General features: G+C 72.3%; 54 protein-coding genes and 1 pseudogene (2 of these 55 cut by a window edge). 25 read left to right on the top strand and 30 right to left on the bottom strand.

The annotated features are described in order from the left end of the window. On the bottom strand, positions 1-101 hold the start of the coding sequence (locus tag AB0H52_RS09600; RefSeq protein WP_225854656.1) for a LuxR C-terminal-related transcriptional regulator. The gene continues 178 nt to the left of window position 1, outside the view; only the first 101 of its 279 coding nucleotides appear in the window; it begins with the start codon at positions 99-101; the stop codon falls past the left edge of the window. Between the two features lie 15 nt (positions 102-116). On the opposite strand from AB0H52_RS09600, the pseudogene AB0H52_RS09595 reads away from it, so the two are divergent. Beyond that, a pseudogene (locus AB0H52_RS09595) lies at positions 117-401 on the top strand (DedA family protein); the annotation flags it as partial. On the opposite strand, the gene AB0H52_RS09590 reads toward AB0H52_RS09595, so the two are convergent. After that, on the bottom strand, positions 376-1,014 hold the full coding sequence (locus AB0H52_RS09590; protein WP_151491480.1) for a TetR/AcrR family transcriptional regulator: 639 nt from the start codon (positions 1,012-1,014) through the stop codon (positions 376-378). The pseudogene AB0H52_RS09595 and the gene AB0H52_RS09590 overlap by 26 nt on opposite strands. A 68-nt stretch (positions 1,015-1,082) precedes the next feature. Here AB0H52_RS09590 and AB0H52_RS09585 point away from each other — a divergent pair, with 68 nt between their 5' ends. The 3 genes from AB0H52_RS09585 to AB0H52_RS09575 all read left to right on the top strand — a co-directional run bounded on the left by AB0H52_RS09585 (position 1,083) and on the right by AB0H52_RS09575 (position 4,554). Next, entirely contained in the window at positions 1,083-1,535 is a 453-nt protein-coding gene (locus AB0H52_RS09585) for an SCP2 sterol-binding domain-containing protein (protein ID WP_151491479.1), read from the top strand. A gap of 1 nt (position 1,536) precedes the next feature. After that, positions 1,537-2,751, top strand: a complete 1,215-nt coding sequence (locus AB0H52_RS09580; protein ID WP_151491478.1) for an acyl-CoA dehydrogenase family protein — start codon at positions 1,537-1,539, stop codon at positions 2,749-2,751. 240 nt (positions 2,752-2,991) lie between these two features. Beyond that, entirely contained in the window at positions 2,992-4,554 is a 1,563-nt protein-coding gene (locus tag AB0H52_RS09575) for an AMP-binding protein (RefSeq protein WP_151491492.1), read from the top strand. 16 nt (positions 4,555-4,570) lie between these two features. Here AB0H52_RS09575 and purD read toward each other — a convergent pair whose 3' ends face one another. The 3 genes from purD to AB0H52_RS09560 all read right to left on the bottom strand — a co-directional run bounded on the left by purD (position 4,571) and on the right by AB0H52_RS09560 (position 8,328). Beyond that, complete coding sequence (gene purD / locus AB0H52_RS09570; protein ID WP_278125323.1) at positions 4,571-5,821, bottom strand: phosphoribosylamine--glycine ligase; 1,251 nt, start codon at positions 5,819-5,821, stop codon at positions 4,571-4,573. Between the two features lie 102 nt (positions 5,822-5,923). Then, positions 5,924-6,859: a type IV toxin-antitoxin system AbiEi family antitoxin domain-containing protein gene (locus AB0H52_RS09565; protein WP_357946342.1), complete on the bottom strand. Its 936-nt coding sequence runs from the start codon at positions 6,857-6,859 to the stop codon at positions 5,924-5,926. 179 nt (positions 6,860-7,038) lie between these two features. Further along, entirely contained in the window at positions 7,039-8,328 is a 1,290-nt protein-coding gene (locus tag AB0H52_RS09560) for an adenylosuccinate synthase (protein ID WP_151490988.1), read from the bottom strand. Positions 8,329-8,452: 124 nt separating this feature from the next. Here AB0H52_RS09560 and AB0H52_RS09555 point away from each other — a divergent pair, with 124 nt between their 5' ends. Next, on the top strand, positions 8,453-9,505 hold the full coding sequence (locus tag AB0H52_RS09555) for a hypothetical protein (RefSeq protein WP_151490989.1): 1,053 nt from the start codon (positions 8,453-8,455) through the stop codon (positions 9,503-9,505). Between the two features lie 69 nt (positions 9,506-9,574). Next, positions 9,575-11,917 carry a chromosome partitioning protein gene (locus AB0H52_RS09550; protein ID WP_151490990.1) on the top strand — a complete coding sequence of 781 codons (2,343 nt, stop codon included), beginning with the start codon at positions 9,575-9,577 and terminating at the stop codon, positions 11,915-11,917. A 45-nt stretch (positions 11,918-11,962) separates the two neighbouring features. On the opposite strand, the gene AB0H52_RS09545 is transcribed toward AB0H52_RS09550, so the two are convergent. Next, positions 11,963-12,391, bottom strand: a complete 429-nt coding sequence (locus AB0H52_RS09545) for a DUF3151 domain-containing protein (RefSeq protein WP_151490991.1) — start codon at positions 12,389-12,391, stop codon at positions 11,963-11,965. A 248-nt stretch (positions 12,392-12,639) separates the two neighbouring features. Between AB0H52_RS09545 and AB0H52_RS09540 the strand changes: the two genes are divergently transcribed. Further along, positions 12,640-13,833 (top strand): hypothetical protein, encoded by a 1,194-nt coding sequence (locus tag AB0H52_RS09540; protein ID WP_192580349.1) that lies wholly within the window; start codon positions 12,640-12,642, stop codon positions 13,831-13,833. 50 nt (positions 13,834-13,883) lie between these two features. Here AB0H52_RS09540 and fbaA read toward each other — a convergent pair whose 3' ends face one another. Both fbaA and AB0H52_RS09530 read right to left on the bottom strand, forming a co-directional pair. After that, positions 13,884-14,909, bottom strand: a complete 1,026-nt coding sequence (fbaA, locus tag AB0H52_RS09535) for a class II fructose-bisphosphate aldolase (protein ID WP_278125333.1) — start codon at positions 14,907-14,909, stop codon at positions 13,884-13,886. Between the two features lie 135 nt (positions 14,910-15,044). After that, complete coding sequence (locus tag AB0H52_RS09530) at positions 15,045-15,428, bottom strand: phage holin family protein (protein WP_151490993.1); 384 nt, start codon at positions 15,426-15,428, stop codon at positions 15,045-15,047. Positions 15,429-15,552: 124 nt separating this feature from the next. On the opposite strand from AB0H52_RS09530, the gene AB0H52_RS09525 reads away from it, so the two are divergent. Both AB0H52_RS09525 and AB0H52_RS09520 read left to right on the top strand, forming a co-directional pair. Then, positions 15,553-15,765, top strand: coding sequence for a hypothetical protein (locus AB0H52_RS09525; RefSeq protein WP_151490994.1), 213 nt, complete (start codon positions 15,553-15,555; stop codon positions 15,763-15,765). Between the two features lie 87 nt (positions 15,766-15,852). Continuing rightward, on the top strand, positions 15,853-16,674 hold the full coding sequence (locus tag AB0H52_RS09520; protein ID WP_151490995.1) for a DedA family protein: 822 nt from the start codon (positions 15,853-15,855) through the stop codon (positions 16,672-16,674). A gap of 170 nt (positions 16,675-16,844) precedes the next feature. Here the strand turns inward: AB0H52_RS09520 and AB0H52_RS09515 are convergent, their stop codons facing one another. The 10 genes from AB0H52_RS09515 to AB0H52_RS09470 all read right to left on the bottom strand — a co-directional run bounded on the left by AB0H52_RS09515 (position 16,845) and on the right by AB0H52_RS09470 (position 25,911). Then, the gene (locus tag AB0H52_RS09515; protein ID WP_030332125.1) at positions 16,845-17,222 is read right to left on the bottom strand and encodes a metalloregulator ArsR/SmtB family transcription factor; all 378 of its coding nucleotides are present in this window, start codon (positions 17,220-17,222) and stop codon (positions 16,845-16,847) included. A gap of 57 nt (positions 17,223-17,279) precedes the next feature. After that, positions 17,280-17,819, bottom strand: a complete 540-nt coding sequence (pyrE, locus tag AB0H52_RS09510) for an orotate phosphoribosyltransferase (RefSeq protein ID WP_151490996.1) — start codon at positions 17,817-17,819, stop codon at positions 17,280-17,282. 168 nt (positions 17,820-17,987) lie between these two features. Beyond that, the gene (locus AB0H52_RS09505) at positions 17,988-18,797 is read right to left on the bottom strand and encodes an SDR family oxidoreductase (RefSeq protein WP_151490997.1); all 810 of its coding nucleotides are present in this window, start codon (positions 18,795-18,797) and stop codon (positions 17,988-17,990) included. Positions 18,798-18,806: 9 nt separating this feature from the next. Beyond that, entirely contained in the window at positions 18,807-19,457 is a 651-nt protein-coding gene (locus AB0H52_RS09500; protein WP_151490998.1) for a hypothetical protein, read from the bottom strand. Between the two features lie 72 nt (positions 19,458-19,529). Continuing rightward, complete coding sequence (locus AB0H52_RS09495) at positions 19,530-20,384, bottom strand: hypothetical protein (RefSeq protein ID WP_357946333.1); 855 nt, start codon at positions 20,382-20,384, stop codon at positions 19,530-19,532. Positions 20,385-20,474: 90 nt separating this feature from the next. Beyond that, entirely contained in the window at positions 20,475-21,059 is a 585-nt protein-coding gene (locus tag AB0H52_RS09490; RefSeq protein WP_151491000.1) for a DUF4178 domain-containing protein, read from the bottom strand. An 82-nt stretch (positions 21,060-21,141) separates the two neighbouring features. After that, the gene (locus AB0H52_RS09485; protein WP_357946330.1) at positions 21,142-22,023 is read right to left on the bottom strand and encodes a hypothetical protein; all 882 of its coding nucleotides are present in this window, start codon (positions 22,021-22,023) and stop codon (positions 21,142-21,144) included. A 69-nt stretch (positions 22,024-22,092) separates the two neighbouring features. Then, a complete protein-coding gene (locus AB0H52_RS09480; RefSeq protein WP_151491002.1) occupies positions 22,093-22,473 on the bottom strand; it encodes a nucleotidyltransferase family protein in 381 nt (126 codons plus the stop codon). Between the two features lie 122 nt (positions 22,474-22,595). Beyond that, entirely contained in the window at positions 22,596-25,187 is a 2,592-nt protein-coding gene (clpB, locus tag AB0H52_RS09475; RefSeq protein ID WP_151491003.1) for an ATP-dependent chaperone ClpB, read from the bottom strand. 85 nt (positions 25,188-25,272) lie between these two features. After that, entirely contained in the window at positions 25,273-25,911 is a 639-nt protein-coding gene (locus AB0H52_RS09470) for a TetR/AcrR family transcriptional regulator (RefSeq protein ID WP_151491004.1), read from the bottom strand. A gap of 85 nt (positions 25,912-25,996) precedes the next feature. Between AB0H52_RS09470 and AB0H52_RS09465 the strand changes: the two genes are divergently transcribed. The 4 genes from AB0H52_RS09465 (at position 25,997) to AB0H52_RS09450 (ending at position 29,601) form a co-directional block, all read left to right on the top strand. Then, positions 25,997-27,133: an epoxide hydrolase family protein gene (locus AB0H52_RS09465; RefSeq protein WP_151491005.1), complete on the top strand. Its 1,137-nt coding sequence runs from the start codon at positions 25,997-25,999 to the stop codon at positions 27,131-27,133. Between the two features lie 112 nt (positions 27,134-27,245). Then, positions 27,246-27,746: a TrkA C-terminal domain-containing protein gene (locus AB0H52_RS09460; protein ID WP_357946326.1), complete on the top strand. Its 501-nt coding sequence runs from the start codon at positions 27,246-27,248 to the stop codon at positions 27,744-27,746. Between the two features lie 5 nt (positions 27,747-27,751). Beyond that, positions 27,752-28,963 (top strand): cation:proton antiporter, encoded by a 1,212-nt coding sequence (locus AB0H52_RS09455; protein ID WP_151491007.1) that lies wholly within the window; start codon positions 27,752-27,754, stop codon positions 28,961-28,963. 206 nt (positions 28,964-29,169) lie between these two features. Beyond that, positions 29,170-29,601, top strand: a complete 432-nt coding sequence (locus AB0H52_RS09450; RefSeq protein WP_151491008.1) for a hypothetical protein — start codon at positions 29,170-29,172, stop codon at positions 29,599-29,601. Positions 29,602-29,870: 269 nt separating this feature from the next. Here AB0H52_RS09450 and AB0H52_RS09445 read toward each other — a convergent pair whose 3' ends face one another. The 5 genes from AB0H52_RS09445 to dnaK form a co-directional block, all read right to left on the bottom strand. After that, on the bottom strand, positions 29,871-30,065 hold the full coding sequence (locus AB0H52_RS09445) for a hypothetical protein (protein ID WP_151492648.1): 195 nt from the start codon (positions 30,063-30,065) through the stop codon (positions 29,871-29,873). Between the two features lie 127 nt (positions 30,066-30,192). Beyond that, positions 30,193-30,633, bottom strand: coding sequence for a helix-turn-helix transcriptional regulator (locus AB0H52_RS09440; protein ID WP_151492650.1), 441 nt, complete (start codon positions 30,631-30,633; stop codon positions 30,193-30,195). 30 nt (positions 30,634-30,663) lie between these two features. Further along, complete coding sequence (gene dnaJ, locus AB0H52_RS09435) at positions 30,664-31,851, bottom strand: molecular chaperone DnaJ (RefSeq protein ID WP_151492647.1); 1,188 nt, start codon at positions 31,849-31,851, stop codon at positions 30,664-30,666. Positions 31,852-31,936: 85 nt separating this feature from the next. Then, a complete protein-coding gene (grpE, locus tag AB0H52_RS09430) occupies positions 31,937-32,695 on the bottom strand; it encodes a nucleotide exchange factor GrpE (protein ID WP_357946321.1) in 759 nt (252 codons plus the stop codon). Positions 32,696-32,742: 47 nt separating this feature from the next. Beyond that, positions 32,743-34,611, bottom strand: a complete 1,869-nt coding sequence (gene dnaK / locus AB0H52_RS09425; protein ID WP_151492645.1) for a molecular chaperone DnaK — start codon at positions 34,609-34,611, stop codon at positions 32,743-32,745. Between the two features lie 221 nt (positions 34,612-34,832). On the opposite strand from dnaK, the gene AB0H52_RS09420 reads away from it, so the two are divergent. Genes AB0H52_RS09420 through AB0H52_RS09410 form a run of 3 tightly spaced genes read left to right on the top strand, consistent with a single transcriptional unit; the run spans position 34,833 to position 39,612 of the window. After that, positions 34,833-36,650 carry an ABC transporter gene (locus tag AB0H52_RS09420; protein ID WP_357946317.1) on the top strand — a complete coding sequence of 606 codons (1,818 nt, stop codon included), beginning with the start codon at positions 34,833-34,835 and terminating at the stop codon, positions 36,648-36,650. Beyond that, on the top strand, positions 36,647-38,332 hold the full coding sequence (locus tag AB0H52_RS09415; protein ID WP_357946314.1) for a GTPase: 1,686 nt from the start codon (positions 36,647-36,649) through the stop codon (positions 38,330-38,332). The genes AB0H52_RS09420 and AB0H52_RS09415 overlap by 4 nt, the downstream gene beginning before the upstream one ends. 56 nt (positions 38,333-38,388) lie before the next feature. Then, positions 38,389-39,612 (top strand): hypothetical protein, encoded by a 1,224-nt coding sequence (locus AB0H52_RS09410; RefSeq protein ID WP_151492642.1) that lies wholly within the window; start codon positions 38,389-38,391, stop codon positions 39,610-39,612. Between the two features lie 84 nt (positions 39,613-39,696). Here the strand turns inward: AB0H52_RS09410 and AB0H52_RS09405 are convergent, their stop codons facing one another. Continuing rightward, positions 39,697-40,317 carry a phosphatase PAP2 family protein gene (locus AB0H52_RS09405; RefSeq protein ID WP_151492649.1) on the bottom strand — a complete coding sequence of 207 codons (621 nt, stop codon included), beginning with the start codon at positions 40,315-40,317 and terminating at the stop codon, positions 39,697-39,699. 126 nt (positions 40,318-40,443) lie between these two features. On the opposite strand from AB0H52_RS09405, the gene AB0H52_RS09400 reads away from it, so the two are divergent. From AB0H52_RS09400 to AB0H52_RS09370, 7 genes are all read left to right on the top strand, one after another. Then, complete coding sequence (locus tag AB0H52_RS09400) at positions 40,444-41,055, top strand: hypothetical protein (RefSeq protein ID WP_357946309.1); 612 nt, start codon at positions 40,444-40,446, stop codon at positions 41,053-41,055. Between the two features lie 638 nt (positions 41,056-41,693). Next, positions 41,694-42,869, top strand: coding sequence for a pyruvate dehydrogenase (acetyl-transferring) E1 component subunit alpha (pdhA, locus tag AB0H52_RS09395; RefSeq protein ID WP_151492116.1), 1,176 nt, complete (start codon positions 41,694-41,696; stop codon positions 42,867-42,869). Continuing rightward, positions 42,869-43,858 carry an alpha-ketoacid dehydrogenase subunit beta gene (locus AB0H52_RS09390; protein ID WP_151492115.1) on the top strand — a complete coding sequence of 330 codons (990 nt, stop codon included), beginning with the start codon at positions 42,869-42,871 and terminating at the stop codon, positions 43,856-43,858. Before pdhA ends, AB0H52_RS09390 begins: the two co-directional genes overlap by 1 nt. A gap of 5 nt (positions 43,859-43,863) precedes the next feature. After that, on the top strand, positions 43,864-45,330 hold the full coding sequence (locus tag AB0H52_RS09385) for a dihydrolipoamide acetyltransferase family protein (RefSeq protein WP_357946442.1): 1,467 nt from the start codon (positions 43,864-43,866) through the stop codon (positions 45,328-45,330). A 219-nt stretch (positions 45,331-45,549) separates the two neighbouring features. Then, a complete protein-coding gene (locus AB0H52_RS09380; protein WP_167454674.1) occupies positions 45,550-45,687 on the top strand; it encodes a hypothetical protein in 138 nt (45 codons plus the stop codon). Positions 45,688-46,022: 335 nt separating this feature from the next. Continuing rightward, positions 46,023-48,617 (top strand): hypothetical protein, encoded by a 2,595-nt coding sequence (locus tag AB0H52_RS09375; RefSeq protein WP_151492114.1) that lies wholly within the window; start codon positions 46,023-46,025, stop codon positions 48,615-48,617. A 193-nt stretch (positions 48,618-48,810) separates the two neighbouring features. Then, positions 48,811-50,649 carry an NHL domain-containing thioredoxin family protein gene (locus AB0H52_RS09370; RefSeq protein ID WP_357946304.1) on the top strand — a complete coding sequence of 613 codons (1,839 nt, stop codon included), beginning with the start codon at positions 48,811-48,813 and terminating at the stop codon, positions 50,647-50,649. Positions 50,650-50,652: 3 nt separating this feature from the next. Here the strand turns inward: AB0H52_RS09370 and AB0H52_RS09365 are convergent, their stop codons facing one another. Genes AB0H52_RS09365 through AB0H52_RS09355 form a run of 3 tightly spaced genes read right to left on the bottom strand, consistent with a single transcriptional unit; the run spans position 50,653 to position 52,905 of the window. After that, positions 50,653-51,402: a 5-oxoprolinase subunit PxpA gene (locus tag AB0H52_RS09365; protein ID WP_151492112.1), complete on the bottom strand. Its 750-nt coding sequence runs from the start codon at positions 51,400-51,402 to the stop codon at positions 50,653-50,655. Further along, entirely contained in the window at positions 51,386-52,225 is an 840-nt protein-coding gene (locus AB0H52_RS09360; RefSeq protein ID WP_357946439.1) for a biotin-dependent carboxyltransferase family protein, read from the bottom strand. The genes AB0H52_RS09365 and AB0H52_RS09360 overlap by 17 nt, the downstream gene beginning before the upstream one ends. Before the next feature lie 14 nt (positions 52,226-52,239). Next, complete coding sequence (locus AB0H52_RS09355) at positions 52,240-52,905, bottom strand: allophanate hydrolase subunit 1 (protein ID WP_357946301.1); 666 nt, start codon at positions 52,903-52,905, stop codon at positions 52,240-52,242. 107 nt (positions 52,906-53,012) lie between these two features. On the opposite strand from AB0H52_RS09355, the gene AB0H52_RS09350 reads away from it, so the two are divergent. Next, positions 53,013-53,690 carry a hemolysin III family protein gene (locus AB0H52_RS09350; protein WP_151492110.1) on the top strand — a complete coding sequence of 226 codons (678 nt, stop codon included), beginning with the start codon at positions 53,013-53,015 and terminating at the stop codon, positions 53,688-53,690. A gap of 140 nt (positions 53,691-53,830) precedes the next feature. Here AB0H52_RS09350 and AB0H52_RS09345 read toward each other — a convergent pair whose 3' ends face one another. After that, complete coding sequence (locus tag AB0H52_RS09345; protein ID WP_151492109.1) at positions 53,831-54,118, bottom strand: DUF6458 family protein; 288 nt, start codon at positions 54,116-54,118, stop codon at positions 53,831-53,833. Positions 54,119-54,230: 112 nt separating this feature from the next. Here AB0H52_RS09345 and AB0H52_RS09340 point away from each other — a divergent pair, with 112 nt between their 5' ends. Further along, positions 54,231-54,767, top strand: a complete 537-nt coding sequence (locus tag AB0H52_RS09340) for a histidine phosphatase family protein (protein WP_151492108.1) — start codon at positions 54,231-54,233, stop codon at positions 54,765-54,767. A 42-nt stretch (positions 54,768-54,809) separates the two neighbouring features. Here the strand turns inward: AB0H52_RS09340 and AB0H52_RS09335 are convergent, their stop codons facing one another. Together AB0H52_RS09335 and AB0H52_RS09330 are read right to left on the bottom strand one after the other, a co-directional pair. Beyond that, positions 54,810-55,079 carry a DUF6458 family protein gene (locus AB0H52_RS09335; RefSeq protein ID WP_030487564.1) on the bottom strand — a complete coding sequence of 90 codons (270 nt, stop codon included), beginning with the start codon at positions 55,077-55,079 and terminating at the stop codon, positions 54,810-54,812. A 499-nt stretch (positions 55,080-55,578) separates the two neighbouring features. Continuing rightward, positions 55,579-56,267: the 3' end of an acyl-CoA dehydrogenase gene (locus tag AB0H52_RS09330; RefSeq protein ID WP_357946436.1), read on the bottom strand. Its footprint extends 1,168 nt past the window's final position; only the last 689 of its 1,857 coding nucleotides appear in the window; its start codon lies off the right edge, out of view — the gene reads right to left on this strand; it ends in the stop codon at positions 55,579-55,581.

The following is a 56,267-nucleotide window of genomic DNA, read 5'->3' as shown; positions in this document are numbered from 1 at the left end:
GCGGTGAGCGGAGCGAGTCGCTGACGCGCAACGTCCCGGCGGGCCGGCCCGCGCTCGGCGAAGGAGCTGATCAGCCGCCGGGTGACGGTCGGGGCGAGCATCGCGTTCCCGGCGGCACCATGGGCGCGGTGCGCTATCCGCGACGACGGTTCCTGGCCTTCGACGCGCTGGCCGCCTGCTCGTGGGGGCTCTACTCGGCGCTGGTCGGCTACCTCGGCGGGCTGGCCTTCGAGCAGGACCCGCTGCGCGGTCTGCTGCTCGGTCTGGGCCTCGCCCTGACGGTGACGGCGATCGTCGAGGTGATCCGCTGGCTGCGCAACCGCCGCCGGGTGGCGCGGGCCGAGCCGGGCACCGACAGTGTTTCCGCCGGGGCGGTCAGCCGGCCGGCGGACGCCAGGTGACGCCGTGCAGCAGTTGGCCGGCGCCGAGCCAGGCCACGTTCATCATCCGGGTGGCGGTCTTCTCCGGGTCGGCCTCCGGGTGGTCCGCGAGCCAGTCCGCCAGCGACTCGGACGCGCCGACCAGGGCGTACGCGACGACCTCCAGGTCGACGGCGGTGATCTCGCGACCCTCGGCGCGGAGGGCGTGGTCGAGCATCCCGGCCACCACCTCGACCAGACGGGTCCGCATGGTGGCCAACTCGCCGGCGAACGGCTGCTCGCCCCGGGCCTGCCGGTAGAGCACCGCCCAGCCGTCACGGTGTGCGCCGACGAAGCCGAAGAACGCCCTCAACCCGCGCCAGAGCCGTTCGTCGGCCGGCAGGTCGGGGACGGCGGCGCCGGCGATGGCCTGCATCATCCGGGTGCCCTCCCGGTGCAGGCAGGCGACGAAGAGTTCTTCCTTCGTGCCGAGGTACGCGTACACCATGGGCTTGGAGATGCCCGCGTCCTCCGCGATCTCGTCCATGCTGGCAGCGTGGAAACCCCGCCGGGAGAAGACTTTCACGGCCGCGTCGAGCATCTGCTGCTCACGGACGGCACGTGGCAGACGCTTGAAGGCGGGCGCGGTGGACACCTTGCGAGCATACCTACTCGTGCGTAGGGTTACGCGCGAGTAGCCAAATCTTCCGGAAGGCGTACCTCATGTCTGACTTCGACCCGGCCACCTTCGCCAACGTCGGCCCCAAGGAGTTCGCCCAGCTGGTCAAGTCCACCCCGGACGACAAGATCGCCCAGGTGATGTCCGGTGACCTGCGCGGCAAGGTCCTGGGCGAGGTGTTCGGACGGATGCCGTCGCTGTTCCGCGCGGACCGGGCCGGCTCCACCAACGCGGTCATCCACTGGATCATCACCGGTCGCCCGGACGGCGGCAGCGACACCTACGAGGTCGTCATCGCCGACGGCAAGTGCGAGGTGAACGAGACCCCGCAGCACGACCCGAAGCTGAGCCTGACCATGGGCCCGGTCGAGTTCCTGAAGATCGTCTCCGGTGGCGCCAACCCGGTGATGATGTTCATGACCGGCAAGCTGAAGGCGAAGGGCGACCTCGGGCTCGCCGCCAACATCGCCAACCTGTTCGACATCCCCAAGGCCTGACATGGCCGAATTCTCGCTCGACCTGAACGAGGAACAGCGGGATCTACGCGACTGGGTGCACGGCTTCGCCGCCGAGGTCGTGCGCCCGGCCGCCGCCGAGTGGGACGAGCGCGAGGACACCCCGTGGCCGGTGATCCAGGAAGCCGCCAAGGTCGGCCTCTACGGCTTCGAGTTCCTCGCCACCTGCTGGGCCGACCCCACCGGGCTCTCCCTCCCCATCGCCAGCGAGGAACTCTTCTGGGGTGACGCCGGCATCGGTCTGAGCATCTTCGGCACCTCGCTCGCGGTCGCCGCCATCTACGGCGCCGGCACCCCCGAGCAGATGGTCGAGTGGGTGCCGCAGTGCTTCGGCGACATCGACTCGCCGGCCGTCGCCGCGTTCTGCACCAGCGAACCCGAGGCCGGCTCCGACGTCGGCGCGATGCGCACCCGGGCCGTCTACGACGAGGCCACCGACGAGTGGGTGCTCACCGGGCAGAAGGCGTACGCCACCAACGGCGGCATCGCCGGAGTGCACGTGGTCACCGCCTCGATCGACCCCACGCTCGGCTCCCGGGGCCAGGCGGCGTTCGTCGTACCGCCCGGCACCCCCGGCCTGACCGCCACCCGCAAGCTGCGCAAACTCGGCCTCCGCGCATCGCACACCGCCGACGTCTTCCTCGACGGGGTACGCGTACCCGGCCGTTGCCTGCTCGGCGGCAAGGACTCCCTGGACGAGCGGTTGGCCCGCGCCCGTTCCGGTCAGCGGGCCAGCGGACAGGCCGCGATGCGCACCTTCGAGCTGTCCCGACCCACGGTGGGCGCGCAGGCGCTCGGCGTGGCCCGGGCCGCCTACGAGTACGCCCTGGACTACGCCAAGGACCGGGTCCAGTTCGGACGGCCCATCATCGAGAACCAGGCGGTCGCGTTCGCGCTGGCCGACATGCGGATGGAGATCGACGCGGCACGGCTGCTCGTCTGGCGGGCCTCCTGGATGGGCCGCAACAACCGTCCGTTCACCGCGGGCGAGGGCTCGATGTCCAAGCTCAAGGCCGGTGAGGTGGCGGTGTCGGTCACCGAGAAGGCGGTGCAGCTGCTCGGCGGGGCCGGCTTCCTGCGCGACCACCCGGTCGAGCGCTGGTACCGCGACGCCAAGATCTACACCATCTTCGAGGGCACCTCCGAGATCCAGCGACTGGTCATCTCACGGGCCATCTCCGGGATGCAGATCCGCTGACCCCCGGCCCGGCTCCTCGGCCCGGCTGGCTCCTCGGCCCGGCTGGCAGGTTGGCCGGCTGCCTCCTTGGCCCGGCTGTCGGTCGGGCCGAGGAGGCAGCCGGCGTCCTGTCTATCCGTGCCGTCTTCGTCACTCCACGCCGACGCCGGCTGGGCCTACCGGCACGCCGGGTGCATGATCAAGGAAGACGCCCCGGTTGAAGGGGGCTGTTCGCGTACCACCCCCAAGGAGGTCTGCGGCATGGACCGGCCGTTCATCGTCACCACGCTGACCCGTCGTGGCCTGCTCACCCCGGGCCGGCCGGTCCGGATCGCCTCGCAGCTCAACGCGCTGCGCAGGTGGGGGTGGAGCCTCGCCGGCGAACTCCGCCAGGCAGCCGCGAGAGACCCCGGACGACCGGCGGTCATCGACGAGGACGGCAACGAGCTGACCTACCAGGACCTCCTCGACCGGGCCGAACGCATGGCCCGGTCGATGCGGGCCGGGCTCGGCGTACAGGCCGGCGACCGGATCGGTGTGCTCTGCCGCAACCACCACGGCCTGATCGAGACGATCGTCGCGGCCACCCTGCTGGGCGTGGACGCGGTCCTCGTCAACACCGGGCTCTCCGCGGCCCAGCTCGCCACCGTCGCCGAGGAGCAGCGACTCCGCCTGCTGGTGCACGACGACGAGTTCACCGAACGGGTCCTCGGCCTCCCCGCCGAACTGCCCCGCCTCGACGAACGCGGCCGCGAGGAACTCGTCGCCGGGGCCCTACCCGGCGAGCTGCACCCACCGGAACGCGACGGCCGGATCATCGTGCTCACCTCCGGCACCACCGGGGCACCCAAGGGCGCCCGCCGGCCCACACCCAACGGATTCGGCCCACTGGTGTCCATCATCGACCGAATACCCCTGCACGCCCGGGACCGGGTGATGATCGCCGCACCGATCTTCCACACCTGGGGATTCGCCGCCCTCCAGGTCTGTTTCGCGCTACGGGCGACCATCGTGGTGCAGCGCCGCTTCGACCCGGCCGCCACGCTCGCCGCCCTCGTCGAACACCGGTGCGACGCTCTGTTCGCCGTACCGGTGATGGTGCAACGGCTGCTGGAGGTCCCCCCGCCCGACCCGCGCCCCAACCTCACGGTCGTCGCGGTCAGCGGCTCGGCACTGCCCGGTGGGCTGGCGCCCCGGTTCATGGACGTCTACGGGGACGTGCTGTACAACCTCTACGGCTCCACGGAGGTCTCCTGGGCCTCCATCGCCGGCCCGCCCGACCTGCGCCAGGCACCCACCACCGCCGGCCGCCCACCACACGGCACCCGCCTGGAGATCCTCGACGACACCGGCCAGCCGGTGCCCGAGGGACGGGTCGGTCGGATCTTCGTCGGCAACGAGATGCTGTTCGAGGGCTACACCTCCGGTGTCAGCCGGGAGACCCGCGACGGGCTGCTCGACACCGGCGACCTCGGTCGACTCAACGCCGACGGGCTGCTCTTCGTCGACGGCCGGGCCGACGACATGATCGTCTCCGGTGGCGAGAACGTCTTCCCGTCCGAGGTGGAGGACCTGCTCGCCCAACTACCGCAGGTCCGCGAGGCGGCCGTGATCGGCGTACCCGACCCCGAGTACGGCCAACGGCTCGCCGCGTTCCTCGCCCTGCACCCGGGCGAGACCCTCGACCCGGAGGCGGTCCGCGAGTACGTGCGGCACTACCTGGCCCGGTTCTCCGTCCCCCGGGACGTGGTCTACGTCAAATACCTGCCCCGCAACGCCACCGGCAAGGTGCTCGCCCGCGAACTGCGCCGCTACTACGGCTGAGACGCCGAACCCACGCTCAGCCCGGGATCGTGATCCGACCTTCGACCGCGGCGGCGGCGATGTCGGTGCGGTACTGCGACCCGGCCAACTCCACCCCGTCCACCAGCGCGTACGCGGCGTCCCGCGCGGCGGCCAGGTCGGCGCCGGTGGCCGTACCGCAGAGGACCCGGCCACCGGCGGACAGCAACGCGCCGTCGCCGGCCCGCAGCGCGGTGCCGGCGTGGATGATGCCCGGACGGTCCGCGCCAGTGATCACATCGCCGGTACGCGGCGCCGCCGGATAGCCCTGCGCGGCGAGCACCACGGTGACTGCGGCGCCGTCCCGCCACCGCAGCGGCGGGTGCTCGGCCAGCGTGCCGGTGGCCGCCGCGTGCAACAGCCCACCCAGCGGAGTCTCCAACAGCGCGAGCACCACCTGGGTCTCCGGGTCACCGAAGCGCGCGTTGAACTCGATCACCCGGGGGCCGGCGGCCGTCATCGCGAGACCGACGTAGAGCAGACCGGCGAACGGGGCACCTCGACGGCGCAACTCGGCCAGGGTCGGGTGGACGACCTCACGCATGACCTCGTCGACCAGGCCGGGCGGAGCCCACGGCAGCGGCGCGTACGCACCCATGCCGCCGGTGTTCGGGCCGGTGTCACCATCGCCGATTCGCTTGAAGTCCTGTGCGGGCAGCAGCGGCAGGGCCGCCTCGCCGTCGGTCACCACGAAGAGGCTGACCTCCGGGCCGTCGAGGAACTCCTCGACCACGACCCGGCCACACTCCGCGGCGTGCGCCAGCGCGGCGGACCGGTCGTCGGTCACCACCACGCCCTTGCCCGCCGCCAGCCCGTCGTCCTTCACCACGTACGGTGCGCCGAACTCGTCGAGCGCCCGCGCGGTGCTCTCCTCGTCCGTGCAGACGTACGCCCGGGCGGTCGGCACGTTCGCGGCGGTCATCACGTCCTTGGCGAACGCCTTGGACCCCTCCAGCCGAGCTGCCTCGGCCGACGGGCCGAACACGGCGATGCCCTTGGCGCGTACCGCGTCGGCAACCCCGGCGACGAGGGGCGCCTCCGGCCCGATCACCACCAGGTCAGCGCCGGTCTCCACAGCCAGCGCCGCCACCGCGGCAGGATCGGAGGCGTTCACGGCCCGCAGCGAGGCCACCGAGGAGATCCCCGGGTTACCCGGCGCAGCAACCAACACGGAAACAGCCGGGTCGCCGACCAACCCGAGCGCGAGCGCATGCTCCCGCCCGCCACCACCCACCAAAAGAACCCGCACGACCCCGCATCCTACTGCCCCCACCACCCACCCTCGTTGACGCCGCCGGTGATCAAGAAGTTTGCGTCAGACGTCGACCTGTTTCTGACGCAAACCTCTTGATCACCGGACTTGGCTGCGGGCCGCCGCGGTCGCTTCGCGGACCGTGTGGGGGATGTAGGTGGGGTGCAGGGTGTCCTGCCAGGTGAAGCGGAGAATCGTCCAGCCGGCGTTGACCAGGCGGTTCTGGCGGCGACGATCGGCGAAAGCCGCCTCCAGGGTGCCGTGGGCGTCGCGGCCGTCCGCTTCCGCGATCACCCTCGGGGCACGCCACCCCAGGTCGCCGATGCCGAGCAGGTAACCGTCGTCATCCCGTACCTCCAGTTGCAGCGCGTCCGGCGGCACCCGGCCGTCCACGCACCGCAACCGGGTACGCGTCTCCAGCGGCGACTGCGCACGCCCGTCCGCTTCCGCCAGCCAGGAACGCGCCCCGACCGCGCCCCGTCGCCCCCGGATCAAACTCGGGATCACCGCCAACTGCGCCGGAGTGATGCGGCCCTGGTTCAGCGCCGAGTCGAGCACCGAGACGGCTGGGTAACGATCAACCCGGAGAATGACGTCCGAGACCGTTCGGAGCGACGTGGTCGTGCGAATGCCCGCAATCTCGGTGACGTCGCCGGGACCGACGGTCACCTGGTGCACGACCAGCCACGGTGCGAGAGCGCGCTGGGGACGGGGCCCGTCAACCGGCACCGAGATGTGAACCTGCGGCGACCTGCGGAGTCCGGCGATGCCGTGCAGGTCCAACGCCGTGTCCAGGACGGCGAAGGCACCTGGACCGAGACCTACGACGGCCGCCCGTACACGCGCGCGCCGCAGTGTCGATTCGCTCGGCTCCGCGTCCGGTATGTAGCAGCCACGCAGGAGCCGTTGCCACCTGCCCGACCGACACAACTGTCGGACCTGGTCCCTGCTCAGGCCGGCGCGCAGCGCCTGCGTCAGGGTGACCATCCCGTCCTGGCCGGCCGCGATGTCGCGAAGTAGCTGGTGTGCTCCCACACCACCACCCTGCCCACCAACCCAGCCTCACCAAAGCCCCTGTGGACAACCCCCGCCCCCCTGTGGACAACCCCGCCCCACCCACCCCGCTCCTACTCCGGTGATCAAGAGGTTCACGTCAAATTTCCGCTCGAAACTGACGCAAACCTCTTGATCACCAAGATGGAGTGGGGTTCGGGTTAGGGGAGGAGGGGGTGGAGGAGGACGTTTTCTTCTCGGCCGGGGCCTACGCCTACGACGCTCACCTTGGTCTTGCAGAGCTCCTCGATACGGGCGATGTAGCGACGGGCGTTCTCCGGGAGGTCATCGGCGGTTCTTGCCTTGGTGATGTCCTCCCACCAGCCGTCGAGTTCCTCGTAGATGGGCGTGGCGTGGTGGAAGTCCGTCTGGCTCATCGGCATGTCGTCGACCCGCTGGCCGTTGATCTCGTAGCCGACGCAGATCGGCACCTTGGCCAGCCCGGTGAGGACGTCCAGCTTGGTGATGACCAGGTCGGTGACGCCGTTGAGGCGGCAGGCGTACCGGGCCACGACGGCGTCGAACCACCCGCAGCGGCGTTCCCGGCCGGTGGTGGTGCCGTACTCCGCGCCGATCTTGCGCAGGTGCGCGCCGTTGGAGTCGAACAGCTCGGTGGGGAACGGCCCGGAGCCGACCCGGGTGGTGTACGCCTTGCTCACCGCGATCACCTTGCTGATGGCGGTGGGCGGGATGCCGGCACCGACGCAGGCGCCGCCGGCGGTCGGGTTGGACGAGGTCACGAAGGGATACGTGCCGTGGTCCATGTCGAGCATGGTGGCCTGGGCACCCTCCAGCAGGACCGTCTCGTGCCGGTCCAGGGCGTCCCAGAGCATGGCCCGGGTCTCCGCGATGTACGGCTTGAGCCGCTCCGCGTACGCCAGGTACTCCTCGACGGTCGCCTCAAGGTCGATGGCCTTGCGGTTGTAGACCTTGAACAGCATCTGGTTCTTCTCGCGCAGCGCGAGTTCCAGCTTCTTGCGCAGGATGCCCGGGTCGAGCAGATCCTGAAGTCGGATGCCCATCCGGGCGACCTTGTCGCCGTACGCCGGGCCGATGCCCCGGCCGGTGGTGCCGATCCGGGACGAGCCGAGGTACCGCTCGACCACCCGGTCCAGGGCACGGTGGTGCGGCATGATGAGGTGCGCGTCACCGGAGATCCGCAGCCGGGACACGTCGACGCCGCGCTCGGCCAGACCGTCGATCTCGGCGAGCAGCACCTTCGGGTCGACCACCACACCGTTGCCGATGACGATCATCGCGCTCGGTGACAGCGCACCGGAGGGCATCAGGTGCAGCGCGTACTTCTGGCCGTCCGGGGTGATCACCGTGTGCCCGGCGTTGTTGCCGCCGGAGTAGCGCACGACGTAGTCGACCCGCTCACCCAGCAGGTCGGTAACCTTGCCCTTGCCCTCGTCGCCCCACTGAGCGCCGATGAGCACGATCGCTGGCATCTTTTCCGCCTCCAGAAGGCTCGGGTGCCAGGTGGCGACCGCTCGGCGAGCCCGGGGTGTCAGGTTAACAAGTAGTGACGGCGCGGCCGGCAGGGGTCGCGGCGATAGGCAGGAGGCTCCTTCGGTGTACGACGTGGTGCTGCTCACCCTCGGCTCGGAGCGGGACGCTCCCGGGGCCTGCGGCAGCGGCGGAGCCTGCTGCGGCGGTGCGACCGACAACGAGAGCGGCCCGACGACCGAGAGCGGCCCGACGACCGAGGCCGGACCCGGCCCGACGACCTCCGACGACGAGCGGTGCGTCACCGATCGGCCCCGGGTTCCCGTGCTGGCCTGCGCCGACGCGCTGAACGCCCGCGGTGCCCGGGTGCAGACGGTCACCGCCCGCTCCGACGCGGAGATCGACGAGGTGTTGGCGCTGTTCGACGGCCCGGCCCGCCCCGACGGCCTGACCTGGCCCGACCCGGACAGCAAGATCCGGCTGGTCGTCGCCACGGCCAGCGACGGGCAGTTGCGCGCCGTGCTGCGCCGGCTGGTCCGGCGGTACGCGCCAGCGCCGAGTCGCCGCCCGGCGGACCTGCCCGGTAACCGGACACTGCCCGATCTGCCTCCGGTGGCCGTACTCCCGCTCGACCCGGCTCGTGGCGGCACCCACCGGGACCTGGCCGCGCAGCTCGGGTTGCCCCGCGACCCGGCGGCGGTGGCCGCCGCGGTGCTGGACGGCACGCCACGCCGACTGGACCTGCTGCGCAACGACGGCGGCTCGGTGACCCTGGACGGCGCTCTACTCGGCGCCGCCGACGACGCCGGCCGGCCGCTGCACTGGCGGGCCCGGGTCGAGGTGGACGACACCATCCTCACCAACGGTGACGAACCGTTGCTGGCCTGCGCGGTGGGCAACGCCGGCGGGTACGCGACGCTCGACGAAGTCAGGCTGCTGGCCGCGCCGGACCCGGCCGACGGCCAGGTCGAGGTCGCGGTGGCCGTGCCGGTGGTCGTCCGGTCGGCGTTGGGTCGCAAGCGGGTACGCCTGGAGGTCCGTCGGGCTCGCGGGCGGGCCGTGTCGGTGCTGCCCAGGGAGGGGAAGGTGCCCTACCTCGACGACGGAGTCGAGGGTGAGCTGACCCGGAAGCGGTCCTGGTGGGTCGAACCGGGTGCGTGGGCGGTCTGGTCGAGCTGACCCGGCTGCGTCGACCGGCCCCGTTCGGCCGGTGCGCCTATCCTCGCAGGAGGACTGGGGAGGGCCGTAATGGACGAGAACGCCGACCGGGCGCGGAAGCCCGGCCAGCAGCCGGTGCCGGAGCGGGACATCGAACCACTCTGGCCACCGGATCCAGCCGACGCGGGCGCGGGTGGCGTGGTGCCGCCGTGGGCGGCCGTGGCCGAGCAGCGGGGCGCGCCGCCGACGACCGCGCAGTCGCCGGTGACGCCACCGGTGGCCGCGCCGCCGATCGGCCGGCCGCCGGTTCCCGGGCAGCCCGGGGCACCGGCGATGCCTCCACCGTCACCGTCGGACTATCCGTCGCTCACCGGCGCGGTACCGGCACCCGGCGGTTGGGGAGTGAACAGCCCGGGGTCGGGCTGGGCCCCGGCGCAGCCAAGCTGGCCTCCGCCGGCCGACCCGGCCGTGCCAACCGTGCCGCCGAACGGCGGGCCGACGACCGGCCCGACGGGTGGCACGACGACCGGCTCGCCCCGGCCGGCGAGCAACGACCTGGCGGGCGGGGTCGGAGTCCCCACACCTGGCACCCCGGTCGTGCCGAAAGACGGCGCGCCGACGCCGCAAGGGACCTCGGGCTCGACCGTCCCCGCCCCTCCGATCGTGTCGGGCGGCGTCGACCTGGACCTGCCGTTCTCCCTGGACCGACCGGCCGCTGAGCCCGCCACCAATTCCGGCGCGGGCGGCAACCCGCGCGCCGCCAGTCCCAACGCCGCCGGTCCGAACGCGGCGACAGCGGCGACAGCAGGCCCAGCGACACCAGCCCCGGCGGGCACGACGGCAGGCGACACGACAGCGGCCGGACCCACGACGACGGACGGGCCTGCGACAGCCGCCAGGCCGGCGGCAGGACCAACGACAGCCGCCGGATCGGCGGCAGCGACCGGATCGGCGACGGCCGGGGGCACCGCAGCCGCAGCGACCGCACCGGTGGCCTCGCAGGGTGGTGACGCCGGGGAGGACGGGTCCGCGGTCAGCGCCGCGCGGCCGACCGCCGAGTCACCGTGGGCGTATCCACCGCAGCGGCCGGCCAGCGCGCCCGAGCCACCCTCCGACGCGGCGGCCACCCCGCCGCCTCCGATCCCGGCCCCTCCCAGCGTGCCGCCGCCGCTGTCCGGTGGCCCGGCCGTTCCGCAGGCGGGCGGGGCGCAGACGTACACCGGTCAGTCGTACTCTCCGACGATCCCCGGTCAGGTCCCGCTGCCGCCGCCACCGGACCCGTCGCAGTTCGGCGACCCGGCGCATGGCGGGGCCGTGCCGCCGCAGGCTGGGCCGGCGACCCCTCCGCCGGGGCCGTTCCCCCCGTCGCCGGGCTGGTATCCGCCGCCGTGGCAGCAGGGCACGCCCGGGGTTCCGCCACCGCCGCCGCAGTACCAGGAGGCCGACGGGGTGACCCGGGTGCCGGCCACCGGTTATCCGGACGCCGCCTGGGCGCCGGAGAGCACCGCCGCGCCGACCGCCGAGGACTTCGCCCGGCGGCGGCAGGTCCGTCCGCCCGACCCGGTGGCGACCATGGGCGTACGGGCGGTGGTCAACAAGATGGGTCTGCTCCGGCTCTCACCGGGGCGGCACGAGCAGGAGCTCAAGCGGGACATCGAGATGGTGCGCCGCAACTTCGGCGGTCTGCGGCAGGTGACCGTGGTCAACCCGAAGGGCGGCGCCGGCAAGACGGTGGCCATCCTGCTGCTCGCGATGACGTTCGGTCAGAAGCGCGGCGGTTACGTGCTGGCCTGGGACAACAACGAGACTCAGGGCACCCTCGGGATGCGGGCCCAGCAGGACTTCCACTCCCGCACGGTGCGGGACATGCTGCGTGACCTCGGGCAGTTCCAGGGTGCGCACGGGCGGGTCGGTGACCTGTCGCAGTACGTCCGCTCGCAGGGCGAGGGGATGTTCGACGTGCTGGCCTCGGACGAGTCGGCCACCGGCGGCGAGATGCTCACGGCGGCCGCGTTCGCCGAGATCCGTGAGGTGGTCAGCCGGTTCTACAAGTTGATCTTCGTGGACACCGGCAACAACGTGCGCGCGCAGAACTGGCAGGCGTCGATGGACGCCACCGATCAGCTGGTGGTCACCATGTCCGCCCGTAACGACTCGGCGGAGACCGCTGCCCGGATGCTCGACCACCTGGAGCAGAGCGGCCGGCAACGGCTGGTCCGGCAGGCGGTGACCGTGGTGTCGATGCCGCCGTCGCGCAAGGAGATCGACCTGCCGGCGATCCAGGAGCACTTCGCGGCCCGTACCCGGGCGGTGCTGCTGGCCCCGTACGAGCGGCTCATCGACAGTGGCGAGCCGATCCGGTACGGCGGGCTCTCCTCGGCCACCCGGGACGCCTGGCTGAAGATCGCCGCCGCGGTCGCCGAAGGGCTGTAGCCCTCCGAAGGCCGGCCCGACGCCGGGCCGGCCTTCGGACGGGTGTCAGTTGCTGGCCAGCGCGTCCGCCGCCGACGGGTCGCAGTCGCGCAGGAACTGGGCGCAGCGGGCCGCCTCGTCGGCCTCGCCGATCTCGTCGGCGGCCCGAGACAGGACGTACAGGCAGCGCAGGAAGCCGCGGTTCGGCTCGTGCGACCACGGCACCGGGCCGTGCCCCTTCCAGCCGCTGCGGCGCAGCTGGTCCAGGCCGCGGTGGTAGCCGGTGCGCGCGTAGGCGTACCCCGTCACCACCTGGCCCTGCGCGAACGCCCGCGCCGCGAGCGCGGCCCAGGCCGCGCTGTACGTCGGGAAGTGGGCCGCGACCTCGGTGAACGCCTCGTCGGTGCCGGCCTCCTCGGCGGCGGCCAGGGCGGCGTCAGCCTCGTCGTGCGCGGGCAGAAGGGTGGCCGGTGGCTCTGGCAAAAGGTTCTGCATCGCCCCATTCAACCCGCTGGACAGGGCGACACGCGAGCGGGTCGGCTGACGCGTTCGGCTGAACGGCTGAGGGTTTGCTCACGCCTGCGGCCTATGCCGCGGCCAGGTGTTATCCACTACAACTAATGGTCCGGAGCCTCCCCAGGACCCGGTTACACAGGAGCCCGGTGGCCACGACCACCGGGCTCCTGTCGTTGCACCACCGGCCCAAGGTTTGGCGGGCACCACCAAGGAGGCAGGATTGCCGGGTGCCGACCCCACCTCCCGCGGACGTCATCGAGCCGCACCCGCACGCCAACGAGATCCAGACCCGCGAGGAGTTGGATCGGCAGTTGACCACCGGCCGACTGACCGGCCTGACGGTGCAGGGGCTGCGCCTCGACCTTGATCCGTTGCCCGACCTGACCGGGGTCGAGGTCACCGGCACCCTCTTCGTGGGCTGCCGGTTCGCCTCCCGGGACGTCGGCGCGGACCTGGTCCGGCGCGGCGCGAACGTGGTGCCGCCGTTCTCCGGGCTGCCGTACCCGACCCAGCCGACGCACCTCTACAGCCCGGCGGACCTGGCCGCCGGGTTCGCCGAGGGCGGGTTCGCCGGGATGTACGACACCCGGGTGTACGAGCACTACCGGGCGCACGGCGGCGCGTTGCCGGACGTCAAGGAGGCGCTCGGCCAGCGCCTGCACGATCACGGCGTGGACAACGCGCTGGGCGACGCCACCCGGGCCTGGCTGGCCGGGTACGGCCCGCAGTCGGTGGTCGGCATCATGGGCGGGCACGCGGTGCGGCGGGGCAGTCCGGCGTACCGGATGGCGGCCGTGCTGGGTTGGGAGCTGGCGCGGGCCGACCGGCTGGTGGTGACCGGCGGCGGACCCGGGGTGATGGAGGCGGCGAACCTCGGCGCGTACCTGGCGGACCGGCCGGCGGAGGAGGTGACGGCGGCGATCGACCTGCTGGCCACGGCACCCGACTTCACCGACCACCACCGGTACACGGCGGCGGCGTTGGCGGTCCGGCAGCGGTACGCGGGCGTGCCCCGGCAGCGCGGCACCGACGCGGGCTGGGCGCGGGCCGGTGGGTTGGCGATCCCGACCTGGCTGTACGGGCACGAGCCGGCGAACCTGTTCGCCGGCCGGATCGCCAAGTACTTTTCGAACGCGATCCGGGAGGACACCATCCTGCGGCTCGCCCGGGGCGGCATCGTCTTCGCCCCGGGGCGGGCGGGCACGGTGCAGGAGGTGTTCCAGGCGGCCACGAAGACCTACTACGGCACCGACGGGGCCAGTGGCGCGTACGTCTTCCTGGACCGCGGCTACTGGACCACCGAACTGCCGGTGGAGGCGTTGCTGCGCCCGCTGCTGGCCGCCTCACCGTTCGGCGACCTGTCGGCGACGATCCACCTCACCGACGACGTACGCGAGGCCGTGCGCGTGCTGACGAGCTGACGGCGACGGCCGGTTCCCCCGCGGGGGAACCGGCCGTCGGTCGAACGCTGTTACTTGGACATCGAGGTGCCGGTGGAGCGCAGGTGCTCGCACGCCTCGACGACCCGGGCGGCCAGGCCGGCCTCGGCGGCCTTGCCCCAGGTACGCGGGTCGTACTGCTTCTTGTTGCCCACCTCGCCGTCGATCTTCAGCACGCCGTCGTAGTTGCGGAGCATGTGGTCCGCGACGGGGCGGGTGAAGGCGTACTGGGTGTCGGTGTCGATGTTCATCTTCACCACGCCGTAGTCCAGAGCCTCGCGGATCTCGCTCAGCAGGGAGCCGGAGCCGCCGTGGAAGACCAGGCTGAGCGGCTTGTCCTTGCCGTACTTGGCGCCGACCGCCTCCTGGATCTGGTTGAGGATCTCCGGGCGGAGCTTGACGTTGCCCGGCTTGTAGACGCCGTGCACGTTGCCGAAGGTCAGCGCCGCCATGTAGCGGCCCTTCTCGCCCAGGCCGAGCGCGTCGACCATGGCCAGGCCGTCCTCGACGGTGGTGTAGAGCTTGTCGTTGATGGCGTTCTCGACGCCGTCCTCCTCGCCACCGACGACGCCGACCTCGATCTCAAGGACGATCTTGCCCTTGGCGGCCTCGTCGAGCAGCTGGGAGGCGATCTGCAGGTTCTCGGCGACCGGAACGGCCGAGCCGTCCCACATGTGCGACTGGTACAGCGGCTGCTCGCCGCGCTTCACCCGCTCCTGCGAGATGGCCATCAGCGGACGCACGAAGCCGTCCAGCTTGTCCTTCGGGCAGTGGTCGGTGTGCAGAGCGATGTTGACCGGGTACTTCTTGGCCACCTCGTGCGCGTACGCGGCGAACGCGACCGCACCGGTGACCATGTCCTTGATCGAGGGGCCGGAGAGGTATTCGGCGCCACCGGTCGAGACCTGGATGATGCCGTCGCTCTCCGCGTCGGCGAAGCCCTTGAGCGCCGCGTTCAGCGTCTGGGAGGAGGTCACGTTGATCGCGGGGTACGCGTACCGGCCAGCCTTGGCGCGGTCCAGCATCTCCGCGTAAGCCTCGGGGGAAGCGATGGGCATGTGATGCGCTCCTTACTTACCACTCTCGGCCGTGCTGGCCGCTGTTGTTCATTTGTGCGCCGGACCGCGCTGTCCTCCGCCGGAAGTATCCCGTAGGTGAGGTGCGCCGGAACAACCGACCCGGGTGCCGGCCGTTCACCGGCGGTCCAGGTTGTCCGGCACGATGACGCTGATCAGCCACGTGACCACGGTCATCACGATGGCTCCCCAGAACGCCGGCCAGAAACCGTCCACCTGGAACGGAAGGTCCAGCCCGCGCGCTATCCGGTCGGTGAGCAGGAAGAGCAGCGCGTTGACCACCAGCGCGAACAGGCCCAGGGTCAGCAGGTAGAACACGCAGCCGACGACCTTGATGACGGGCTTGAGCACCGCGTTGATCACGCCGAAGATCAGAGCGACCACGATCAGGGTGAGGACGGTGTTGCCGCCCGAGCGGCCATGCACGTCGACCCCGGGCACGATCAGCGTGGTTATCCACAACGCGACCGCGGTGATCGCCAGTCGGATGAGGAAGCCCACGGCCCCATCCTGGCACCGGCGCGCACCACCGAGGGCTGATTCCGCCGACTCGGCTTCCCGGCGTCGCACCGGCACAGCCCGTACGGTGGGTGGGTCCATGCCCTCAAGACCCCCGGGAGAGACGATGGGTCAGCCCGACGAGGACTTCACCCCCGGCGACCACCTCACCGCGAACGAACGCGACCCCGAGGCGGATCCGGCCGACGCGGTCGAGCAGGCCACCGTCGCCGGCCCCGCCGACGTCGACGGTGAGCCACACCGCGGCCTGGAGGTCGACGACTGGGACGCGATGGAGCAGGCCCGGGTGGTCACCGGCGACGAGGACGACTACCGCTGACCGTCACGCTGGCGGGGCGATACCACTGATCAACGGTGCGATTGACCCGGTCCGGCGCGGTGCGACACCCGGACTTCGGTACCCTTTGTGGCCGTGGACACAGCTGAGAAGACCCGCGCTCTCACGGAGAGCGTCGCCCTGAACCCGCTCGATCCCAAGGAGCTGTTGCAGACCTTCGGGCTGATCGGCGTCTGGGTGATCCTCTTCGCCGAGACCGGCCTGCTGGTGGGCTTCTTCTTCCCGGGGGACTCGCTGCTGTTCCTCGCCGGGGTGGCCGCCTCGCCGGTGGCGGACGCCATCTTCGGCGACGGCACCCGCCTCTCCCTGGTCGGCCTGCTCATCGGTGGGCCGATCTGCGCGGTCGTCGGCGCGCAGCTGGGGCACTGGCTCGGTTCGCGGTACGGGCGGCCGATGTTCGAGCGGCCGAATTCCCGGCTCTTCAAGAAGGAGTACGTGGAGAAGGCGGAGTACTACTTCCAGAAGTTCGGCCCGGCGAAGGCCGTGGTGCTGGCGCGCTTCATTCCGATCGTCCGCACCTTCCTCAACCCGGTCGCCGGCGCGCTGGGCATGCCGGCCCGGCAGTTCCTGATCTGGAACATCGTCGGCGCGGTGCTCTGGGTGGACGGCATCCTGCTGATCGGCTACTTGTTGGCCGAGCAGATCTACCAGGCCATCGGCGACAAGATCGACCACTACATCCTGCCGGTGGTGGCCCTGATCATCGTGATCTCGGTGCTGCCGATCTTCTTCGAGTTCCTGCGTGACCGGCGGGCCCGCAAGCGCGGCGAGGCGGTCGCCGTGGTCGCGGCGGCCAGCGCGGCCGGCGCGGTGGAGGCGGTCCGTGAGGCATTCGACCACGACGAGCACCCGCAGGACCGTCGGCGTCCGGAGCACGGCCAGGAGCGCTGAGGCGCGCGTACGACGACGGCCGGCCCCCTGATGTGGGGGTCGGCCGTCGGCATGTCGGACTCGGCCTCCGGCGGTGCGACCGGGGCCGAGCAGGTGTCAGCGACCGGTGACGCCACCCCTGGCTCGCCACCGGACACCGCCCCGGAGTGGGACGGTGCGCAGCGCCTACGTCAGCGAGCCTTCTTGGTGGCCCGCTTACGCGGCGGGGTCAGCAGGTCCGCGATCGTCGCGATCGCACTCGGGACCAGGCTGTAATACGCCCAGACACCGCGCTTCTCCCGCTGCAGCAAGCCAGCCTCGGTGAGGATGCGCAGGTGGTGACTGACCGTCGGCTGGGAGAGGCCGAGGGGCGCGGTCAGGTCACAGACGCACGCCTCGCCCTCGGGGGCCGACTGGATCAGGCTGAGCAGCCGCAGCCGAGCAGGATCGGCAAGGGCCTTGAGGACCCCCGCGAGACGCTCGGCATCGGCACGTTCGATCGGCTCGCCGTTAAGCGGCGAGATCTGAGGCATAGTCATTTCGGCCAACGCAGTTCCCACGTATTCCATCCTTCCACCAGCAGCATCGATCCGCCTGCATATCAGCAGATCCGAATCGGTAAACTTTTACGCCACAAGGCCGAGGTCAGCCAACGTATAGGCCGCCCGGTACGGCAATCCGGCGGCTCGCACCGCGTCGCCGGCACCTCGATCAACAATAACCGCCACGCCCACGACTTCGGCTCCGGCCTCACGAAGCGCCTCGACCGCGGTCAACACACTTCCACCCGTCGTCGACGTGTCCTCCACCGCCAACACCCGGCGGCCGGCCACCTCCGGTCCCTCGATCCGTCGCTGAAGACCGTGCGCCTTGCCCGCCTTGCGCACCACAAAGGCGTCCAGAGCGCGACCGGTCGGAGCGGCGGCGTGCAGCATCGAGAGCGCGATCGGGTCCGCGCCCAGGGTGAGCCCGCCGACGGCGTCGTACTCCCAGTCGGCGGTGAGGTCGAGCAACACCCGGCCGACCAACGGAGCAGCCTGGTGATGGAGCGTGACACGTCGCAAATCGACGTACCAGTCCGCCTCGCGCCCCGAGGACAGCACGACCCGGCCGTGGACCACAGCCAGGTCGGTAATGAATTTACGCAGGTCGTCGTGGTCCCCCATGGCGATAGAGGTTACTGCGCAAGTCTGGACGTCGTGTGAACGGCCCACCCCGATCAGCCCAGTGAGGCACCGATGGTTGGCGATGTTCGACTACGCTCAGCGACCGGCCCGGTTGCGTCGCGCCAACGTCACGACTTCGACGACCGGGCGCCGAACGACCGTGCGGGCTCAGCTGGCGTCGCGACCGATCCGACCGCGCGTGTCCCGGGAGACGGCCTGAAGCAGCCGGCGCGGCGCGTGCCGCAGACCGGCGACGGCCACCTTGTACTTCCACGCCGGGATGCTGACCAACTTGCCTTTGCCCAGGTCACGCAGGGCTTCGTCGACCACGTCCTCGGCTTTCAGCCACATCCACTCAGGTGTCTTCGACATGTTGATGCCGGCCCGTTGGTGGAATTCGGTGCGGGTGTAGCCGGGGCAGAGAGCCATCACGCGTACGCCGAACGGCCGCGCCGACTGGCCGACCGACTCGCTGAAGTTGGTGACCCACGCCTTGCTGGCCGAGTAGGTCGACCCGGGCATCACCGCGCCGAATCCCGCGACCGAAGAGACATTTATCACTGCCCCATCACGTCGTTCGGTCATCGGTCGCAGGGCCGCGAGGGTCAGCCGCATGACCGCGTGCACGTTGAGCCGCAGCAGGCGCGCCTCGTCCTCGGCGGTGGAACGCAGGAACGGCTTGTTCAGGCTGATGCCGGCGTTGTTGACCAGCAACTGCACCGGGCTACCGTCGCCCAGTCGCCGCTCGACGACATCGCAGCCGTCGTCCGTGGACAGGTCCGCCGACAGGGTCTCCACCTCGCGGCCGTACCGGGACCGCAACTCGTCGGCCAACTCGGTCAGTCGGGCCGCGTCCCGGGCGACCAACACCAGGTGCCAGCCGTCGGAGGCCAGCCGCCGAGCGAATGCCGCACCGATGCCGGCGGTGGCGCCGGTGACCAGGGCCCGTCGCTCGGCACTGGAGGGGTCGAGCGTCACGGGCGGTCCTCACCTGGGCGGATACGGGGGCTGCGGCTGGTACGGGGCGGGCGGAAACCCGGGCGGAGCGGACGGCACGGTCGGCGCCGACGGGCGATGCCGACCGAACCAGGTGCTCGCCGCCGGCAGCGCCAGCAACGCGGCTACCACAAGGTAACCGAGGCCCTGCGCCACGGAAAGCCCGGCGTTGACCGGAATCCACCACGACGGGTACGCGTCCGCGATCAGGCCCAGCAACTCGGCGGTGGCCCGTTCACCGTCACCCAGTCGCAGCGGGGCGGCCCGCTCGCCGATGAGCACCGCCACGCTGCAGCAGCCGGCGAGCAGACCGAGCCCACAGACGACCCAGGTGGCCACCCGGACGCCGCGCCGACCGGCCAGCAGGCCGAGAGCCAGACCGGCGAGCAGGATCGCGGAGAACGCCGCCACCACCGCCGACAGCACTGCGGACACCCGCAGCAGGGTCACCACATCGTCGATCTGCTGCGGGCTCGCCGACGTGCCGCGGGCGGCCGAACGGAACGCGCCCACCGTCCGCCCCAGCACCGCCAGGTCGACGACGGTGTACGCGAGCGCGGCGACCGCCATCACCAACAACACCGCCGTGGCCAGCAGGACCACGGCGGGCCGTCGGGCCGGCGCCGATTCGGGGTACGACACGACGAATCCCTCCGGTAGGCGTCGGGTTGCAACCTACTCGGAGGGATCGTCGGCGTCGTGCTTATCGAGCCGTCAACTCGACGGCGGGGTCGTGCCGGGACGGTCGGCCGGCGGCGTGTCGTCGGGCCGATCCGCACTGGACGGCGGAATACCCGGCTGCCCCGGCGCCGGTGCCGACGGGTAGCCCGGCTCGCCGGTGGGCTGCGGGTAGCCCGGCTCGCCGGTGGACTGCGGGTAGCCCGGCTCGCCGGTGGGCTGCGGGTAGCCCGGCTCGCCGGTGGACTGCGGGTAGCCCGGCTGGCCCGGCGCCTGCGGGTAACCCGGGTAGCTGGCGCCCGGGGTCGGCGGCTCCCAGCCCGCGGCGGGCTTGCGGAAGAACGCGTTGGCCTTCGGCAGCGCCAGCAGGATCAGCGCCGTGAGCAGCGCGATGATGCTGACCACGCCGAGCAAAAGGCTGACCGGGGTGGTCCAGGAGGGCACAGCCTCCTCGACGCGACGCTGGACCTCCTCGCCGCTCGGTGCACCAGCGGTGTCCCCACCGGTGGTGAAGCTGCCGCCGCCCGCCCCGCTGAGGAGGCTGCCACCCGTGCAGCAGACCAGGACGCCACCGACGATCCAGGTGGTGATCCGGGAACCGTTGCGGCCCTGGTTGTTGAACAGGGCCAGGACGCCCAGCACAACCGCGAGCAGGAGCAGCAGGATGCTGATGCCGACGATGAAGGCGAAGGCGACGTCCGCGATCTGATCGGCGTTCTCGAGGGAACTGCCCGCGTACGCGTCGCTGATCGCGTCACGTATCTTGCCGGCGGTGCTCAGCGTGATGATCAGGCTGATCACCTGGCACGCGAGGAACAGGAACAGCAGGTAACTGGAAATCGACACGATGGATGGCCGCTGACGGGCCGGCGTGCTCTGGGTATCGACCACGATTCTCCTTCCCTAAGATCGCGCCCACACCGTATCGACAACCGGCCACTCCGGCATGCCGTGGCGGGCCGGCGCGTCCACCCGATCGGCTCAGTGCTCCTCGACGGGAGGTCGGATCGTCAGGTCGGCGGGGTCGAGCAGGTCACCGCGGGCCACCCTCCAGCCCTCCTCGCCGTACGCCTCGAAGGAGAGCCGCGCGGCGCCGCCGGACTGGTAGTCGTGGTAGCGCATCGTGCCGGATGACGGTAGGTCCGTCTCGCCTCTGGCGGTGTAGCGCGCCTGCCCGGTTTCGGACCAGGTGTAGCGCCGCCCGTCGAGGTCGATCGTCGGGGCACCCGGGCTGACGGCCGCACCGGGCTCCGCGGTCCAGAGCACCAGCTCCAGTTCGGGGCCATCCTCCACGGAGAGCCGGTGCCGGCTGCCGGACTCGTCGTCGAGCAGGTGCTGCACCCAGCTCCAGTCCCCCTCGACGAGACGGATGGTGCCGCTCACGACGTACTCCTGTTGGCGGATCCGCACGCGGTCGCCCAGGGCCAGACGGTGTGGACCACCGCGCGGCGAATCCGCCGGCTGGCCGCCGGACCGGGCCGCAGCCCCCCGCCGGGCCCGTGCGACCACGACGACCACCGCGAGTACGGCTACCGCCCCCACCAGGTACGTCACCAGCGCGTCCACCCGACCACCTCCCCAGGTACGTCGGCGCAGACGGTAACAACCGTCGGCACCAGGAAGGCCCGTGCTGTGGCCGACAGCTCAGCTAGCGGGCGTCGTCGGGCGGCACCGGCGGTCCGGGCGGCGCGGAGGCCGCGCCCGGCGCAGGTGCCGCGCCCGGCGCAGGTGCCGCACCCGGCGCAGGTGCCGCACCCGGCGTCAGGTGTGCGGCCGGGTCGGGACAGATCAGGTAGCCGGGCGGGACCGGCTGCTGCGGGGGCACAAAGCCCGGCAGGCCGGGATATCCGTAGCCGGTCGGCAGATAGGCGGTCGGGGCGTAGCCGAGGACGGGCGACGCCCACGCCGGAGTGGGAAGCGCGGTGCCCGGCACGAACCAGCGGTTCGCCGGCGGCAACGCCAGCAGCAGGACGACGGCCGTGGAGAGCGTCAACACGGTGAGCACACCCAGCCCGGCCGCGGGGAAGAACAGGTCGTCCCAGGGGTCGGTGCCGGAGTAGAGCGTGTCGAAGAACGTCGACGTGTCCCACTCGTCGGCCGACTCGGGCACCGACTCCGCATCGATCTCTCGTGTCGTCAGCAGGGGCACGATGAACCCGCCGGAGCAGCACTGTGCGACGCAGACCAGCAGTTGCGCGCCACTGGCGACGAAGACCAGGATCCGCGCCAGGTTCCCACCTCGCCAGACCGGGAGGGCGGTGACCGCCAGCCACACCGCGAGCAGCAGAGCCGGTACGCCGAGGATGAACCCCATCGCGACGTTGCCCTGTCGCTCGCCGGCCACCTCCGCCGGGTCGGCGTCCGGCACCAGCCGCACCGCGCGGTCGATCTGGTTGTCGAAGTGCACCGTCTCGACGACCGTCAGCGCGGCCAGGCCGAGCAGGACCAGCACCACGGCGAGTTGCAGCCAGAAGGCGATGGTCACGGTGGCGGGCCGGGGCGGCCGGGGTGCGGTGGCGGGCGGGCTCATGGCTCGCAACGTACGGAAGGTCAACGGCCACCGGCAGGACCGATCGGGCAACGCCGACCGGCGAATGGATCATGCTGAGGCGAGGCGGTGGGTGGCGTAGTTGCCGAGGGTTTCCCGGTCCATCACGCAGCCGACGAAGGTGGTGAACTCGGTCGGGTCGTCGCGCAGCGACGTCCAGGTCGCCCGGGCGGCCTCCGGATCGATCCGTTCCAGCAGCGTGGCCGCGTACGCCCGGCCGGCGGGTGACCCCTCGGCGAGCACCCGGTCGAGCTGCCGGCGTACCTCCTCGGGGTGGTCGTCGAGGGCGGCCGCGACCCGGTGGTACGCCTCGGTCACCGGCAGCAGCGTGCCGGCGATCCCCACCCCACCGAAGGCGAGCGTGTCGGCCCCCACCAACTCGTCGACGGCCGCACGAAGGTCCCGCTCCCAAGCGTTCCGCATCCCGAACATGGCTTCCACCTTTCCCGCCCGGCCCACCTCTCACCCTGTTGATCAAGAGGTTTGCGTCATGAGAAGACGTCTCATTGACGCAAACCTCTTGATCACCGTGATCAGGCCGGGGTGGGGCTGGGTTAGGCCGGGGTTACTGTGAGGGTGTTTGAGCTGGTGTTGAGGTCTGTCTTTACCGTGTCGCCGTCTCGGATCGTTCCGCTGAGCAGAGCCTTGGCCAGCTGGTCTCCGATTGCGGTCTGGACCAGGCGGCGCAGCGGGCGGGCACCGTAGATCGGGTCGTAGCCGTGCTCGGCCAGCCAGCCCCGGGCGGCATCGGTGATCTCCAGGCCGAGCCGCCGGTCGGCCAACCGCCGCCGCATCCGGTCCAGCTGGATGTCCACGATGGAGTACAGATCATCGCCCCGCAGCGAGGCGAAGACCACGATGTCGTCCAGCCGGTTGAGGAACTCCGGCTTGAAGTGCGACCGGACCACCGCGAGGACGCCCTCCCGGCGCTGCTCCTCGGCCAGCGTCAGGTCGCTGATCACCGACGACCCGAGGTTGGAGGTGAGGATCAGGATCGCGTTGCGGAAGTCCACCGTACGACCCTGGCCGTCGGTGAGCCGACCGTCATCGAGCACCTGGAGCAGCACGTCGAAGACGTCCGGGTGCGCCTTCTCCACCTCGTCCAGCAGGATCACCGAATACGGCCGGCGGCGCACCGCCTCGGTGAGCTGGCCGCCCTCCTCGTAGCCGACGTACCCGGGCGGGGCACCGACCAGGCGGGCCACGGAGTGCTTCTCGCCGTACTCGCTCATGTCGATGCGGACCATCGCCCGCTCGTCGTCGAAGAGGAACTCGGCGAGCGCCTTGGCCAGCTCGGTCTTGCCGACACCCGTCGGGCCGAGGAAGAGGAAGCTTCCGGTCGGCCGGTCCGGGTCGGCGACACCCGCCCGCGCCCGGCGTACCGCGTCGGAGACCGCGCTCACGGCCTCGGCCTGGCCGACCACCCGGCCGCCCAGCGACTCCTCCATCCGCAGCAGCTTGGCCGTCTCGCCCTCCAGCAGCCGGCCGGCCGGGATGCCCGTCCAGGAGGCGACGACCGCGGCGATGTCGTCGGCGCCGACCTCCTCCTTGAGCATCGCGCCGTCGGCCTGGAGCCGGGCCAGTTCCTCCTCGGCCTGCGTCAGCTCGACCTTCAGCGCGGGGATCCGGCCGTAGCGCAGCTCGGCGGCGCGCTCCAACTCTCCGTCGCGCTCGGCCCGCTCGGCCTCACCGCCCAGGCGCTCCAACTCCTCCTTGGCGGTGGAGAGCTTGGTGATGTGACTCTTCTCCGTCTGCCACCGTTCGGAGAGCACGGTGAGCTGCTCGCGCTTGTCGGCCAGCTCCTTGCGCAGCCGCTCCAGCCGCTGGGCGGAGGCGTCGTCCGGCTCCTTGGCCAGCGCCATCTCCTCGATCTCCAGTCGGCGGACCGCCCGCTCGATCTCGTCGACCTCGACCGGCCGGGAGTCGATCTCCATGCGCAGCCGGGACGCGGACTCGTCGACCAGGTCGATCGCCTTGTCCGGCAGGAACCGGTCGGTGATGTAGCGGTCGGAGAGGGTGGCGGCGGCGACCAGCGCGGCGTCGGTGATCCGTACGCCGTGGTGCACCTCGTAGCGCTCCTTGAGCCCGCGCAAGATGCCGATGGTGTCCTCGATGGTCGGCTCGCCGACCAGCACCGGCTGGAAGCGCCGCTCCAGAGCCGGGTCCTTCTCGATGTGCTCGCGGTACTCGTCCAGCGTGGTGGCGCCGACCATCCGCAGCTCACCGCGGGCGAGCATCGGCTTGAGCATGTTGCCGGCGTCCATCGAGCCCTCGCCCTTGCCGGCGCCGACGACGGTGTGCAGCTCGTCGAGGAACGTGATGACCTGCCCGTTGGAGTTCTTGATCTCCTCCAGGACGGACTTCAGCCGCTCCTCGAACTGGCCCCGGTACTGGGCGCCGGCGACCATCGCGCCGAGGTCCAGCGAGACGAGCTTCTTGTCGCGCAACGACTCGGGCACGTCGCCAGCCACGATCCGCTGGGCGAGGCCCTCGACGATGGCGGTCTTGCCGACGCCGGGCTCGCCGATCAGCACCGGGTTGTTCTTGGTACGCCGGGAGAGCACCTGGATGACGCGGCGGATCTCCGAGTCCCGGCCGATCACCGGGTCGATCTTGCCGTCGCGGGCGCTGGCGGTGAGGTCGACGCCGTACTTGGTGAGGGCCTGGTAGGTCTGCTCCGGGTCGGCGGTGGTGACCCGCCGGTCCCCGCCCCGGACGGTGGGGAACGCGGCGACCAGGGCCTCCTCGGTGGCACCGGCCGACTTCAGTGCGGCGGACACACCGCCGCCGACCCGGGCCAGGCCGGCGAGCAGGTGCTCGGTGGACGTGTACTCGTCGCCCAGCGGCCGGGCGATCTGCTCGGCGGCGCCGATGGCGTTGACGAACTCGCGGGCCAGGGTGGGCTCGGCGATGCTGGAGCCCCGTGCCGCCGGCAGGGCGTCGACCGCCCGCTGGGCGGCCCGGCGCAGCTCGGCGGGGTCGCTCCCGACGGCGCGCAACAGGCCGGCGGCGGTCGAGCCGTCGGTGTCCAGCAGGGACAGCAGCAGGTGCCAGGGCTCCACGGTGGCGTGACCACGCTGGTTGGCCACCGCGACGGCGCCGGTGATGGTTTCGCGGCTCTTGGTGGTGAGTCTTTCGGTGTTCATGGGCTCCCCCGGATCGGCGTTGTCCATTGGGTTGGACACAACCAGAGTTGAGCGTATTCCACTCAACCTTAGCCTGTGACGCCCATCACTCCCGCCACCGCCAGTCGAACTCCCCGGCCGCCGGCGGCGGCCCGGGCAGCGGGTCCGTGTCCGGCGCCGTCGACAGGCCGGCCAGCAACACCGCGAGCTGCCGGCGGCGCAGCTCCCGGGTCCGCTCCGCATCGGGTACGCGTACCGCCGCGCACGCCTCCAGCAGCAGGCCCAAGTCCTGCGGCACGGCGTCGGCGCGCAGCCGCCCGCTGGCGTGCGCCCGGTCGACCAGCGCGGTGGCCAGCTCGCCGGCACGCACGGCGTCCCGACCCATCTCCTCGGTCGGGGTGAACGTGCCGGCCAGGTGGACGGTGAGCGAGTGCACGTCGGCGTCGACCACACGGGTCAGGAAACCGGTGAACGCGGCCCAGTCGTCCGGCTCGGCGAGCGCCGCCTCCGCCTCGGCCACGTAGCGGCGCAGCCCGTCGTGGCAGAGCTGGCGCAGCAGATCCTCCTTGCCCGCGTACCTCCGGTAGAGGGCGCTGATGCCGACGCCGGCGCGGTCGGCGACGGCGGCGATCGGGGCCTTCGGGTCGTCGAGGAAGACGGCGCGGGCGGCTTCGAGGATCACCTCGTCGTTGCGGGCGGCCTGGGCGCGACGACCGCCGAGCGTCTTTCCAGGGGTCGTGGACATGCCCTCAGACTAACAGTGGAACGGATCGTTCCGCTCTGCTACTGTGATTGCAGAACGAAACATTCCGTTCCGAGGGAGTCCTCGCATGACCGGCACCGCGATCCGCCCGTTCCGCGTCGAGATCCCGCAGACCGCCCTCGACGAGTTGGCTTCCCGACTGGACCGCACGATCTGGCCCACCGACCTGCCCGGTACCGGCGACACGTACGGGATGAGCACCGACCGGGTCCGCGCCCTCGCCGACCGCTGGCGCAACGGGTTCGACTGGCGGGCCGTCGAGGCCCGGCTGAACACCCACCCACAGTTCGTCACCGACATCGACGGCGAGCAGATCCACTTCCTGCACGTCCGGTCGTCCCGGCCGGACGCCACCCCGCTCGTGCTCACCCACGGCTGGCCCGGCTCGGTGCTGGAGTACCTCGACGTGATCGCCCCGCTCACCGAGCCGACCGACCCGACCGCGCCGGCCTTCCACGTGGTCGTCCCATCGCTGCCCGGCTTCGGGTTCTCCGGCCCGACCCGCAGCGCCGGCTGGAACCAGCACCGCACGGCCCGCGCCTGGGCCGAGCTGATGAACCGACTGGGGTACGACAGCTACGGCGCGGTCGGCAACGACGCGGGCTCGATGGTGGCGCCCGAGCTGGGCCGGATCGATCGTGACCACGTGCTGGGCGTCCACGTCACCCAGCTCTTCTCGTTCCCCTCGGGCGACCCGGCCGAGTTCGCCGGACTGTCCGAGGCCGACCAGGCGGCGCTCGCGCACCTCCAGTGGTTCTACGAGAACAAGTTCTCCTTCAACCAGGTGCACAGCCAGCAGCCGCAGACCCTGGCGTTCGCGCTGGCCGACTCACCGGTCGGGCTGCTCGCCTGGAACGCCCAACTCTTCGACGAGAGCCTCGACGCCGACTTCATCCTGGGCAACGTGGCCCTGTACTGGTTCACCGGCACGGCCGCCTCGGCGATCCGCTTCTACTGGGAGGACGCCCACGCCGGCGAGCAGCCGACCGAGCCGACCACGGCACCGACCGCGCTGGCCATGTTCCCCGGCGACTTCCAGTCCATCCGCCGCTTCGCCGACCGGGACCACACGAACATCGTCCGGTGGACGGCGTACGAGAGCGATGTCGAGGGTCGGGGAGACGTCGGCGGTCACTACGCCGCCCACCAGGCCACCGATGTCCTCGTCGCCGACATCCGCGAGTTCTTCGCCAGCCTCCGCTGACCGTTGATCCACTCGGCTTCCTGGAAGTCGGGGTATCCCGTGGGTCGGCCCGGAGCACGCAGCGCGTTCCGTCAAGATCTGCGTTCTGTTCACTTGGCGGTAGCCTTGGAGGGTGCGAGTACGTGTCGAGCAGACCGCCTTACCCGGGATCGGAGTGCGTCACGATCTGGTGACCGAATCCGGTCGTCGGCTCGGCGTGGTCTCCCACCGCAATGGTCGCCGGGATCTCGTCCTGTACGACCCCGACGATCCCGACTCCTGCCAGGCGGACATCCCGCTGACCGACGACGAGGCAGAGGCGCTGGCCGACATCCTCGGCGCGTCGCTGATGCTCGGGCAGCTCTCCGGGCTGCGTGAGCAGGCCGCCGGCCTGCTCACCGAGCAGATCGCCATCCCGGCGGGGTCGCGGTACGTCAACCGGAAACTCGGCGACACCAAGGCGCGTACCCGCACCAGCGCCTCCATCGTGGCGGTGCTGCGTGACGGCGAGGTGATCGTCTCGCCGCTTCCCTCGTTCCGCTTCGCGGCCGGTGACGTGGTGGTCGTTGTCGGGACCCGCAGGGGTCTCGACGGCGTGTCCGCCATCCTCGCCGACAGTGACCCGGACGGCTGAGGCGGATGCACGAATCCACCACACTGCTCGTCGAAGTCGGCGCGCTGCTGCTGCTGCTTGGCGTCCTCGGTCGGCTCAGCCGCCGCGTCGGTCTCTCACCCATCCCCCTCTACCTGCTGGCCGGTCTCGCGTTCGGGCACGGCGGGCTGCTTCCGCTCGCCGCCAGCGAGGAGTTCTTCGCGGTCGGCGCCGAGATCGGCGTCATCCTGCTGCTGGTGATGCTCGGCCTGGAGTACTCCGCCAACGAACTTGTCGGCAACCTCCGCTCGGCCGCGCCGGCCGGGCTGATCGACGGCGTCCTCAACGCGTTGCCCGGTGCCGCGTTCGCCCTGCTGCTCGGCTGGGACTGGGTGGCCGCCCTGGTGCTCGGCGGCATCACCTGGGTGTCGTCCTCCGGTGTGATCGCCAAGGTCCTCGCCGACCTGGGCCGACTCGGTAACCGGGAGACCCCGGTGATCCTCTCGGTCCTGGTGATCGAGGACCTGGCGATGGCGCTCTACCTGCCGCTGGTCACCGCGGTGCTGGCCGGTACCGGTCTGCTCGGCGGCGGCATCGCGCTCACCGTCGCGGTGGGCACGGTGCTGATCGTGCTGGTGGTCGCCATCCGGTACGGCCACCTGATCTCGTCCGCCCTGTCGGCGAAGGACCCGGAGGCGCTGCTGCTCGGCGTACTCGGTCTGACCCTGCTGATCGCCGGCATCGCGGCGAAGCTCCAGGTCTCGGCGGCGGTCGGCGCGTTCCTGGTCGGCATCGCGCTCTCCGGCCCGGTCGCGCACCACGCCACCGAACTGCTCTCTCCGCTGCGGGACCTGTTCGCGGCGGTGTTCTTCGTCTTCTTCGGCCTGGTCACCGATCCGCGGGACATCCCTCCGGTGCTGCTGCCAGCGCTCGCGCTGGCCGTGGTCACCATGGCGACGAAGACGCTCACCGGTTACCTCGCGGCCCGGCGGGTCGGCATCGCCGAACCCGGTCGATGGCGGGCCGGTCTGGCACTCGTACCCCGTGGTGAGTTCTCCATCGTCATCGCCGGGCTCGCGGTCGCCGCCGGCAGCGTCGAGCCGCGGTTGGCGGCGCTGGCGACGGCGTACGTCCTCGTCACCGTGGTGACCGGGCCGATGCTGGCCCGGCTGCCCGACTTCCCGTGGTTCAAGCGGTGGCTGCGCACCCGCGCGGCGGCCGCGGCCCAGCGGGCGGCGGCGGTTCCGATCCACGACTGACGCTCACCGCCGTTGCCATGCCCCTCGGCGCGGCAACGGCGGTGGCCAGGACACCCGAACGGCCGTTCGGGCAGGTCTGCCGACGGATGCCGAATTGCGCCCTGCGGGTACTACCGCAGCAACCGGCGGCGGGTTACCGTTTCGCCGCAGCAGCCAGGGTCCGCAGGCAGCGTTGCCAGACGCGGGCGAGAGCGGAAGGTTGGCCGGTGAGCGTGCAGGAGTCGACGTTCCACGGCTTCGCCAACCCCGTCGATCCGACTCCGGCGGAGTTGCGAGCGTGGGCGTACAAGCCCGATTCGGTGCCGTTGGCTTCCATGCCACCCGACTGGGATCTGCTGGTCTCCGGTGACCGGCTGGTCCTGACCCTCTTCGAGTTGGCCATGGACCCGACCTGCCCGGCGCGCCGCTTTGCGCTGCACTGCCTCTACATCTACGCGGCGGACGGCATCCGGACGAACTTCCGTGCCCACCCCAAGCGCCGCTTCCGCAAGCTGGTCGAGCAGGCCGAGCGCGACGGTGACGAGCTGATGAGGATCTGGGCGCACAACGGTCGCGTCCTGCTGGCCCGCCCGGATCTTTTCGTCTACCGGGACTGGTGCGAGGGTGGCCTGGTCCGCGAGAACCGCCGCCTCGGCTGAGCAGGGAATCGTGACGATGATCGTTGGCAGCTCAGCGGTCGACTGCCCGGCGTGTCGAGTCGCTCAGCCGCCAACGATCACCAGCTGGGCCTGAACGGCAACGCGAACGGGCCGGGACCCCCGCCGCGGCAGCACCGCGTCCCGGCCCGCACCCACCAACGCGAACGGGCCGAGACCCCCGCCGCGGCAGCACCGCGTCCCGGCCCGCACCCACCAACGCGAACGGGCCGGGACCCCCCGTGGGTCCCGGCCCGCACGTCGGTCACCGGTCAGTCGCGCTTCCGTTCGGTCTCGGCCCGGGCCTGGTCGACGCCGTGGTCGGTCTGGTCGGCGAACCGCCCCTCGACGATCCGGTCCCGGAAACTTCCCTCGGTCACCTTGTCGAACTTCTCGCGGACGGTGTCGGCCAGGTCCTCCAGCCGTTCCTCCGTCTGCTGGGCGACCTTCTTCGCCGGCTCCGCCATCGCTCCCCCTCGCCATGCCGGTGGGTCCGAATTAAGCCGGTTGGACCCGTATCGACAGGTTAACGGAAGCGGCCCGACCCGCGCCGGAAAATGCGGCGCGGACCGGACCGAGACAGCGAAAAGCAGGTCAGCGATCGGGCATACGGCGGGGCCGCCAGACCACCAGCGCGGTGGACGTGCGGTTGGTGGGCACCAGGTCACTGCCCGGGAAGCGGGCCAATGACTCCAGCTCGGCCACCCGGCGGTACGCGGCGTCCAGCTCCGCTTCCAGTCGGGCCACCCGCTGCTGCGCCTGCTCCAGCAACCGCTCCAGCCCGATGATCCGCTTGACGCCCGCCAGGTTGATCCCGTCGTCCTGGCTGAGCCGCTGCACCTCGCGCAGCAGCACCACGTCGCGCACGCTGTACCGACGCCCGCCACCGGCCGCCCGACCGGGCTGCACCAGCCCCAGCCGGTCGTACTGGCGCAGGGTCTGTGGATGCATCCCCGCCATCCGCGCCGCGACCGAGATCATCAACACCTTGGCCTCGTAGGCAGGGTCACTCGAACCGAGGAACTCGCCCGACATGCCGCTCACCTCCGCGTCCATCCCACCGGACTAACTGACCCGACGCACCCGTGCGTCGAGATGTTCCCTGGCCGCCGGCGGGCTCTGCTCGGCGAACGCCTCCAGCGCCACGCGCGCCTCGTCGGACAACCGGGACGGCACCACCACGTCCAGCGTGACCAGCAGATCGCCGGCCTGCCCGTCGCGGCGGACCACACCCTTGCCCCGCGCCCGCAGCACCCGACCGCTCGGCGTACCCGGCGGCACCCGCAGGGTCACCGCACCGTCGAGCGTGGGCACCCGCAGGTCCGTGCCGAGCACGGCCTCCGCGAACGTCACCGGCACGGTCAGCGTCAGGTCGTCTCCGGTACGCCCGAACAGCTCGTCCGGCCGGACCTTGACGTGCACGAACAGATCACCGGCCGGGCCGCCGCGCTCGCCCGGCTCACCGCGCCCCGCCAGCCGGATGCGTTGGCCGTCGGCCACGCCGGCCGGGAAGCGCACGTTCATCGTGCGGGTCTTGGTGACCCCGCCGCTCCCGTGGCACTCGGGGCACTTCTCCTCGACCACGGTGCCGACGCCCTGGCAGTTGCGGCACGGCTCGGAGAAGCTGAACGACCCCTGGTTGCGGGTCGTCACCCCGGCGCCGTGGCAGACCGGGCAGGTCCGCGGCTGGGTGCCGGGCTTGGCCCCGTTGCCGTGGCAGGTGTCGCAGACGCCCGGGGCGCGCAGCGTCAGGGGCAGGGTGACCCCGCGCACCGCGTCCCCGAAGTCCAGTGCCACCTCGGTCTCGACGTCCCGACCACGGGCCGGACCGCGCGGGGCGGCCTGCCCACCGGCCTGCCCACCGGAGAAGATCGAGCTGAACAGGTCTTGGAAGCCGGCCCCGCCGAAGCGACGGTCGCCGCCCCCGGCGGCGCCACCGCCGAACAGGTCGGAAACGTCGAACGGCATACCGCCCGGCTGGCCGCCGCCCCGGGCATTGCGCCGGAACGCGCCCGAACCGAACAGCGAACGCATCTCGTCGTACTCCCGGCGGCGGCCGGCGTCCGAGAGCACGTTGTACGCCTCGGACGCGGCCTTGAACCGCTCCTCGGCCTTGGGGTCGCCCGGGTTGTGGTCCGGGTGCGACTCCCGGGCCAACTTGCGGTACGCCTTCTTGATGTCATCCGCGGAGGCGGCCTTGTCCACGCCGAGCACGGCGTAGAAGTCCTTCTCGAGCCAGTCCTTCGAACTCACCGGTCCACCCCCTTCCAACCGTCGTGGCCCGGCCGTCCCGCCCACCGCTGAGCGGTGGGCGGGACGGCCTGGTCACCGTTTCGCACTATTCCGGATCCGCGACCGCGACCAGCGCGGGGCGCAGCAGCCGCTCACCGAGCTGGTAGCCGCGCCGCATGACCTGCACGCAGGTCGGTTCGCTGACCTCGGCCGAGGTCTGGTGCGCGACCGCCTCGTGCCGGGTCGGGTCGAACGGGTCGCCCTGTTCGCCGAAGGCGTTCAGACCGAACTTGCCCAGCGCGGTGGTGAGCTGTTCCGCCACCGTGCCGAACGGTCCGACCAGGTCGCCGTGTTCCCGAGCCCGGTCCAGGTCGTCGAGGATCGGCAGCAGCGCGGCCAGCACCGAGCCGGTCGCCTGCTCCTGCACCAGGCTGCGGTCCCGGTCGACCCGCTTGCGGTAGTTGGCGTACTCCGCCGACACCCGCTGGAGATCCCGGGTCCGCTCGTCCAGGTCGGCCCGCAGCGCCTCCAGCTCGGCACCGAGCGTGGTGCCGGTGCCACCGCCGTCCGCCGGCTTCGCCGGGGCGTCCACCACCGGCGGGCCGGACGGCTCCGGCCCGTCGGTGGAGTTGACCTCGACCTCGATCTCGTCGACCACGATCTCGGCGTCTTCGACCAGACCTTCGGCGGGGACGTCGTTCCCCGCGTCGGCGGCGGCGCCCTCCGGCTCCGTCGCGTCGCTGAGCTTGCGGTTGTTGCGGATGACGACCCGCTCCTCGGCGCCGGTGGTCGGCTCCGTGGGCGCGGAGCCACCCGGCGTCGACCCGGTGTCGCCCGGGTCGGCGGCTCGTGGCTTCTGCGTCATGCGGCTACCTCATCCCTTTGCCGTGGATACGTGTCGGAGGCCGACGGTCACTTCTTGCCGTCCTCGTCCACGATCTCCGCGTCGACCACGTCGTCGGCACCACCGGCAGCGCCGGCCTGCGGGCCGGTCGCACCGGTCGCACCCGGGCCGGCCTCGCCGCCCGGCTGCTGGCCCTGCTCGGCCTGCTGCGAGTAGAGCAGCGAACCGGCCTGCTGGGAGACCTGCGCCAGCTTCTCGTGCGCGGACTTGATCTTCTCAATGTCCTGACCGCCGAGGGCGCCGCGCAGCTCGCCGAGCGCCTCGTTGAGCTGCTCCCGGTTCTCGCTGGGCAGCTTGTCGCCGCTCTCGGCGAGGAACTTCTCGGTCTGCCACTGCAGCGCCTCGGCCACGTTGCGGGTCTCGGCGTCGTCGCGGCGGCGCTTGTCCTCCTCCGCGTGCTCCTCGGCGTCCCGGCGCATCCGCTCGATGTCGTCCTTCGGCAGCGAGGAGCCGCCGGTGATCGTCATCTTCTGTTCCTTGCCGGTGCCAAGGTCCTTGGCGTGCACGTTGACGATGCCGTTGGCGTCGATGTCGAAGGCGACCTCGATCTGCGGCACGCCGCGCGGCGCCGGCGGGAGGCCGGTCAGCTCGAAGGTGCCGAGCTTCTTGTTGTAGGCCGCGATCTCCCGCTCACCCTGGAACACCTGGATCAGCACCGACGGCTGGTTGTCGTCCGCCGTGGTGAAGACCTCGGAGCGCTTGGTCGGGATGGTGGTGTTGCGCTCGATCAGCTTGGTGAAGATGCCGCCCTTGGTCTCGATGCCCAGGCTCAGCGGGGTCACGTCGAGCAGCAGGACGTCCTTGACCTCACCCTTGAGCACACCGGCCTGGAGGGCGGCGCCGACGGCGACGACCTCGTCCGGGTTGACGCCCTTGTTGGGGTCGCGACCGGTGAGCTGCTTGACCAGGTCGGTCACGGCGGGCATCCGGGTCGAACCACCGACGAGGATGACGTGCTCGACGTCGGAGATCTTGATCCCGGCGTCCTTCACGGCCTGCTCGAACGGGCCCTTGCAGCGGTCCAGCAGGTCCTGCGTCATCCGCTGGAACTCGGCGCGGCTCAGTGTCACGTCGAGGTGCAGCGGGCCGGCGGAGCCGGCGGTGATGTACGGCAGGTTGATGTTGGTGGTGGTGGCGGCGGACAGCTCGATCTTGGCCTTCTCGGCGGCCTCACGGAGCCGCTGCAGGGCCATCTTGTCCTGACCGAGGTCGATGCCGTGCTCACCGCGGAACGTCTTGACCAGGTGGTCGATGATCCGCTGGTCCCAGTCGTCGCCGCCGAGGTGGTTGTCACCGCTGGTCGACTTGACCTCGATGACGCCCTCGGCCAGCTCCAGCAGCGACACGTCGAAGGTGCCGCCGCCGAGGTCGAAGACCAGGACGGTCTGCTCCTTGGAGCCCTTGTCCAGCCCGTACGCCAGGGCGGCCGCGGTCGGCTCGTTGACGATCCGCAGCACGTTGAAGCCGGCGATCTCACCGGCCTCCTTGGTGGCCTGGCGCTGGCTGTCGTTGAAGTAGGCCGGGACGGTGATCACCGCGTCGGTGATCTGCTCGCCCAGGTACGCCTCGGCGTCCCGCTTGAGCTTCATCAGCGTCCGGGCCGAGATCTCCTGCGGGGTGTACTTCTTGCCGTCGATGTCGACGGACCAGTTCGTGCCGACCTCGCGCTTGACCGAGCGGATCGTCCGGTCCGGGTTGGTCACCGCCTGACGCTTGGCGACCTCACCGACGAGCACCTCGCCGTTGCGGGCGAACGCGACGATCGACGGGGTCGTCCGCGAGCCCTCAGCGTTGGCGATGACGGTGGGCTCACCGCCCTCGAGAACGCTGACGCAGGAGTTCGTCGTGCCGAGGTCGATACCGACCGCACGTGCCATCTTCGCTTCCTCGCTTCATAAGGTTGTGCAGGTGACGGGCATCGCCCGGGGCTGCCTGGCGGGCCACCGCCCGCAGCGGGCCACACCACAAGTTGAGTGAACTGGACTCAATAGTGCCACGCGTCGGCGAATCGTCAAGTCGACTTGAGCCGACCCGACGCAACCCAGCCGTTACTACCGTCCGGTTGTCTTCCCTTGCATCGGTCGGGCACGCTTTAGCGGTGACGACGCACGGCGATTCCGCCACCCGTTCCGGCGCGCCCGCCGTCGCAGCCCGCACCGGCCCGCCGGACGCCGCGGAGGAGCCGCCCGCCACCACCGGGGACGACAGCCTCCCCGGCGCGCTGTCGGGCCTCCGGGCCGCGATCGGCGCCACCCGCTATCCCCTCTGCCTGCCCTCCGCCGGGTCCGCCCGACACACCGCCGCCGCCCTCACCGACCAGCTCGACGACTATCTGCTGCCCCGGCTCGCCCGGCTGGACGCCCCGCTGCTCGTGGTGGTCGGTGGCTCCACCGGGGCGGGCAAGTCGACCCTGGTCAACAGCCTGGTCAAGGCCCGGGTCAGCGCCGCCGGTGTGCTCCGGCCCACCACCCGCTCCCCGGTGCTGGTCTGCAACCCCGCCGACGCGGCCTGGTTCCGGCAGGGCGACCTGCTGCCCGGGCTGACCCGCACCACCGAGCCCAGCGAAGATCCACGCGCGCTGCACCTGGTCACCGCCCCCGCCCTGCCACCCGGGCTGGCCTTCCTCGACGCACCGGACATCGACTCCGTGGTCGACGCCAACCGGGCACTCGCCAGCCAGTTGCTGGCCGCCGCCGACCTCTGGCTCTTCGTCACCACCGCCGCCCGGTACGCCGACGCGGTGCCCTGGGAGCTGCTGCGCAGCGCCCGGGCCCGGGGCGCGGTCATCGCCATGGTGCTGGACCGGGTGCCCGCCGAGGCCACCGACGAGATCGCCGCGCACCTGGCCGAGATGCTCGCCGCACAGGACCTCGGCCGGGCACCCCTGTTCGTGCTCCCGGAGACCTGGGTCGATGGTCAGGGGCTGCTGCCCGAGGGCGTCACGGCGCCGCTGGCCGACTGGTTCGCCCGGCTGGCCGCCGACGCCGACGCGCGGTCCTCGGTGGTCCGGCAGACCCTGGACGGCGCGCTGGCCGCGCTGCATCCGGCCGTCGAGGAGCTGGCCGAGGCCGCCGACGAGCAGGTCGCCGCCGCCGACGGGTTGGACGAGCGGGTCCGGGCCGCGTACCGGGGTGCCGAACGGACCGTCGAGCAGGGCCTTCGGGACGGCCGACTGCTCCGTGGTGAGGTGCTCGCCCGCTGGCAGGAGTTCGTCGGCACCGGGGAGCTCTTCCGCACCCTGGAGGCGCGCATCGGGCGTCTCCGGGACCGGGTGGTGGCCGCCGTCACCGGCCGGCCGGCACCCTCCGCCGAGCTGCGCAACGCCATCGAGTCGCAGCTGGTCACGTTGCTGCGCGGCGTGGCGTCCGAGGCCGCCGAGTCCGCGTACACGGCGTGGAAGGCGCACCCGGCGGGAGCCGAACTGCTCGATCCGGCGCTCGCCCACCCCGGTGCCGACCTGCCCGAGCGGGCCGAAAGGATGGTCCGTGACTGGCAGCGTGGCGTGCTGGAGCTGGTCCGGGTCGAGGGCGCCGACAAACGGTTCGTGGCCCGCACCGCCGCGTACGCGGTCAACGCCACCGGCCTGGCCGTGATGATCGCCGTGTTCGCGTCCACCGCGTTCATCCCGACCGGACTGGAGGTGGCCACCGGGGCCGGCACGACCGTCGCCGCGCAGGCCGTACTCCAGGCGATCTTCGGCGACCAGGCGGTGCGTACCCTCGCCGCCACGGCGCGCGAAGACCTGCTGGAGCGGGTACGGACGCTGCTCGACGTGGAGGCCGACCGCTTCCTGACCCGCACCGCCGACGCGCGGCCCGCCGCGGAGGTCGGCGACGGTTTGCGCCGGGCCGCCGGCCGGGTCGAGGTGGCCCGACACCGCAGTGGCCTGGCTGCCGACGAGGAGGGCCCCCGGTGACCAACATCACCGGTCGGATCCGGGAGGCGTTCCGGGGTGACCAGCGGGTCGACCCCGACGCGCTGATCGCCCGCCTGGACGCCGTGAGCCGGTTCCTGACCGCGGTGGACGGCCTGCTGCCCGACTCCGAGCTGGTGCCCGCGCACACCCTGGTCGAGCGGGCCGGCACCCGGCTCGCGTTGTCCCGCGACCACACCGTGGTCGCCCTCGCCGGGGCCACCGGCAGCGGCAAGTCCAGCCTGTTCAACGCGCTGGCCCAACTGGAACTCTCGCCGGTCGGCGTCCGCCGGCCGACCACCGGTGTCACGCACGCGTGCGTGTGGGGGCCGTTGGAGGGTGCCAACCGGCTGCTCGACTGGACCGGCGTGCTGCCCCGGCACCGCTTCGTCCGGGAGAGCGCGCTCGACGCGGACGACGAGACCGCGCTGCACGGGCTGATCCTGCTCGACCTGCCCGACTTCGACTCCGTGCAACGATCCCACCGCCTGGAGGTGGACCGGCTGCTCGGCCTGGTCGACCAGGTGGTCTGGGTGGTCGACCCGCAGAAGTACGCCGACCGGGTCATCCACGACAGCTACCTGCGCGAGTTCCACCGGCACCGCGACGTCACGCTGGTCGTGCTCAACCAGGCCGACCGGCTCTCCCCGGCCGAGTTGCCCCGGGTCCTGGACGACCTGCGCCGACTGCTCGACTCCGACGGCCTGACCGGCGTACCGCTGCTGGCCACCACCGCCATCGACCCGGCCGGGATGGTCGGGCTGCGCAGCGCGCTGGAACGGACGGTCGCCGACCGGCAGGCCGCCCTGCGCCGGCTCGCCGGTGACGTCGACTCGGTGGTCGCCGGCCTGGACGAACTGGTCGGCTCGGCGCGGCCCGCGGGCGGACCGGACGACGCGACCGTCGCCGGGCTGAACCGGGCGCTGGCCGACGCCGCCGGAGTGCCGGCGGTGAGCGAGGCGGTGGAACGGGCGTACCGCCATCGGGCCGGCGCGGCCACCGGCTGGCCCGTGGTCCGGGGCTGGCGGCGGCTGCGGCCCGACCCGCTGCGCCGGCTGCACCTGCCCGGCCCGGCCGGCGAGGGCACCGACCCGGCGGAGAGCCTGGTCGCGGCCACCTCGGTGCCGGACCCGACGGCCGCGCAACGCTCCGCGCTGGGCCTGGCGATCCGCGCGGTGGCCGACCGGGCCGCCGCGCAGCTGCCCGCGGCCTGGCCGACGGCGGTCACCTCGGCCGCCCGGTCCCGCCTCGGTGATCTGCCGGACGCGTTGGACCGCGCGATCGCCGGCACCGACCTCGGTCTGGACCGTCGGCCGGTGTGGTGGCGGGTCGTCGGCGGTGTGCAGTGGCTGGTCACCCTGGCCGCCGTGCTCGGGTTGGGTTGGCTGGCGCTCGGCTACGCGCTGCGGGTGCTCGGCCTGCCCGCGCTGGACGATCCGATGGTCGGTGCGGTGCCACTGCCCACCGTGCTGCTGCTCGGCGGCCTGCTGGCCGGGCTGCTGGTGGCCGCGCTGAGCCGGCCCGTGGTGCGCTGGGCCGCCCAGCGGGCGCGGGCCCGCGCCCGGCAGCGGCTGACGGTCAGGGTCGCCGAGGTGGGCGAGGAGTACGTGCTCGCCCCGGTGCGGATCGTGCTCGCCTCGTACGCGCGGGCACGTGACGCGCTGCGCGACGCCGCCCGCCGCTGACGTCCCCACGGCTCGCTACCGCTCTGCGTACCGGCGCAGCGGCGTAGGGTCGGAGCATGGCCACGCCTCAGACCCCCTACGACGCGGTGCTGCACGCCGCACGCGACGTGACCAAGCTGGAGTCCGCGCTGGACGCCGAGATGCTCGGCAGCGCCCTGCTCGGCAGCGTCTACGCGATCGCGGAAACCGACCGGGACACGGCCGTACGGGAGTTCGTCACCGGGTTCCTCGCCGCCACCGCCCGTCGTCGGGTCGCGTCGGCGACCACCATCCGGCAGGTCTTCGCCGCGCTCGTCCCCACCGCCGACGGCACCGACCGGGTGCGTCCGGGCAGCCAGGCACCCACCTGGGCCGGCCAGCTCGGCCGGGTGCACCTCACCGGCAGCTGGGCGTACGGCGACGTGTACGGCGACCAGACCTCATACCTCGCCACCTTCGCCTACGACGACGCGGCCGGCGGCTCCGAGCACGCCCTGGTGGCCCTGGTGGACCACAACATCGGGGTCACCAAGGACATCTTCGTCGGCGGCCCCGCGGAGCGGATCCTGGATCAGGTCCGGCAGATGTGCGCGGATGACGAGCTGACCTGGTTCCGTACCGAGGACCCGGCCCGCCTGCGCGGCGAGGTGGCCCGGCACCTGGCGGTCACCGACGAGCTGAGCGAGCTGCCCGGCGAGGGCTCCCTCGCCACCGACCGGGCGCTGGTCGGCGCCCGCCTGGCGCTGCTGCCGACGGCGACCGCGCCGACCGGCCCGGCCGAGGTCGAGCCGCTCTCCGCCGCCGAACGCACCGACCTGGTGCGGCGGTTCCTGGCCGCGCCGGAGGCCGCCCGCTTCGGCCTGGACGCCGTCGACGGCGCGGAGCTGGCCTCGCTGCACTTCTGCCTGAGTCTGCTGCTGGACCACTCGGCGACCTTCCCGGACGCCGACCCGATGCGGTGGAGCCCCGCGGTGTCCGGGCTCTTCCTGCTCGACTGGGTGCACCGCCGCGCGGTGCTGGACATGGACGACGCCGCGATGCTGCCCCGGGTGCTGCGCGCCTGGGCCCGGTACGCGTCGCGTCAGCGCGGCCTGACCGAGGCGGCCGCGGCGCGGACCGACGAGGCGATCGAGGAGATGGTGCCGGAGTTCGCGCGGCTCTACTCGACCGGTGAGCGGCGCAGCCCGGCCACGGCGGCGGTGGCGCAGTTGATGGCCGACGGGGTGGACCCGGACGACCCGGCCGCGCTGGACGCCTGGATCGAGGCGAACCGGCACCGCCTCGCCGACGACGGCGTCTGACGGGCTTACCCGGGCGGGCGGCACCCCGCCGCCCGCCTGGGTTCCCGATCGAGCCGCGCGCCCGTGGCTCCCGATCGGGCTCGCTCAGCGGAGCAGGCCGAAGACCGTGCCGGCGATCAGTGCGCCGAGCGCCCCGCCGGCCAGCACCTGGGGAACGGTGTGGTCCCGCAGCCGCACCCGGGACCAGCCGACCACGGCCAGCAGCGGCGCGGCGACGAGCAGCCGATCCCCGAAGATCAGCGCCAGGATGACCAGCGTGCCGGCGGCGACCGCCGAGTGGATCGACATCTTCCACCAGTGGCTGACGGTGACGGTCACGACGACGCCGACCAGGCCGGCGACCGCCAGTGCCAGCACCGGACGGGGCGCACCGAGCACGGCGAGCAGCACGAGCCCGGCCGTGACCGAGCCGAGGCCGATCAGCAGGGGCACCCTGCGCTGCTCCCGGCGGCCGATGTGGTGGTCGGTGAGCCGGCCGCGCCGTACGCCGCCGACGATGTAGGCGAACGGGATGCCGGTGACGAAGAGTGTGGCGAGCAGGCCCCACGCCAGGCCGTGACCGGTCCGCCGGGCGCTGTGCCAGCTCACCGTGAAGATCAGCAGCGACACCAGCACGGCCGGCGCCGTCAGCTCGGTGACCAGCCGGGCGACCCGCAGCCCCGGGCCGGGCCGGGCGACCGGGCGGAGTTCGGCACCGCCGCCCACGCCACCCCCTCCGGTCCGCGCCTACCCCCGAACACCGCCGGCACCGGATGGGTCGCGGCTGATCGTCACCGTACCGCCGGGGACACCACGGGGTACGTCGGTCCGGGGAGCGGCGACGGGCTGGCCGTGGGCGGCGGCGGGCTCACCGAGGGTGTCCTCGCGCCGGGTGTCGGTGCGTGCGGGCTGGGCGGCGCGTCGGGGGTGGAGGACGTCGCGGGCGTGGTGGCCGGCTCGGACCAGGTGCTGGTCGGCGCCGCCGTCGCGGTCGAGGAGTCGGTCTCGGTCGGCGTCGGGCTGAGGGTCGGAGCCTGGCTGAAGGTGGGCGTCGGCGTCGGCGTCGGGGCCGGAGGATCGGTCGGCGACGCTGTCGGGGGCGGTGGGGGCACGGGCGGTCGGGTGTTCCGGGTCGGCCCGGGCATTGGGGGCAACCCGCGGTCGACGCGGTCCGGGTCGACGGCTCTCGGCACGGGTGCCGGCCGGTCCGGGGTACGCCGGGGTGCGGCGGGCAGCCAACCGGGCGTGACGGTCGGGGCGGCGCTGGGCGTGCCGAGTGGCGGGGGCGCCGGCTGGCTGGCCATCGGCAGCGGGATCACCACCGGCCCGACCGACGGGGTCGGGATGAACGGCGTGCTGCTGTCCGGCAGCGCGGTGCTGCCCGGGGTGGCCGAACCCGCGCTGATCGCGGCGAGAATCGGCATCGACGCGGTGCCGGCCAGCAGTGCGACGGTGAGCAGGTAGCCCCGGGGTGGCCCGCCGGCACCGGGGGCCCGGTGCACGCCGACCACCCGTCGGTAGCCTCCGGTCGACCGGTGCCGGCCGAGCGCGGGTGTGCCGGGACCGTCACCTGGCTCGTACACCGCACACCCCTTGTCGTCGACCTTGCAGCACGCGGATGGCCGTCGCCGACAGAACCCGGCAATTGACCCGATCGGCACGATCCAGCGGTAATTAGCCTCGCCCAGTCACCCTCCGTCAGCCAACCTCCACCGCGTGTCGACACGCGATGCTGACCGAACGGTGACGAATCATCGCCGGAACGCCCGGTGGACGCGGGACAGCACTATGGCGACAAAGAGCGACAAACGGTGGACGGTCGGAATGCGGGGCGGGCGTACTGTGGGCGCGCTCACCTGCTCTGCGAATATGGGACACGACGGCAACGCAGCCGTGACCTCCGTGCACCCTCGCGGCAGGCGCGGTTGTGTACCGGCGCTCCCGAACCGGATTCGGCCAGAATCCGGCTCACGCCGTGCGGCAACCCCCACCGGGGCTAGGCGCGGCCGCCAGGAACCGGTCCGGCAGCAGCCGGACAGGCGCACGAGTTGCGCGGCCGGGTGACCCCCCGGTGCAGACGCAGACACGACAGGGAGAGACCGATGGCAAAGGGCGACCCCGGGGGCACCACCCGCAGCAGGCGGGCAGCTCCCCGCTCCAAGAAGGGCGCGGCCGGCGACCCCGAGCTGGTGCAGCTGCTCACCCCCGAAGGCGAGCGGATCGACAGCGCCACCGGGCCCGACGGCACCGAGTACCGCGTCGACTTCACCGACGAGGAGTACCGCGGGCTCTACCGGGACCTGGTGCTGGTCCGCAAGCTGGACGCCGAGGCGACCGCGCTGCAGCGCCAGGGCGAGCTGGGCCTCTGGGCCAGCCTGCTCGGCCAGGAGGCCGCGCAGGTCGGCTCCGGGCGGGCGCTGCGGGCGCAGGACATGGCTTTCCCGACCTACCGGGAGCACGGCGTCCTCTACTGCCGGGGCATCGACCCGATCATGCCGCTGGGCCTGTTCCGCGGGGTCGACCAGGGCGGCTGGGACCCGAACGAGTTCAAGTTCAACATGTACACGATCGTCATCGGCGCGCAGACCCTGCACGCGACCGGGTACGCCATGGGCATCACCATGGACGGCAAGGTCGGCACCGACGACGGCGAGGCTGCGATCGCCTACTTCGGCGACGGGGCCACCAGCCAGGGCGACGTGAACGAGGCGTTCGTCTGGGCCAGCGTGTTCAACGCGCCGCTGGTCTTCTTCTGCCAGAACAACCAGTACGCGATCTCCGAGCCGCTGGAGCGGCAGACCCGCGTCCCGCTCTACCAGCGGGCCGCCGGCTTCGGCTTCCCCGGCGTACGGGTGGACGGCAACGACGTGCTGGCGTCGTACGCGGTCACCCGCACGGCGCTGGACAACGCCCGGCACGGGCAGGGCCCGAGCCTGATCGAGGCGTACACCTACCGGATGGGCGCGCACACCACCTCCGACGACCCGACCCGTTACCGGATCGCCAGCGAGGTCGAGTCGTGGCAGGCCAAGGACCCGATCATCCGGGTCAAGGCCTTCCTGGAAAAGCAGCAGATCGCCGACACGACCTTCTTCGCCGAGGTCGACGAGCAGGCCCGCCGCGAGTCGGTGCACCTGCGCGAGCGGGTGCTCAGCATGCCCAACCCGGAGCCGGTGACGATGTTCGACCACGTCTACCCCAACGGGTCGCCGCTGCTCGATCAGCAGCGTGCGCAGTTCAACCGTTACATGGAGTCGTTCGAGGGGAGCGCCCACTGATGGCCACGGAGACGCTCACCCTCGGCAAGGCCCTCAACACCGGCCTGCGCCGCGCCCTGGAGACCGACCCCAAGGTCATCATCATGGGCGAGGACGTCGGTAAGCTCGGCGGCGTCTTCCGGATCACCGACGGGCTTCAGAAGGACTTCGGCGACCAGCGGGTCATCGACACCCCGCTGGCCGAGTCCGGCATCATCGGCACCGCCGTCGGCCTGGCCATCCGTGGCTACCGGCCGGTCTGCGAGATCCAGTTCGACGGCTTCGTCTACCCCGCGTACGACCAGATCGTGTCGCAGGTGGCGAAGATGCACTACCGCTCGGGCGGCCGACTCAGCATCCCCATGGTCATTCGGATCCCGTTCGGCGGAGGCATCGGCGCCGTCGAACACCACTCCGAGTCGCCGGAGGCGTACTTCGCCCACACCGCCGGCCTCAAGGTCGTGACCTGCTCCAACCCGCAGGACGCGTACGTGATGATCCAGCAGGCCATCGCCTCGGACGACCCGATCGTCTTCCTGGAGCCCAAGCGGCGCTACTGGGAGAAGGGCCAGGTCGACCTGGACGCGCCGCTGTCCGACGCGTACCCCCTGCACTCGGCGCGGGTGGTGCGGCCCGGCACCGACGTGACCCTGCTGGCGTACGGGCCGATGGTGCGGACCTGCCTGGAGGCCGCGACGGCCGCCGCCGAGGACGGCCGGGAGCTGGAGGTCATCGACCTGCGCTCGCTGTCCCCGCTGGACCTCGCCGCCGCCTACGAGTCGGTGAAGCGCACCGGCCGGGCGGTCGTGGTGCACGAGGCGCCGTCCAACATCGGCCTCGGCGCGGAGTTGGCCGCACGGATCACCGAGGAGTGCTTCTACTCCCTGGAGTCGCCGGTGCTGCGGGTCACGGGCTTCGACACTCCCTACCCGGCCGCCCGGGTGGAGGAGGAGTACCTGCCGGACCTCGACCGGGTGCTCGACGCCGTCGACCGCACCTTCGGCTGGTGAGCGCCATGTCCCGGATCAAGACGTTCAACCTACCCGACCTGGGCGAGGGGCTGACCGAGGGCGAGATCCTGTCCTGGCTCGTCAAGGTCGGCGACACCATCGAGCTGAACCAGCCGATCGTCGAGGTCGAGACGGCCAAGGCGGCGGTGGAGATCCCGGCGAAGTGGGCCGGGCAGGTGCAGGCGATCCACCACCCGGAGGGCACCACGGTCGAGGTCGGTACGCCGATCATCGCGATCGACACCGACCCGGGCGCCGGCCCGCTGGACACCACGTCGTCGACCACGGCCACGCCCACCGCTGATCTGCCCACCCCGTCGGCTGCCTCACTGGCGGCCGTGGAGCTGGCCCCGGCCGAGGGCATGGTCGAGCCGGGCCTGATCGGCGGCGCCGCCCCGGGCGGGCGGACGGCGGTGCTGGTCGGCTACGGCCCGCGTACCACCGCCGCGAAGCGCCGCCCCCGCAAGGGTGCCGTCCCGGCGCAGGCCGAGGCGCCGGTCGCGCCGGCACCGGTCGCGCCGCAGCCGGCGGTCACGCCGGAGCCGGTCCGTAACGGGAACGGCGGTCCGGTGCCGGGCGGGCTCGTGTTGGCCAAGCCGCCGGTCCGCAAGCTCGCCAAGGACCTCGGCGTCGACCTGCGCACGCTGACCGGGTCGGGGCCGCTGGGCTCGATCACCCGGGAGGACGTACAGCAGGCCGCGAGTGGGTCCGTGGCGGCGGCCGAGCCGGTCGCGGTCACCTCGACCGCGACGAGCGCCGCGAGCTTCGGTGCGGACCGTGAGCAGCGCATCCCGGTCAAGGGGGTACGCAAGCTCACCGCCGAGAACATGTCCCGCTCGGCGTTCACCGCCCCGCACGTGACGGAGTTCCTGACCGTCGACGTGACCCGGGCGATGAAGGCTCTGGACCGGCTGCGCGGCCGGCGGGAGTGGCGTGACGTCCGGGTTTCGCCGCTGCTGCTGGTGGCGAAGGCCGTGCTCCTGGCGGTCAAGCGGCACCCGATGGTCAACTCGACCTGGGCGGGCGACGAGATCGTGGTCAAGGAGTACGTCAACCTCGGCATCGCGGCGGCCACCGAGCGTGGCCTGATCGTGCCGAACGTCAAGGACGCCGGTCGGCTCTCGCTGCGGGAGCTGGCGGACGCGTTGAACGACCTGGTGCAGACGGCGAAGTCCGGCCGCACGTCGCCGGCGGACATGTCCGGCGGCACCCTGACCATCACCAACGTCGGGGTGTTCGGGGTGGACACCGGCACGCCGATCCTGCCGCCGGGCGAGTCGGCGATCCTGGCCTTCGGCGCCGTGCGGGAGCTGCCCTGGGTGCACAAGGGCAAGGTCAAGGCCCGTCAGGTCACCACGCTGGGGTTGAGCTTCGACCACCGGATCATCGACGGTGAGCTGGGTTCGAAGTTCCTGCGCGACATCGGTGACTTCCTCGCCGATCCCGAGGCGGCGCTGCTCGCCTGGACCTGATCGTCGCGATCACCAGCCACGGCCGGTGTGCCACGGGTTAACGCCCGGCACACCGGCCGTGTCCATTAGGCGACGGAACCTTCAGCCCGTACGCCTGTTGACCTTTGATTGTTAGGCAGGTGTCCCAGCTCACCTAACAATCGATGGAAGTTTGCCGGGTTCTGGGGTTGAATAGAGACACCAAGGGGCCGACAACCGAATAGCCAGGGGGACCCAGCAATGAGCATGATCGAGCGAATCCGCAACCACCGCGACGCCACCCGCCGCGCCCGTGCCATCGAGCACGCGCTGCGCTCCGCGAACTCGCCGGCGGTTCGCGAGGAACTCCTCGTCATCGCCCAGCGTCACATGAGCTGACGCTCCACAAACTTTCCTCATCTCCTCCAGATCGATGGCCCACCCGGCCCACCGGGTGGGCCATCGGCGTTTCGCCACCACGTGACACCGGGATTCCGCCCTTCCGCAACGCCCGGTACGGTGGGCTTCGGTCGCCGCCCGCCGCCCCCCACCGGCCGAGCTGATAGAAGCTGCTCGACACCACTCGGCAACACGGAGTGACGGGCGATGCTCCTTGGACACCCCGTGCGGCCACCCGATACGGTGCGGGGAGCCGGCACGCCGGTGACGCCGGCAGCCATGCCGAGGACACCGATCGGCACCGGCGGCCGACATGTGATGGAGGAGGCGCACCCATGACGTCCGAGGGCCCGCACCGTCCCGGCCAGGAGCCGGACGAGGTGTCACCGGGCGCCGGCGTACCGGCGCCGTACGGCGACCGCCCGGCGCAGCCGGACAACGGCTACAACGCCGCCGGCCCCGACCTGGGCTGGGCACCCCCGCCACCGGCGCAGCCGAACCAGGCCGCCCCGGCCTGGGCCAGCCAACCCGAGCAGCAGCCCAACCCCGCCTGGGGTGCCGCGCCGCAGCCGGCCGAGCCGGCACAGCCCGCCTGGGCCACCGGCGGTGGCGCGAGCGAGCCGCAGCAGCCTGGCGCCTGGGCCGGCAACAACGCCACCCCCGACAACCAGCAGCAGCCCGCCCCGTGGGCGACGTCGCAGCAGGGCTGGACGCCGCCCGAGCAGAACGCACCCAGCTGGGCCACCAGCCCCGCGGAGCAGCCGGACTGGGCGCAGGCCCAGCCGGCCAGCAGGGGTGCCGCTCAGGTCCCGCCGGCCACCGCCGCCTGGCCCGCCCAGGAGGACCCGTCCCGCTCCGGCGGCTGGGGCACCTCCGCGCAGGCCACCCCGCCCGCCGGTGACTGGCGCGGCGACGAGCCGCAGCAGCCCGAGACGGCACAGCCCGGCGGTTGGCCCGGGGGGACGGGCCAGCAGGACCAACCGGTGTGGACGCCGGCGGAGCAGTCGCCCCCGGCCTGGGGCCAGGCCGCCCAGCCGACCGAGCAGCCGGCCCCCGAGTGGGGCCAGGCCGAGCCGCCCGCAGCGCGGGGCGCGGCGCAGGTGTCGGCACCAGCGACGAACTGGCCGGGCCAGGACGACCCGGCCCGCTCCGGCGGTTGGGCCGCCCAGCAGCAGGCCCAGCCCGCCGGCTGGGGCGACGGTGCCAACGCGCAGCAGGACGAGGCCGTGCAGCCCGCCTCCTGGGGTGGCGCCGAGGGGCGTCCGCAGCAGCCGGACTGGGTGCTCGCACCGCAGGACCAGCCGGCGGGACGCCCGGCGGAGCAGGCCGGTGCGGGCTGGACCCCGACCGAGCAGCCCGGTCTGCCGGCCCGGGCCAGCGCCAGCGTGCCCGGCAACGACGGCACGCCCAACTGGGCCGCCACCCCGGACAATCCCGTGCCGCAGAGCGGTGCCGGTGAGATCCAGCCGTGGGCGCCCGGCGAGGTGTGGGGTCGTGCCGAGGCGGAAGCGTCCGCTCAGTCCCGCGGCGGCTGGGAGCCGGACCGGGGCGACGAGGCACCGGTCTACCAGCCCGCGCCCGCGCCGGGCATCTCGCCCGCCAACGCCGTACCGCTGCCGCCGCAGGAGCAGCGCGTGCCGGGTGCCAGCCTGGCCGCCGCCCCGCCGGCCGACTTCGTACCGCAGGCCCAGTACGCCCCGCTCCCCGAGCGGGAGACTCCCGACGCCGCCGCCCAGTACGAGGCGGAGCCGGCCGGTTGGGGTCGCGCGGGGGACCCGCCGGTGAGCGGTGCCGTGGTGCCCGCCCCGCGTACCTCACCCGAATCGGGAGCGGGCCGCGCGGTCGTACCGGTGCCGGAGGCCGAGCCGGCGGCCGGCGCGGTCGGCCGGGCCTCGGCGAGCGCCTCGGTGCCGCTGGCCAGCCGGGTGATGCCCCCGACCGACCAGGCGATGCGACCGTCCGGCACGCCCACGCCCCAACCCCGGGTGTACGGCCGCCCCGCCGCGCCCGAACCGGCGGACGAGCCGCAGCAGGACGCCTTCCCGGCGGAGCCGGGTTCCGAGCGTCCGAGCGCACCGGACTGGCAGCAGGGCCCGGCCGTACCCGACTGGCAGAACGGCCCGGAGCGCCAGGGCGCGCCGGACTGGCAGCAGGGCCCGGACCGGCACAGCGGCCCGGGTTGGGGCGGCGAGTCCACGCCGGAGCCACGCTTCGACGACCGGGACCGGCCGTCGACGCCGAACGGGTTCGGTGAAGCCCCGTCCGCGCCGCCGGCGTTCCCACCCGGTGTGCCGTCCTTCGTCGACGCGCCGGGCAACAACCGACCGGTGAACGGGGTCCGGCCGCAGGCCGGAGCCGAGCGACCGGACGACCGGTTCGGTGGTTCCGCGGCACCGGCGGCCGGCGCCGCCACGGTGAACGGCGCGCCGAGCTTGGGCGGGCCGCCCTTCGGCGGTCCCGACACCGAGCCGGCACCGGGCGGTGGCTTCCCGCCGGCGTTCCCGCCGGCCAGCCAGCAGCCCGCGCCGTCCTGGGGTCAGGAGCCGGAGCAGGGTCGGTTCGACGCGTTCAAGCCGGACGCCGAGGAGCCGAAGGTGGAGGCGCCGACGCCGAAGGTGCGCAACGGTCGGGTGCTGGCCGCGGTGCTGATCGCCGCGGTACTCATCCTGGCGGTGCCGCTCGGCCTGCTGATGCTGCTCGGCAAGTTCGGTGGCGGCGACGAGAACCCGGCCTTCGACCCGGCGGTCGGCACCTGCGTGAAGAAGTCCGGTGAGGGCGCCTCGGCGGCCGACTGCGGCGAGGCGGGCGCGTTCACCATCGTCTCGAAGGTGGACGCCAAGGAGAAGTGCACCGACATCACGCAGCCGCACGTGGTGCTGCCCGGTGACGGCACCAACCGGGTGCTCTGCCTCAAGCCGGCCACCCCGTAGACACCTGCGAAGGCGGGGCCACGGACGTCCGTGGCCCCGCCTTCGTCGTGACCCCGTCCCGTGATCGGTGGCGGCTCAGCGACTCGACACGCCGAGCGTCGCGCTGCTGAACTGCCGACGATCACCCTGGCTCGGGGGCGCTGTCGTCCGGGTCACGGCGGACGGGCCGGTGCGGCGTGGCAGGCTGGCAGGCATGGGAACGACAGCGCGTGTACGTGCACCCGAGCTGCGCGGCCGGGGATGGCTCAACACAGGCGGCCAGGACCTGACCTTGCAGGATCTTCGAGGTCGTTGCGTCATCTTAGATTTCTGGACCTTCTGCTGTATCAACTGCCTGCACGTGCTCGACGAGCTGCGCCCGCTGGAGGAGAAGTACGGTGACGTGCTCGTCGTGATCGGCGTGCACTCGCCGAAGTTCGAGCACGAGAAGGACGCCGACGCGCTGGCCGCCGCCGTCGAGCGGTACGGGGTGCACCACCCCGTGCTCGACGATCCCGAGATGGACATGTGGCAGCAGTACGCGGCCCGCGCCTGGCCGACCCTGTCGGTGATCGACCCCGAGGGTTACGTGGTGGCCACGATGGCCGGCGAGGGCCACGCCGAGGGGCTGGCCCGCCTCATCGACGAGCTGATCGCCACCCACGAGGCCAAGGGCACCCTGCACCGGGGCGACGGCCCCTACGTTCCGCCGCCCGCGCCGGAGACCACGCTGCGGTTCCCGGGCAAGGCGGTGGTGCTGCCGGACGGCAACCTGCTGGTCTCCGACTCGGCGCGGCACTCGCTGGTCGAGGTGGCGCCGGACGGCGAGTCGCTGGTGCGCCGGATCGGCTCGGGCGAGCGGGGCCGTGCCGACGGGCCGGCCGCGGCGGCGACCTTCTCCGAGCCGCAGGGCCTCTGCCTGCTGCCCACGCACGTCGCCGAGGTGGCCGGTTACGACCTGGTCGTCGCCGACACCGTCAACCACCTGCTGCGCGGCGTACGCCTGGAGTCCGGCGAGGTGGTGACCGTGGCCGGCAGCGGTCGGCAGTGGCGCGCCTCGGTCGACGACCACGCGCACGACGCGCTGGCCGTGGACCTGTCGTCGCCGTGGGACCTGGCCTGGTACGACGACAAGCTGATCATCGCGATGGCGGGTATCCACCAGCTGTGGTGGTTCGACCCGATCAAGCGGACCGCCGGCATGTACGCCGGCACGACGGTCGAGGCGCTGCGCGACGGCCCGCTGGCCGAGGCGTGGATGGCGCAGCCGTCGGGGCTGTCCGTCTCCGCTGACGGCGTTCGGCTCTGGATCGCCGACAGCGAGACCAGCGCCGTCCGGTACGTGGAGAACGGGGTGCTGGGCACCGCCGTCGGGCAGGGCCTGTTCGACTTCGGTCACGTGGACGGGCCGGCGGAGTCGGCGCTGCTCCAGCATCCGTTGGGGGTGTGCGCGCTGCCGGACGGTTCGGTGCTGATCGCGGACACGTACAACGGTGCGGTGCGTCGCTTCGACCCGGCCACCGGCCAGGTGTCCACGGTCGCCGACGGGCTGGCCGAGCCGAGCGACCTGGTGCTCACCGGTGACGGTGAGGTGCTGGTGGTGGAGTCCGCCGCGCACCGGTTGACCCGACTGGCTCCGGGTGCCCTGTCGGCGGCGGGCGCCAGCACGGTGGACGGCCCCCGGCACCGCACCGAGCGCAAGCCGACCGACGTGGCGGCGGGCGAGGTGACCCTGGACATCGTCTTTACGCCCGCGCCGGGGCAGAAGCTGGACGAGTCGTTCGGGCCGTCGACCCGGCTGGTGGTGTCGGCGTCCCCGCCGGAGCTGCTGGTGGAGGGTGCCGGCACGGGCACCGAGCTGTCCCGCCGGCTGGTGCTCAACAGCGACGTCACGGGCGGTGTGCTTCAGGTGACCGCGCAGGCGGCGACCTGCGACGCGGACGTCGAACACGCGGCCTGCCACCTGACCCGCCAGGACTGGGGCGTACCAGTCCGGGTGGTCGACGCCGGCGCGGCGCGGCTTCCGCTGGTGCTGCGGGGTCTCGACGCGTAGCGCTCAGGCGAACGGGGCGAGGGTGACGCCGGCGTCGATCAGGCTGGCGCGCACGAGTTCCGTGGCGGAGACTGCCCCGGGTGTGTCGCCGTGTACGCAGATCGACTGCACCGGGCAGGGGATGACGGTCCCGTCCGTCGCCACGACGACCCGTTCGGTGGCCATCCGCACGGCGCGGGTGGCTACCTCCTCCGGGTCGGTGATCAGTGCGCCTGGCTGGTTACGGGGCACCAGCGACCCGTTGGGCAGGTAGCCACGGTCGGCGAAGGCCTCGGCGACCACGGGCAGGCCGGCGCCGACGGCGAGCTGGGCAAGGGTCGAACCGGGCATGCAGAGCACCGGCATCTCGGGGTCGTGGCCGCAGACGGCGGCGACGACGGCGGCCGCCTGGGACTCGTCGGTGGCCGCCGCGTGGTAGAGCGCCCCGTGCGGCTTGAGGTAGCGGACGCGGGTGCGGAACAGCTGGCAGAACGCGTCGAGGGCCCCCAACTGGTAGGTCACCTCGTCGCGTAGCTCGCTGAAGTCGTACGCGATGCGCCGCCGGCCGAAGCCGGCCAGGTCCCGGTAGCCGACCTGCGCGCCCACCGCGACCCCGCGTTGCGCCGCGCCCTCGCAGACCCGCCGCATGGTGGACGGGTCGCCGCCGTGGAAGCCGCAGGCGACGTTCGCGGAGGTGACCAGGTCCAGCAGTGCCTCGTCGTCGCCGAGTCGCCAGATGCCGAATCCCTCGCCCAGGTCAGCGTTGAGGTCCATGGAATCTGACGGTAGTACCTGGCCGGGCCTGCGCGAGCGGGGTCACGTCGGTGACCACCCCGACGACGGGGTATCCGCCGGTGGTCGGGTGGTCGGCCAGGAAGATCAGGGGTTGTCCGTCCGCCGGCACCTGCACCGCGCCGAGCACGATGGCCTCGCTGGGCAGTTCGCCGGCGACCGCGCGGGGCAGCGGCGCGCCGGCGAGTCGCGCGCCGACCCGGTTGCTCACCGGGCTCACGGTGTACGGGGTGCCGAGCAGCCGCTCGAGCGCGGTCGGGGTGAACCAGTCGTGCCGGGGGCCGAGGCGCACGCTCAGGTGCAGCTCCGGCGGCGGCGCGGTGCCGACGGTCAGGTCCACCGACGCGGGCTCGCCGGCCGGCCGGCCGAGCGGCAGCCGGTCGCCGTCGCGCAGCGGGGGCGGCCCGAGCCCGGAGAGAGTGTCGGTGGAGCGGCTGCCGAGCACCGGTGGCACGTCGATCCCGCCCGCCACGGCCAGCCAGCTCCGTACGCCCCGGCGGGCCGGGCCGATCCGCAGCACGGTGCCGGCCGGCACGCTGAGCGGGCGGCCGGTGTCGCCGGGCCGGTCGCCGACATGGACCGTCACCTCGGCGCCGGTGACCGCGACCGTGGTGGCCCGGGTCAGCCGCAGCGCGCAGCCGGTCAGAGTGATCTCCAGCCCGGCGGCCTGCTCGGGGTTGCCGACGAGCCGGTTGGCGAGCCGCAGGGCGGTCGGGTCGAGGGCACCGGACCGGGGTACGCCGAGGTGCGCCCAGCCGGGCCGGCCCAGGTCCTGCACGGTGGTGAGCGCGCCGGCGCGGAGCATCTCGACCGCGCCGGTCACCTGATCTCCATCCGCACCTCGGTGCCCGGCCCGAGCAGGGCGGGCGGCTCCCTGTGCACGTCGAAGAGGACCAGGTCGGTCCGGCCAACCAGCAGCCAGCCGCCGGGTGACGGACCCGGGTAGATGCCGGCGTACGGGCCGGCCAGGGCGACCGATCCGGCCGGTACGCGGGCGCGGGGTGTGGCCAGTCGGGGCAGCGCCAGCTCGGCGGGCAGCCCGGTCAGGTAGGGGAACCCGGGGGCGAAGCCGCAGAAGGCGACCCGGAACCGGGTGCCGGTCAGCCGGCGCAGTACCGCCGGCACGTCTACTCCCCAGTGGTCGGCCACGGCCGGCAGGTCCGGCCCGTCGAAGTCGACCGGAACGACGACCTCCGTACGGGCCGCAAGGGTGGCCTCGGCGGCGCGGGCCGCGTGGGTGACCGTTGGTGCCCAGCGGGACAACTGCTTCGCCGTGGCGGCCGGGTCCGTCAGACCGTCGAGCAGGACGGTGCTGGCCGCCGGCACGATCTCGACGACGGCCAGGTCACCCTGGTCGCGGCGGCGCCACAGCTCGGCCCGCCACGCCTCGACCAGCTCGGCCTCGGGCAGGTCGGCCTCGGGCGCGTCGGTGGGGGCGGTGCAGTCGAGCAGGAGGGCGTGCGCCCCGACGGGTCGGATCCGCATCGGCTCATCTTCGCCGATGGCCCGCCGGTACGGTGTTCACGGCGACGGTGCCAAGCGTCACCGAGGCAACTACTTGCAGGTAACCTACGGTGCCGTAACCTGATGGCGTGACCACCTCCGCCCCGCTTCGCCTGAAGCCGGTCGACATCGGTAAGCCCCGGATGCGCGGCTGGCTGCACACGTACGCCTTCTTCGTCGCCTTGGTCTCCGGCATCGTGCTCTGCTCGATCGCCGCCACCAGGCCGGGATGGGCACCGCTGGTCAGTTGCGTCGTCTACAGCCTGACGGTGTGTGGACTCTTCGGCACCAGCGCCCTGTACCACCGTCGCGTGTGGTCGGAGCGTGGCTACCAGGTGATGCGCCGGATGGACCACTCGATGATCTTCGTGTTCATCGCCGGCACGTACACCCCGCTCTGCGCCATGCTGCTCACGACCCGGCAGGCCACCATCATGCTGGCCCTGGTCTGGGGTGGGGCGCTGGCCGGCGTGGCGCTCAAGGTGGTCTGGCCGCACGCGCCGCGCTGGGTCTCCGCGCCGCTCTACCTGGCGCTCGGCTGGGTGGCGGTGGCCATGCTGCCGGAGATCCTGCACGGCGGCGGCGTCACGGCGCTGGTCCTGCTGATCGTCGGCGGGGCGATCTACAGCGTCGGCGCGGTGTTCTACGCCCTGCGCCGACCCAACCCGTGGCCGACCGTCTTCGGCCACCACGAGTTCTTCCACGCGTGCACCCTGCTGGCCGCGCTCTGCCACCACATCGCGATCTACTTCGCGCTGTTCGCCTGAGCCGAGCTTCGCGCGGCCCGTAGCGGCTGCATGATCGGGCCAGCCGCCCGGCGGCGAGGTCGGGGGGCGGGCCGCAGGGGGCGACACATGCGAGCCGGGGCCCCGCGACGCTGCGGGACCCCGGAGTGTGCGAGCGACGGTCAGACCGGACGGCCCGGCCGACGCACCTCGCGGTACTCCCGCATGACCTGGTCGTCCTGGACCGGCACCACCCGGTCGGCCACGACGCGCTCCTCACGGACCGGCGCGGCGACCACGGTGCGGCGGCGGCTGTTCCAGAAGTACAGGGTGGTGATCAGGCCGGCGACCCCGGCCAGCATCAGCACCCAGCCGACCACGGCCAGGTCCAGCCAACCCAGGTCGGCCTCCACGGCGAATGCGAAGATCGCGCCCAATGCGATCAGGAAGATGCTGCCACCAATGCCCATGTCTCGCTCCTCGGCTCTAACCTGGCGTACGTCCCGCCGCGGCCGTCGGTAGGGGTGCGGCATCCATCGACTTACCCAGGCACGGAGATCACCAATCGGGCAAGCTGGGGGCATGACGGACGCCCATCCCGAGACACGGACACTTGTGCTGCTCCGGCACGCGAAGGCCGAGCAGGGCAGCGACGCTGCGGACGACGCCAACCGCTCGCTGAGCGCGCGGGGGGACGCCGACGCGGCAGCGGCCGGCGCGTGGCTGGCCCACCACGGGCTGCTGCCCGACGTGGTGATCTGCTCGACCGCCAGGCGCACCCGGCAGACCTGGCACGGGGTGGCGATGGGGATGACCGGTTCGCCGCCGGAGGGCGGGCCGACCGGTCCGAGCCCGACGGTCCGCTACGAACCGGGTGCGTACGACGCCCACCCCGAGGAGTTGCTGGCGCTGGTCCGCACCGTCGACCCGGCGGCCCGTACGGCGCTGCTGATCGCCCACAATCCGGGCATCTCCCTGCTGTCGGCGTATCTCGACCCGGAGGGTACGGACGAGGAGGGTCTGCGGACCGCGGAGGTGGCGGTGCACACCGGCACTGTCGGCTGGGCGGAGTTCGGCCCCGGAGCGTCGCTCACCGCGCGGCACACCGCACGCGGCTGAGCCACCCGTCGACGATCGGCGGGTGGCTCAACGGTGGGCTGCTCAGGAGGGTGGCGCGGTGGGCGGCGGCGGGTCGGGCGGCGGCGGCATCATCGCCGTCGGATGGGAGAGCCGGTTCTCCTCGACGATGAGGGTCCGGGCCCGCTTGCGCCGGTCCTGCCAGAACCAGACGGTGGTCAGCAGGACGGCCAGCCCGGCCAGAATGAACACCCAGCCGACCGCCCGCACGTCGATCCACCAGACGTTGGCTCTCAGCGCGAAGGTCAGGATCGCGCCGATCGCGATGAGAAAGATTCCGCTACCTACACCCATGTGCGCTGCACTCCCCCGTGCGGTGGCTCTGGGCGTTCCCTTTCGTGGTCACGCGACGGTTACCCGCCACGGGGCCGGCATACCCGACCGGGCACGGCCAATGCCGGGACGACCAGCCGTCGGTCTGCTATCCCGACATTCGGCGTTGCGGGGCGACCTCGCCGCACGAGTCAAGGTGACGACCCGCAACCGAGCGAGTCGGCGGCCATCCTGCTCTCTCTTGTTGGACGGGGGCTCCCGGGCCGGACAAGCGCCGCGGCGCGCACCGCCGCGGCTCGTCGCCGGGCAGGGCCGGGCTGGGCCGGGCAGGGCCGGGCTGGGCCGGGCAGGGCCGGGCTGGGCCGGGCCGGGCCGGGCCGGATCGCTGCCGGGGCGACGGACCGACCCGCCGGCGCGGACCCGGGTCGCGGATACGGCGACGGCCGGCGGGGCGGATGCCCTCGCCGGCCGTGGCTGCCGGGTGGTGCGACCCGGGACCGTCAGGCGTGCCGTGGCACGGTCAGAAGGCCTCCTCCGGGAGGTCCATGATGTCGAGGTCGGCACCCTCGATGATCCGCCGGTCGGCACCGATGCGCGGCAGCACCTCGCGGGCGAAGAAGCGCGCGGCGGCCACCTTGCCGGTGTAGAACGCCTTGTCGCTGGCGGAGACGTCGCCCGCGAGGGCCTTCAGCGCCACGTCGGCCTGCTTCTGGAGCAGCCAGCCGACCACCAGGTCACCGATGGCCAGCAGGAAACGTCGGCTGCTCAGCCCGACCTTGTAGAGCGCGCGGGTGTCGCCGCCCTGCGCCTCGCCCAGCCACCCGGTCAGCACGCCGAGGATGGTCTGGATCTCGGCGAGCGCCTTGCCGAGCGCCTGCCGCTCCTCCTTGAGCTGGCCGTTGCCCGCCTCGGAGGAGATGAACTCCTGGATCTCGCCGGCGACCGCCATCAGCGCCTTGCCGTTGTTCCGGACGATCTTGCGGAAGATCAGGTCCAGGCTCTGGATGGCCGTGGTGCCCTCGTACAGAGTGTCGATCTTGGCGTCCCGGACGTACTGCTCCAGGGGGTAGTCCTGGAGGAAGCCGGAACCACCGAAGGTCTGCAGGGCCTCGTGCCCGAGCAGCTCGTACGCCCGCTCCGAACCGACGCCCTTGACCAGCGGCAGCAGCAGGTCGTTGACCCGCTTCGCCAGCGTGGTGGCCTTCTCGT

The organism is Micromonospora sp. NPDC050695 (genome assembly GCF_040654415.1).
Classification (GTDB): domain Bacteria; phylum Actinomycetota; class Actinomycetes; order Mycobacteriales; family Micromonosporaceae; genus Micromonospora.
This window is presented reverse-complemented; position numbering and strand designations above follow the sequence as displayed.

Excerpts from the sequence above, each read along its gene's own strand:
- AB0H52_RS09585 (WP_151491479.1), top strand. The coding sequence starts at position 1,083 with ATGTCTGACTTCGACCCGGCCACCTTCGCCAACGTCGGCCCCAAGGAG.
- AB0H52_RS09580 (WP_151491478.1), top strand. The coding sequence starts at position 1,537 with ATGGCCGAATTCTCGCTCGACCTGAACGAGGAACAGCGGGATCTACGC.
- AB0H52_RS09575 (WP_151491492.1), top strand. The coding sequence starts at position 2,992 with ATGGACCGGCCGTTCATCGTCACCACGCTGACCCGTCGTGGCCTGCTC.
- AB0H52_RS09560 (WP_151490988.1), bottom strand. The coding sequence starts at position 8,328 with ATGCCAGCGATCGTGCTCATCGGCGCTCAGTGGGGCGACGAGGGCAAG.
- AB0H52_RS09550 (WP_151490990.1), top strand. The coding sequence starts at position 9,575 with ATGGACGAGAACGCCGACCGGGCGCGGAAGCCCGGCCAGCAGCCGGTG.
- AB0H52_RS09545 (WP_151490991.1), bottom strand. The coding sequence starts at position 12,391 with ATGCAGAACCTTTTGCCAGAGCCACCGGCCACCCTTCTGCCCGCGCAC.
- fbaA (WP_278125333.1), bottom strand. The coding sequence starts at position 14,909 with ATGCCCATCGCTTCCCCCGAGGCTTACGCGGAGATGCTGGACCGCGCC.
- AB0H52_RS09525 (WP_151490994.1), top strand. The coding sequence starts at position 15,553 with ATGGGTCAGCCCGACGAGGACTTCACCCCCGGCGACCACCTCACCGCG.
- AB0H52_RS09515 (WP_030332125.1), bottom strand. The coding sequence starts at position 17,222 with ATGGAATACGTGGGAACTGCGTTGGCCGAAATGACTATGCCTCAGATC.
- pyrE (WP_151490996.1), bottom strand. The coding sequence starts at position 17,819 with ATGGGGGACCACGACGACCTGCGTAAATTCATTACCGACCTGGCTGTG.
- AB0H52_RS09485 (WP_357946330.1), bottom strand. The coding sequence starts at position 22,023 with ATGAGCCCGCCCGCCACCGCACCCCGGCCGCCCCGGCCCGCCACCGTG.
- AB0H52_RS09480 (WP_151491002.1), bottom strand. The coding sequence starts at position 22,473 with ATGTTCGGGATGCGGAACGCTTGGGAGCGGGACCTTCGTGCGGCCGTC.
- clpB (WP_151491003.1), bottom strand. The coding sequence starts at position 25,187 with ATGAACACCGAAAGACTCACCACCAAGAGCCGCGAAACCATCACCGGC.
- AB0H52_RS09470 (WP_151491004.1), bottom strand. The coding sequence starts at position 25,911 with ATGTCCACGACCCCTGGAAAGACGCTCGGCGGTCGTCGCGCCCAGGCC.
- AB0H52_RS09465 (WP_151491005.1), top strand. The coding sequence starts at position 25,997 with ATGACCGGCACCGCGATCCGCCCGTTCCGCGTCGAGATCCCGCAGACC.
- AB0H52_RS09455 (WP_151491007.1), top strand. The coding sequence starts at position 27,752 with ATGCACGAATCCACCACACTGCTCGTCGAAGTCGGCGCGCTGCTGCTG.
- AB0H52_RS09445 (WP_151492648.1), bottom strand. The coding sequence starts at position 30,065 with ATGGCGGAGCCGGCGAAGAAGGTCGCCCAGCAGACGGAGGAACGGCTG.
- AB0H52_RS09440 (WP_151492650.1), bottom strand. The coding sequence starts at position 30,633 with ATGTCGGGCGAGTTCCTCGGTTCGAGTGACCCTGCCTACGAGGCCAAG.
- grpE (WP_357946321.1), bottom strand. The coding sequence starts at position 32,695 with ATGACGCAGAAGCCACGAGCCGCCGACCCGGGCGACACCGGGTCGACG.
- dnaK (WP_151492645.1), bottom strand. The coding sequence starts at position 34,611 with ATGGCACGTGCGGTCGGTATCGACCTCGGCACGACGAACTCCTGCGTC.
- AB0H52_RS09410 (WP_151492642.1), top strand. The coding sequence starts at position 38,389 with ATGGCCACGCCTCAGACCCCCTACGACGCGGTGCTGCACGCCGCACGC.
- pdhA (WP_151492116.1), top strand. The coding sequence starts at position 41,694 with ATGGCAAAGGGCGACCCCGGGGGCACCACCCGCAGCAGGCGGGCAGCT.
- AB0H52_RS09390 (WP_151492115.1), top strand. The coding sequence starts at position 42,869 with ATGGCCACGGAGACGCTCACCCTCGGCAAGGCCCTCAACACCGGCCTG.
- AB0H52_RS09385 (WP_357946442.1), top strand. The coding sequence starts at position 43,864 with ATGTCCCGGATCAAGACGTTCAACCTACCCGACCTGGGCGAGGGGCTG.
- AB0H52_RS09380 (WP_167454674.1), top strand. The coding sequence starts at position 45,550 with ATGAGCATGATCGAGCGAATCCGCAACCACCGCGACGCCACCCGCCGC.
- AB0H52_RS09375 (WP_151492114.1), top strand. The coding sequence starts at position 46,023 with ATGACGTCCGAGGGCCCGCACCGTCCCGGCCAGGAGCCGGACGAGGTG.
- AB0H52_RS09370 (WP_357946304.1), top strand. The coding sequence starts at position 48,811 with ATGGGAACGACAGCGCGTGTACGTGCACCCGAGCTGCGCGGCCGGGGA.
- AB0H52_RS09365 (WP_151492112.1), bottom strand. The coding sequence starts at position 51,402 with ATGGACCTCAACGCTGACCTGGGCGAGGGATTCGGCATCTGGCGACTC.
- AB0H52_RS09360 (WP_357946439.1), bottom strand. The coding sequence starts at position 52,225 with ATGCTCCGCGCCGGCGCGCTCACCACCGTGCAGGACCTGGGCCGGCCC.
- AB0H52_RS09355 (WP_357946301.1), bottom strand. The coding sequence starts at position 52,905 with ATGCGGATCCGACCCGTCGGGGCGCACGCCCTCCTGCTCGACTGCACC.
- AB0H52_RS09345 (WP_151492109.1), bottom strand. The coding sequence starts at position 54,118 with ATGGGCATTGGTGGCAGCATCTTCCTGATCGCATTGGGCGCGATCTTC.
- AB0H52_RS09340 (WP_151492108.1), top strand. The coding sequence starts at position 54,231 with ATGACGGACGCCCATCCCGAGACACGGACACTTGTGCTGCTCCGGCAC.
- AB0H52_RS09335 (WP_030487564.1), bottom strand. The coding sequence starts at position 55,079 with ATGGGTGTAGGTAGCGGAATCTTTCTCATCGCGATCGGCGCGATCCTG.